Origin of the sequence: Avibacterium sp. 21-599, from assembly GCF_026226765.1 — a bacterium.
Classification (GTDB): domain Bacteria; phylum Pseudomonadota; class Gammaproteobacteria; order Enterobacterales; family Pasteurellaceae; genus Avibacterium.
On the sequence record NZ_JAKKOB010000001.1, the window covers coordinates 1569508 to 1627178 of the forward strand.

Below are 57671 nucleotides of genomic sequence, written 5' to 3' on the forward strand. Positions count from 1 at the left end.
TAAGAATTGATAAGAATAGGAGATGATCTGCCCCTCTAGTTGGGTCTCCAGTTTTTGAGGGGCAGATCAAAGTGCGGTCAATTTTTTCTTAGTTTTTGTTATTGCGTAGCTTGAATTGCTGTTAATGCGATAGTGTACACAATATCATCGACTAATGCACCGCGAGAAAGGTCGTTTACCGGTTTACGCATACCTTGTAGCATCGGACCAATAGAAACGAGATCTGCAGAGCGTTGTACCGCTTTATAGGTGGTGTTACCAGTATTTAGATCAGGGAATACGAATACTGTCGCTTTACCTGCAACTGGTGAGTTTGGTGCTTTAGAACGCGCTACATCTTCCATAATTGCCGCATCATATTGTAATGGACCATCAATAATAAGATCAGGGCGTTTTTCTTGAGCAAGACGTGTTGCTTCTTTCACTTTTTCTACATCAGCACCACTACCAGATGTGCCTGTAGAGTAGGAGATCATTGCCACTTTCGGATCTATACCAAAGGCTTTCGCTGAATCGGCGGATTGAATTGCAATTTCGGCAAGCTGTTCTGCGGTTGGATCTGGGTTTACTGCACAGTCACCATAAACAAGCACTTGATCTGGTAATAGCATAAAGAAGATGGAAGAAACAATAGAATTACCCGGTGCGGTTTTGATAATTTGCATTGGTGGACGAATGGTATTTGCTGTGGTGTGTACTGCACCTGAAACCAGACCATCTACTTCATTTGCTTCTAACATCATGGTACCAAGTACGACGGTGTCTTCTAGCTGTTCACGTGCGAGCGCTTCAGTCATTCCTTTGTTTTTACGCAATTCGACTAAACGTGCTACATAGTTTTCACGTACGCTCGCAGGATCAATGATTGTGATACCTTTGCCCAATTGTACACCTTGGGCTTCTGCAACACGCTGAACGTCAGCTGGGTTAGCTAAAAGTACACATTCTGCAATACCACGTTCTGCACAAAGAGCAGCCGCTTTGATTGTGCGTGGTTCGTCCCCTTCAGGCAAGACAATACGTTTTTTCGCTTGACGTGCTAATTCGGTTAATTGGAAACGGAAAGCCGGTGGCGATAAACGACGTTGGCGAGAAGATTCGGCCACAATTGAATTGACAAATTCAGTATCAAATTGTTGGCTTGTGTATTGTTTAATGCTTTCAATACGTTCTTTATCATCCACAGGTACTTCAAGGTTGAAACTTTGTAATGCAAGGGCGGTTTGCCAAGTATTGCCTTCAATACGGAAAATTGGCAATCCTGTGCTTTCAAAAACAGGTTGGCAAAGTTTTTTAATTTGGCTATCTAGTTTGTATCCACCAGTTAAAAGCAAGCCACCTAATTCAATACCGCTGCTTGCAGCAAGGGCGGCGGCAACTAGCACATCAGGGCGATCAGCTGAAGTGACTAACAAGCTACCATTACGGAAGTGTTCAACCATATTAGGTAAGCTTCTTGCGCAGAAAGTAATGCTACGAATACGGCGAGTCTGGATTTCCCCTTCATTGATAATGGCTGCGCCTAAATGTTTTACCAAATCAATGACACGGGTGGCAATAAGTTCTGCATTCCAAGGAATACAAGCGAGTATTTTGATTGGGCTTTTTTCAAATAAGTTATATACTTCAGCCACGTTGCTATGGCTATGTTGATAAGCATCAAAAATTTCACTTAAATCAGGGCGAGTACGACCAGATTCATCAATTGGTGCATTAAATTTGTTAATGACGACACCCAATAAGTTTTTGTTATTTTTACCCCCAAATTGTGAAGCAGCGGCTTCTACACGCTCTTTAAGCTGAGCTGGCGTTTCTGTTGAAGGGGCAGCCACAAGAATGATTTCTGCATCTAAGGCTTGGGCAATTTCATAGTTAATGCTGTTTGCATAGCTATGTTTACGTGTTGGAATCAAGCCTTCAACAATGATAATTTCATTGTTTTTAGCTAATTGTTGATGATTTTCAACAATTTTTTCTAATAAAACATCAGATTGATTTTGACCAATCAAGCTTTCCGCTACGCTCAGCATAAACGGCTCAGCAGTTTCAATAGAGGTGCTAGTACGAACGATAGAGGTGCTGCGATCGAGTTTATCTTCGCCAGTATTTGGTTGTGAAATTGGTTTCATAAAACCAATTTTTGCGCCTTTTTCTTCAAGTGAACGAATTAAACCAAGGCTAACACTGGTTAAACCAACGCCAGCACTCACCGGAATAAGAATAATTGTGCGAGACATAATAAACCTTTAGGTTAAATAATGAAAAAGAAACTGCCGAATGATTCGGCAGTCTGTTTATAACGTTAGATACAAAGTTTTGCAGTATCTTGTGCAATAACAAGTTCTTCGTTTGTTGGAATCACCATTGCAACAGGCGTGTTGTCTGCGGTGATCACACCTTCGTTACCAAAACGAGCAGCAAGGTTTTTAGCGTTATCTAGTTTATAACCGAAGAGTGTTAAATGCGCTAAGGTTTTTTCACGAACAAGTCCTGAGTTTTCACCAATACCACCAGTAAACACGATAGCATCTAAACGCTCACCGATCACAGCCATATATGAACCGATATATTTTGCTAAACGGTAACAGAATACATCTAATGCACGTTTTGCTGCGGCTTCTGCATCATAGTTGTCTTCGGCATAACGACAGTCGCTGGTGACTTCTGTTAAACCTAATAAGCCCGATTTTTTGGTTAATAGAGTGTTGATTTCTTCAACGCTCATACCTAGATTGTCGTGTAGGTAGAAAATGATTGCGGGATCTAAATCACCAGAACGCGTCCCCATCACTAAGCCTTCTAATGGGGTTAAGCCCATTGACGTATCAATACATTTACCGTGACGAACGGCAGCCACAGAGGCACCGTTACCTAAGTGACAAGTGATCACATTAACTTGATCCGCTGGCACATTTAAACGCTCCGCGGCTTGCTGGCTTACATAGTAATGGCTTGTACCGTGCGCCCCATAGCGGCGAACACCGTGCTCTTTATATAAAGAATAAGGAATAGCATAAAGATAAGCTTCTTCAGGCATTGTTGTATGGAACGCTGTATCAAAAACCGCCACGTTTTTATCTTTTAAGTGCGGGAACATTTTGAACGCTTCTTCAATACCAATTAAGTGAGCTGGGTTGTGTAATGGTGCAAATTGAATCGCGTCTTTAATACCTTGAATCACTTCATCATTGATAACAACAGAAGAAGTGAATTTCTCACCACCGTGAACAATACGATGGCCAATTGCCACAATCTCATCTTTTAACGATGGATCGAGTGGGAAAATATTGTTCACAATAAATGCAAGCGCTTCACTGTGTGCCGCACCAGCACCTAATTCGGCATTGCCTTTTTCACCGTGTAATTTCCACTTAATACGTGCATCAGGTAAATGGAATGCTTCTGCTAAACCAGATAATTTTTCTTCACCCGTTACCGGATCTAAAATTGAAAATTTAAGTGATGAACTACCGCAGTTAAGTACGAGAACTAATTTTTGAGACATAAGTAACCTATCTTTAATTAAGTTAAAAGGAATCCGTCTAAAATAGCCTAAACGGAGCGACATATAAAAGTCGTTAGATCTTGTATAGGATACACTGTTCACTCAATAAAATAAATTCTCAAGGCAGAAAAAATACGATATTTATCAAAAAAATGATTAAAAATTAAAATTTTTTTATAAAAAATAAACCCAAGAAAAAGGAAAAGAATGGGCTATAATGCCCAAATTGATTACCGTTCAGCATAACAAGGAAAACAATGAAATTTTTCACCGCACTTCAACAAGGACAACAATATCTCGACACTTGGCCGTTAATGCCTAAATTGGGAATGATTTTCCCCGAAAATCGCGTAATTAAAGCCACTCAGTTTTCACAAAAGTTGATGCCATTTTTGGCAGTGTTTGCATTGGTATGGCAACAAATGTATGCCAAAGGGGATATGGTGGCACTGGCGGCAACAATATTAACGGCACTTTTTTCTTTGTGTTTACCTTTGCAAGGGCTTTATTGGCTCGGCAAGCGTGCGAAAACACCATTGCCTCAACAAAGTGCGGTGCAATTTTTGCAAATTTGTCAGCAGTTAGAAAAAGTCGGAAGTGGTGTCACGATGCCAGAGAAACCAACTTATCAAGATCTCGCGTTCGTACTAAAAAAGGCGGCACAAAAATTGCCCGCAGACGTTTGGCAATCCTTATAATGCTCTTAATATGTGCTTTGTTGATCCCGCTAAAAGCGAGTGATATAGTACAGCACTTTTTAACCTTTAGGATAAAAAACTGCAAATAATGCTACGCAAACGTTTTCGTTTTTTGCTAGAATAGCGCGGTCATAAATATCCTATCTATTGTAGAGATTATTTTCGTGAACAATTATTTAGATTTTATTATTATCGGAATTATTGCTTTTTCTATTATTGTCAGCCTTTTGCGTGGTTTCGTGCGTGAGGTGATGTCCCTTGCAAGCTGGGTCGTCGCTTTTTTGGTCGCAAATCATTTTTATCCTTATGTTGCCAACTTTTTAACTCAAATTGAATCAGGCTATATTCGTAATGGCGTAGCCATTGCCATTTTATTTATTGCCACTTTAATCATTGGGGCAATTGTGAATTATTTAATTAGCCAACTGGTAGATAAAACCGGGTTGTCTGGCACAGATCGTGTATTAGGTGGCTGTTTTGGCTTATTACGTGGGGTATTGATTGTTGCGGCACTCTTATTCTTTGTCGATACCTTTACTAACTTTAGTCAAAGTGATGTGTGGAAAGAATCAAAATTAATCCCGCACTTTGGCTTTATTGTGGAATGGTTCTTCCAAAAAATTCAGGAAAATTCCAGTTTATTAAACTCAACATTAACTCAATAGGGGATAACACGAATGTGTGGTATTGTCGGTATAGTGGGGACAAGCCCTGTCAATGAAGCAATTTATAATGCCTTAACGGTTCTTCAACACCGAGGGCAAGATGCGGCAGGAATTGTCACTATTGATGATGAAAATCGCTTCCGTTTACGTAAGGCAAATGGGCTGGTAAGTGATGTTTTCCAGCAAGTACATATGCTACGTTTGCAAGGCAATGCTGGCATTGGGCACGTTCGTTATCCGACTGCGGGCAGTTCCAGTGTTTCTGAGGCGCAGCCTTTTTATGTAAACTCACCTTATGGCTTAAGCCTTGTTCATAACGGTAATTTAACGAACTCTGAACAACTGAAAAAGACCTTATACGAACGCGCTCGCCGCCACGTGAATACCAATTCAGATTCAGAAATTTTGCTTAATATCCTAGCCTATCATCTTGATCATATTTATACCCAACACCTTTCGCCCGAAGATATTTTTCACGCAATTAAAGCAACACATAATGATATTCGTGGTGCTTATGCTTGTGTAGCAATGATTATCGGACACGGAATGGTTGCGTTTCGTGATCCGAATGGGATTCGTCCTTTAGTGCTAGGAAAACGTGAAGAAAATGGCAAAACAGAATACATTTTTGCCTCAGAAAGTACCGCACTTGATGTGGTTGGTTTTGAATTTGTACGTGATATTCAGCCGGGAGAAGCGGTTTATATCACCTTTGACGGCAAATTTTATGCACAGCAATGTGCGGATAATCCAAAACTGACGCCGTGTATTTTTGAATATGTCTATTTTGCCCGTCCAGATTCCAATATTGATGGAGTTTCTGTTTATGCAGCGCGTGTACATATGGGGAAATATCTGGGCGAAAAAATTGCTCGTGAATGGAAAGCGTTAGACATTGACGTGGTGATCCCCGTACCAGAAACGTCAAATGATATTGCCTTACAAATAGCCCATATTTTGAATAAGCCTTATCGTCAGGGCTTTGTAAAAAATCGCTATGTAGGACGCACTTTTATTATGCCCGGTCAAACTCAGCGAGTGAGTGCAGTACGGCGTAAACTCAATACCATTTCTTCTGAATTCAAAGGCAAGAACGTGCTATTAGTAGATGATTCGATTGTACGTGGTACAACATCAGAGCAAATTGTTGATATGGCGCGTGCTGCAGGAGCGAAAAAAATCTACTTCGCCTCAGCCGCACCAGAAATTCGTTATCCTAATGTGTACGGCATTGATATGCCAACGAAACACGAACTCATTGCTTATCAACGAGAAGTGGACGAAATTGCGGCACTGATTGGCGTGGATAAATTGATTTTCCAAGATCTTGATGCACTAACCCAATCTGTCCAACAAGAAAATCCAGCAATTAAAGATTTCGATTGTTCTGTGTTCACAGGGCATTATGTAACAGGCGACATTACACCAGAATATCTTGATCATATTGCCGATTTACGTAATGATAGTGCCAAGAAAAAGCGTGAGAAAGACGCCACTAATCTTGAAATGCACAACGAGAGCTAATGACCAAACAACGTTTAATTATTGCCATAACGGGCGCTTCAGGAGCGATTTATGCCATACGTTTATTGGAAGTATTGAAAAACGTCCCTGATCTTGAAACCCATTTAATTATCAGCAATGCCGCTAAGCAAACCCTAAGCGCAGAAACGGATTACAGCGTTCAACAAGTGCGTGCCTTGGCGGATAAAACTTATGATATTCGCGATATTGGCGCCGCCATTTCTTCGGGATCTTACCGCACATTGGGGATGGTTATTCTGCCTTGTTCAATTAAAACCTTGTCAGGTATTGCACATAGTTACACCGATGATCTTATCACCCGTGCGGCAGATGTTTGCTTAAAAGAACGCAAGCCGTTGTTTCTTTGCGTGCGAGAAACGCCGTTACATTTAGGCCATTTACGCTTAATGACCCAAGCAGCAGAAATTGGGGCAACCATAATGCCTTTAATGCCAGCCTTTTATCATCGCCCTGAAAGTATTGATGATATTATCAATCAGAGTATCAATCGTCTTTGCGATCAATTTGGTATTACGCTTGAGCAAGATTTATTTCAGCGTTGGGGAGAATAAGCGTAATAGGACGATTTTCTCTCTTGAGCATCCCATTGAAAATCTTTTAGCCCTATTGAATAATATAGGGCCTTTTACTATGGTTATTTCTGCTTAAAGCAAAGGCTTGCGCTAAAAAAACTGAGAACAAGGTTTTAATTAAATATGTGGCAATAAAGGCGTTTGTGATATTTTAACGCAATATCAGGGCTGCATATATCGTATAGCAAATATGATTTTGTATAATGTGAAACTCGGCTGCCGATAACATAGGGTAATACTAAGAAGTTTATAGCAATGAATATGATAAATGATGAAGAAAAAGCATTATTTCGTGATGCAATACGTGGGGTAAAACCATTAACACAAAATGAAATCGTGCCAATGTATAGACAAACGAAACAGAAACAGGCACAGCGGGAACAACGCGAAACAGAAGATACATTATTCTTTTTCTCTGATGATTATGAGCCTTTATTAAATGAAGAGGGCGCAGTGAAGTATTTGCGAGAAGGGGAAGATAGTTATCTGCTGAAACAATTACGTCGTGGTGATTTTTCACCTGAATTATTTTTAGATTTGCACGGTTTAACGCGAGAAAAAGCAAAATTGGAACTCGCGGCGCTAATTCAAGCCTGTGAAAAAGAGCATATCTATTGTGCAAGTATTATGACAGGCTATGGCACTTATACGTTGAAACGCCAAATCCCTCGTTGGCTTGTGCAGCACCCGCGAGTTCGCGCGTTACACCAAGCGCCGAAAGAATGGGGTGGGGAAGCCGCAATTTTAATTTTGCTTGATGTATAGTGTTCTTCTCGCAAGCACGCTATGCGTTAAGATAGCCTCTAAGATTATCCATTTGTTTTTCAGCTTCATTCAGTCCTAATTCATACATCGCTTGAATTTTTTGTGGATCTTTTTCGATACGCTTAATTTTCAGATCTTGTGGTGGGCGAATGACGAAAATTTTTCCCGCCTTCTCTAACTTAATAATATTTTCAATTTGTTGATTATACGCTTCAGCACGTTGGATAAGTTTTTCAGCCAAGCGGGGATAGTGACGGTAGAACCCATTAATCAGCCATTTTGTTGAAGGTTTTTTGCGATAATCTAAAGTGCGGGTCAAAATGACGATGATTTTGTCGTAGCCCAACCTTTGACAAAAATCCAAAGGAATACTATCAGCAATGCCCCCATCTAAATATTTTTTGCCATTTATTTCAACATATTGTGAAACAAAGGGCATTGCGGAGGTGGCGCGTAAGGTTTCCATTTGAGCAAAAGGATCGGTGATTTTTACATATTCTGCTTGCCCTGTTTCAATATTGGTTAGCGTGGCGTAGAAATCAGTATTCGCTTGCTTGAATGCGTCATTATCAAAGGGATCAAGCGTAAACGGCAGTTGATAAAAGGCAAAATCCTTGTTCACAATATTGCCTGTGGTCACTAAGCTAGTTAAGCCGAGATAGCGTTTGTCATTTAAATATTTTAGGTTATAGCGAATGACACGCCCTGCTTGCTTAGAAGGATAATTCACGCCAAATAATGCGCCTGCTGATACGCTCACTATGCCGTCAATATGTACATTTTCGTTAAGAAACACATCAAGCACGCCAGCAGTGAACATTCCACGCATTGCACCGCCTTCTAACACTAATCCCACTTTCATTCGTTTTTCCTTTTAAAATACAACGGCAAGATGATAACACTTGGCGAGGGTTCATCAAGCAATAAATTTACTTTATAATGCCAGCCCATTCGATGAAATTAGGATATAAAAATGAAAATTGCCCTAGGTATTGAATATAACGGCAAGAATTATTTTGGTTGGCAACGGCAAGAGCGTGTAACAAGCGTGCAAGCCTGTTTAGAAAAAGCCATTTCTTTTGTGGCGAATGAAGAATGTCAAATTTTCTGTGCGGGAAGGACGGATTCAGGTGTTCACGCAACGGGGCAAGTGGTGCATTTTGAAACCAATGCCATTCGTGCAGAAAGTGCGTGGAGCTTTGGGGTGAATGCCAATTTGCCTGATGATATTGCGGTCTCTTGGGCAAAACCGGTCGATGATGATTTTCACGCACGTTTTAGTGCCACTGCGCGTCGTTATCGCTATGTGATTTATAACAATAAACTGCGTTCCGCAATTTTACCAGAAGGCGTAACGCATTATCATCAACCTTTGGATCACCGATTAATGCACCAAGCTGGGCAAGCATTATTAGGTGAAAATGATTTTTCTTCTTTCCGTGCCGCACAATGCCAATCGCATACGCCGTGGCGAAATGTGCATCATTTAAATGTGGTCAGACAAGGAAAATACATTATTGTGGATATTCAGGCGAATGCCTTTGTGCATCATATGGTACGAAATATCGTAGGAAGTCTAATGGAAGTCGGGGCAGGGCGTCAGCCTGTGGAATGGATAGGTTGGTTGCTGGCGCAGAAAGATCGCAAACTGGCAGCGCCCACTGCAAAACCTGAAGGGCTTTATTTAGTGCAAGTTCATTATCCCGAATCATTTGCTATTCCTCAAAATGCGCTTGGACCACTTTATTTGTCGGATCAGTTATAATGTTTAAAAGCTAGAATATTATAATAAATTATGGTCTAATAAGCGGAATTTTTTGTTAATAGAAAGGGTTAAAATGAGCTGGATTGATCGAATTTTTAGTAAGAATACGGCGTCAAATACGCGCAAGGCGAATGTACCAGAAGGCGTTTGGACAAAATGTACTTCTTGCGAACAAGTATTATATCGCGATGAATTAACGCGTAATTTAGAAGTTTGTCCAAAATGTGGACACCATATGCGTATTGATGCGCGTACCCGTTTATTAGCGTTGTTAGATAAAGAAAGTGCGGTGGAAATTGCAGCCGATCTTGAACCAAAAGATATTTTAAAATTCAAAGACTTAAAAAAATATAAAGATCGCTTAACCGCAGCACAAAAAGAAACAGGTGAAAAAGATGCACTCATTGCTATGGCGGGGACATTATATGGGATGCCTGTGGTTACTGCCGCGTCTAACTTTAGCTTTATGGGTGGCTCAATGGGGGCTGTGGTTGGGGCAAAATTTGTACAAGCAGCGGAAAAAGCCATTGAGGATAATTGTCCTTTTGTGTGTTTTTCCGCCAGTGGTGGTGCGCGTATGCAAGAGGCCTTGATTTCCCTTATGCAAATGGCTAAAACCAGTGCCGTATTAGCAAGAATGCGTGAAAAGGGCGTGCCGTTTATTTCTGTACTAACAGATCCAACGCTAGGCGGTGTCTCAGCAAGTTTTGCAATGCTTGGCGATATTAATATTGCTGAACCAAAAGCCTTAATTGGCTTTGCAGGCCCGCGTGTGATTGAGCAGACTGTGCGTGAAAAACTGCCAGAAGGTTTTCAACGCAGTGAGTTTTTATTAGAAAAAGGGGCAATCGATATGATCGTAAAACGCGGCGATATGCGTGAAACCCTTGCGAGTTTGTTGGGGAAACTTTCTAATAAGCCTTCTCCTTTTGTGCAAGCTGAATTAGTAGAAAACCTTCCTGAGAATGAATAATTTTAAGTTATCTTTAACAGCCACTTCGCCTTTGTCGCAGTGGCTTTCTTATTTAGAACAAAGCCATTTTAAAGCCATTGATTTAGGTCTTGAACGCATTAAATCCGTTGCACAACAACTTGATTTGCTTAATCCTGCCCCCTTTGTGATCACCGTTGGTGGGACAAATGGCAAAGGCACAACTTGTCGCCTGTTAGAGCAGATTTTGCTGAATGCAGGGTATCGCGTCGGGGTGTATTCTTCACCGCATTTAATTCGCTACAACGAGCGTGTTCGCATTCAAAATCAGGAATTACCTGATGAGCAACATAGTGCCTCTTTTGCTTTTATTGAGCAGAATAAAACGCAATCTTTAACTTATTTTGAATACAGCACCTTATCGGCGTTATATTTATTTAAACAAGCTAAGCTAGATGTCGTTATTTTAGAGGTTGGGCTAGGCGGTCGATTAGATGCGACCAATATTGTAGATAGCGATATTGCGGTGATTACCAGTATTGATATTGATCACACTGATTTTCTTGGCAACACCCGTGAGCAAATTGCGTTTGAAAAAGCAGGGATTTTTCGTGCCAATAAACCTGCCATTATTGGTGAGCCTAATGTGCCAAACACAATGTTAGAACAAGCACAAAAGCAACATTGCCAGTTAAGCCGTCGTGGGGTAGATTGGACGTTTAGCCAAACCGCGCAAAGCTGGCAATGGCAACGTGAACACTGTCATAATCAAGCAAGTGAAAACAAAAAAGTGCGGTTGGAAAATCTGCCTTTTCCGCACATTCCTCTTGCTAATGCCGCGACGGCTTTAGCGGTGTTACCTTATTTGCCGTTTCACATTGCAGAACAGCATATTCGTGAAGCGTTACAAAATGTGCAACTTGCGGGACGTTTTCAGCCTTTAGAGAGTAAACAACGGCAAGGCTTGGCTAAGCTGTTACATTGTAACGAAAAAACATTGCCACAGGTGATCGTTGATGTCGGGCATAATCCGCACGCAGCAAAATATTTAGCGGAAAAACTCACCGCACTTAAAAAACCGACACAACGTATTCTTGCCGTTTGTGGTATTTTGAAAGACAAAGATGCGCAAGGTGTTTTTTCCCCACTGCTTGATATTATAGATGAATGGCATTGCGTGAGTTTATCCGTTGCACGAGGACAGCGCAGCGATGAGTTACTGGCACAATTGAACCAGCTTGCTTTATCGCAAGGAAAAAAAATCAACGCGTCTGCAGAAATATCAATGACACAGGCATTACAAAGTGCGGTGCAAAATTCGCAAGAAAATGATGTCCTGCTCGTGTTTGGCTCATTTTATACCGTAGGGCAGTTATTAGAATTACTCGCATAAAAAAATGCCCGATGGAGGGCATTTTTTATGGTAAGCGATAAAGGTTGGTAAGCTGTTATGCTAACGATGCGACCATTACCGCTTTAATGGTGTGCATACGGTTTTCTGCTTGATCAAAGGCGATGTTCATTGGTGATTCAAACACCTCTTCCGTGACTTCAATACCGTTTGCTAAGTGCGGGTATTTTTCGGCGATTTTTTTGCCTACTTCGGTTTCGCAATTATGAAAAGCTGGCAGGCAGTGCATAAATTTCACTTTAGGGTTACCACTGCGTTGCATTAGGGCTGGGGTAACTTGATAAGGCAAGAGTAACTCAATGCGTTCACCCCAGCTTTCAAGTGGTTCACCCATTGATACCCAGACATCAGTATGAACGAAATCAACCCCTTTCACGGCAAGATCAATCTCTTCTGTAATGGTGATTTTTGCCCCTGTTTGCTGTGCGAATTCTTGGCACATTGCCACGAATTCTGCTTCTGGTTGCAAGGCTTTTGGGGCGCAAATGCGCACGTCCATTCCTAATTTTGCCCCAATTAATAATAAGGAATTGCCCATATTGTTACGTGCATCACCGATATACACATAGCGAATTTCAGACAATGGCTTATCACAATGTTCCATCATTGTAAGTACGTCCGCCAGCATTTGGGTTGGGTGAAATTCATCGGTTAGCCCATTAAACACAGGCACGCCAGCATATTCTGCCAGTTCATTCACAACGGCTTGTTTAAAACCACGGTATTCAATGGCATCATACATTCGCCCCAATACACGCGCGGTGTCTTTCATACTTTCCTTATGTCCAATTTGCGAAGAATTGGGATCAATATAGGTTACATTTGCACCTTGATCATAAGCCGCCACTTCAAAGGCACAGCGTGTGCGGGTAGAGGTTTTTTCAAAAATTAAGGCAATGTTTTTGCCTTTTAATTTAGGCTGCTCTGTGCCTGCGTATTTCGCCTGTTTTAAGTCTTTGGCAAGTTGCAGTAAAAATTGAATTTCTTGTGGGGTGTGGTGTACAAGGCTCAGTAAATGACGGTTTTTTAAGTTAAAGGGCATAATTTTTCCTCTTATGTTGTGTTTGCGAATTTTGTTGGTATATTACTGATTTCTTTTAAGCGAATAAAGGTAAATTATGTTAGATCACGCATTATTAAGTTTAACGCACGAACAGCAGCAAGAAGCGGTGGAAAAAATTCAGGCATTAATGGAACAAGGCATAAGCAGTGGTGAGGCAATTACGATTGTCGCCAAAGCACTACGCGAACAGCATCAACAAAACGCAGAAAACCATTCCTGTTAAGGAATAATTTCATACCTAAATAAAAATTTTTGGAGTAATTTTTTATTTGCTGAACTGTGTAAGCAACACATATATAAAGAAATTTTGTGATCTCTGTTTGATTTTAGAAGATTGGTTCTTGCGAAAAAGAGAAATTTATTTGAATATTTACTCGAAAAATTAGGGAATAAGGCGAGTGCTTTATTGGTTTTCAAAATTCTATCAGAGATAGAAAATCCATTTAGAGGTGAAATGTTTATTATGGAAGTTGGTGTTGTTAAATGGTTCAATAACGCAAAAGGGTTTGGATTTATTTCAGCAGAAGGGAATGATGCAGATATTTTTGCGCATTATTCTGTGATTGAAATGGAGGGTTATCGTTCTTTAAAAGCGGGGCAAAAAGTCAATTTTGAAGCGGTACACGGTGATAAAGGCTCGCACGCAACCAAAATCGTCCCAGTTGTAGAATAGATAAAGTAAGTTCATATCCTTTAAGAAAAAGGCAAAGTTTAGCACTTTGCCTTTTTTCTTTTCTATTTTAATGTGCTTGTGCGTATTTTCTATTATGAAAAATCACATAAATATGCGGCAAGATTTGGCTTATCATATTGAGCTGTTGAATTGGAATGCCCACTTCAGATTGGCTCAGTTTTTCTCCTTGTTGCTCATTTAGTTGCTGTAAGGATTGGCGAATATTTTCTTGTAACTTGTCAAACACAGGCTGAGATAAGGATTCAATATGCTCTAATGCGTAGATCAGTTTTTTCGCAATAGGATAATATTCTGCCATAAAATCAATATTTTGCTGAATTTGCTTAATATGTTTGCGGTAAGCACCAAGAGCAGAAATATAGCTTAATAAGGAATAGTTGAGCTTTAACATTTCAAACCCTTCTTGTAAGTGATCTTTGTATTTTTCTGGATCACTGTTCATATTAGACATCGTCGCACTAAGCGCGGTGGCATATTCGTGCGCTTTTCGGCGTGCAATGCGATATTGCAAGTTATCACATTTACCAAATTGAAGTTGGCTGATGATATACAACAAATATTTGCCATCACTTTGAATGGCTTTGTGAATCACTTGGCTAAGTTGTAGATACTTCCAATCAGGCCATAAATAGGAAACCGCAATCCAAGCAATAAAAGCGCCTGCTAAGGTATCAATTAAGCGAGAATAAAGGGCAGAGTGAATATCAAAGCCAATAATATTAAAGCTAATAAGTACCTGTAAGGTAATGAAGAACGTGGAAAAGCTGTAATTATTACTGCGGAAAAAGAAAAATAACGTACTGGTTGCTACCACCAAGCCCATCTGTAAGGCTAAGGTCGGGTGGGCATAAGGTAATAATGACCCAATAATTACCCCGAGAATAGTCCCAATAATGCGTTGTTTTAGGCGTAATTTCGTGGCGGCATAATTCGGTTGGCAAACAAAGACAGCCGTGAGCAAAATCCAGTAACCGCGTGAAAGCTGTAAAAATTCTACGATGGTACAGCATACAAAAACCACAATAGACAATCTGACTGCGTGGCGGAAAAGCTGTGAATCAAAACTTAAATGGCTACGAATGGTGAGCCAAATATTTTTTAGCCCTGTTACATCACTATCATCGTGAATTTTCACCCAGCGGTGATGTGCTTCAGAAGATTCAGGGGCTTGCCCTAAATGGCGTAGCTGCCAGTCCACCCCTTGTAAATTATTAATTAGGGTTTTGATCGCGGTGTTTTGCGTATCATCTTGATGCTGCTGCGCATAATGCTCAAAAGATTGATTTACGCCGGCTATTGCACGTTCTAAACGAGGGTTATAGCGATAATGGCTATTTTGTTGCAGGCTTTGTGCAAAATCACGGCACGCTTGAGCTTGCAACTCTAAAAGGCGTTGAATACGAAAGATTAAATCCGTATTTTTAAGCTGCTGCGCTAAGATTTGATAATTAAAATAGCTAGAATTAGCGCGTTCGTGAATATCTTGTGCCGCAAAATAATAATTGATCATCTGTGTCGTACGCGTGTGGCGATATTGCCCGCGAATACGGTAAAACAGCGCAGTACGGCAAGCATTAAAGGCATTAATCAGTTGGCTATTTTTCATCGCAAGGGTAATTTGCTTGCTTTCGAGTTGATCAATATCATCGGGATCAAAAAACAAGGATTTTGCTTCTAAATATTCAGCTAATGCTAAAAAAGATTTTGCCACCGCATCTTGCACTGGGCGGTTAGGAAAAAAAAGATAAACGATAATCGCGGTAATGCTATATAGCAATGTACCTAATAAAATTAATAAGGAATTGAGATACCACAGGGTTTCAGGTTGATAGGTGAGGGTGGTGTAAAGGGCAACCACCAGCGTACCAAAAGAAATTGTATTGTAACGTTGTCCCACCGCACCGATCATCGTAAAAATAAAGGTGATGACCGTCATCAACAGAGTAAATGCCACCCCATTACCCAGTGTGAGCTGAACGCTCAATGTAGATACCGAAAAGGCAAGTAGGGTATAGAAAATATTTTTCAGCCGCCCAGTTAAACGATTGTCTAAATCTGCTAAACCGCCAGCAATAATGCCTAGCACCAAAGGCATACTTTGCTGTGAAATATCAAATAACCAAACGGAAAAAGCAGCAATGTTTACTGCAATAAAAACAGGAATGGTTGCGATAACTTTGGCATTTAGCCAGTTATTGATTGTCATTTTTATACCTTAAATTGCATTAACGCGAGATTTATTTTAACCGCGCTTTGAGATAATTGGCATAATCTGGCACTTGAATATCAACAGTTTGGTTAAATAATTGACTTTGCACCAAAAAGTCAGCACTGGCGATATTCATTGCAACAGGAATATTCCACACCGTAGCAATACGCATTAAGGCTTTGACATCAGGATCGTGTGGCACGGCATTCATTGGATCCCAAAAGAAAATCAGCACATCAATTTTCTGTTCTGCAATTAATGCACCAAGCTGTTGATCCCCGCCCATAGGACCGCTTAACAATGGTGTGATGGGAAGAGCAGTTTCTGCTTGGATTAAATTGCCCGTTGTTCCTGTGCCATAAAGAATATGAGCAGAAAGTAAAGTGCGGTGCTTTTTACACCAATTTATTAAATCTTGTTTACAGTGATCGTGGGCAACCAAAGCAATATGTTTATTTTCTGTAAGCTGGCGCGTGGTATTTTGCATTTTTCCTCCAGATAGCAAAAAGTGAGCGTAAAGCCCACTTTTTCTCAATAATAATTTACGATTATTTTTGTTTTTTTGCCCAATTTAAGAAACGTGTTTGTGTTTCTTTATCTGCTTGTTGGAACCAATATTGTAATTGCTGTTCCACCACATTTTCACCTTGTACGGTGATTTTACCTTTTTGTGCTTTTGCTGCAGAAGGCAATGCTGCTGGCATTGCTGTTGTGGCAAAAGAAGATACCGAAGCAACCGCACCTGAAGCGTTGTACTCAGAAAGATTGTCAATGAGATTTAAACCCGGTAAGAAACCTTCCTGTTTTAATAGATCTTGTTTAAATGGCACATTTTTTCCTGAAACAGTTTTTACGCTAACAACAGGGTTTTTATTATAAGCTTCCGTTTCACGCTCATCTTCAAGGTGTGGGGCAGAAATCACAACGTCTTCTGCTGTCCCTTGGAAAGTGACGATGATTGGATTGGATTCAAATAATGCCCGATCAGAACCACCCGATCTCACCACTTCACTTACACGCACCACAACTTGATGGGGTTGTGCATCATTAGCTTTAAAAGAATTTGTTGATTTTAAAAGAGATTTACTCGCCTTTTGTCCGTCAATGGCTAAAAAATCAACATTAGATGAACTGGTTACCATACCAGCAAAACTTGCTGTACTAGTGAATAACGCTGCGGTAGCTAATGCAGCAAAACGAAATTTCATATTCGCTCCTTTCATATAAGGGATAATGTTTTATTTTGATTCACTTTAATCATTTAAAGTGGACTTGGCTATGCTATGCTAATTTGGCAAAAATGAAAATAAAAAATTTTATTTTTGCTTGAAATTTGCGCAGTTAAATGACATTGGAATGATTTGGATCATTAGGAAGGAAAATGAACGTAAAAAAATTTGCCGTTTATGGGTGTGTGCAAGGGGTAGGGTTTCGCTATTTCACTTGGAAAGAAGCCACAAAAATCGGGCTAACGGGCTGGGTAAAAAATCGCTCAGATGGAAGTGTATTGGTTATTGCGAAAGGTTCAGAACAACAATTAACCCAACTTTATCAATGGTTACAACGTGGCTCACCCAGTGCGGTGGTGAAACAGGTCATTATGGAAGATTATCTTGGTGATGCAGTTTTCCACGATTTTTCTGTACGTCGTACTTAATGCAGATCAAATAAGTCGCACTTAATGCAGATCAAATAAACAGAATATCGCGTTATTGAATGCCTCAAAATACAAGCCTATAACGGGTTAAAGAACGGGAAGCCAAGCCATAAGCAAAATGTACCTTGTTGTATTGGGACAGAACGCTGTTTTCTTAGTTAATTGGACGAAGTTTGCGATAGCCTAACGCGAGTACAAAGCCTAATGCCTGTAACAAAATAATGGTTGGGCCTGTAGCCGCATCAAGATGATAGCTCAGAATTACGCCAAGAAAACTGCTTATTGTAGCAGTGGCAATGGCAATAAGTAGCATTGTGTTGAAATTTTTACTCAACACATAAGCGGTGATCCCCGGTGAAATCAGCATTGCGGTGACTAAAATAATCCCGACCACTTGCATTGTGCTGATGATCGTTAAGGCGAGCAAAAACAGCAAACCATAATGCAATTTTGTTACCGCAAGCCCAATTACACGCGCGTGGTTTGGATCAAAACAGAAAAGCAAAAAATCTTTTCTTTTCAGTAAGATAATCAACAAAACTAGCGTGGCGATAACCAGTGTTTGAACTAATTCCTGTGGGGTAATCCCTAATAAATTGCCGAATAGAATATGGGAAAGGTGTTGTTCCGTCTCGACCTTACTAAATAGCACAAGCCCCACTGCGAACATTCCTGAAAACATAATGCCCATCACCGTGTCTTCCTTAATGCGGCTGTGAGATTTTAAATAGCCAATGCCAAAAGCACAGCATAAGCCAGAAACTAATGCACCTATGGCTAAGGGAATGCTTGCTACATAAGCCAACACGATTCCCGGTAAGATCGAATGAGAAATGGCATCGCCCATTAGCGACCAGCCTTTCAAAATCAAAAAACAAGACAATACAGCACAAATCACGGCAATGATTAATGCCATAAATAACGCATTTTGCATAAAAGGATAACTGAGCGGTTCAACCCACCAGTTCAGTCCGACGTCAATCCAATTCATTATTCCTGCTCCTTATTAGCAGAACGCGTGTGGCGTAAAATGCCGTATTTAGGGGAAAAGAAAAACGCGGCTAAGAAAAGTGCGGTCTGAAAACACACAATTAATCCGCCTGTTGCACCGTCTAAATAATAGCTGATATACACCCCCAATAAACTGCTCCCTATGCCAAAGCTTACTGCAATGATCACTAAGGTTTTAAAGCGATCCGTGAGTAAATAGGCCGTTGCCCCCGGTGTGATGACCATTGCGATCACCAAAATTGCGCCAACGGTTTGCAAGGCAGCCACCACACAAGCACTTAACAGGGCAAAAAAGAGTATTTTGTAATAACGTGGTGATAATCCTACGGTGGAGGCTTGCATTTCATCAAAAAAGACCAGTAACAGATCTTTCCAAAAAATCAGTAATAGGATAAAACAAATGCTAATAATGATTGCCACTTGCCAAATATCTTCTACTGAAATACCTAAAAGGTTGCCTAATACAATATCTTGTACGTTAATGGCGGTAGGATTGAGAGAAATAATAAATAATCCCAGTGCAAAAAAGGTGGTAAAAATAAACCCGATCACTGCGTCTTGACGTAAGTTTGATAAGGATTTTACCCATAAAATAGAAAGTGCGGCTAAAATTCCTGAAAAAAATGCTCCGATTACATAAGGGAAAGAGAACGCATAGGCGATGGCAACCCCGGGAACAACAGAATGCGAAAGGGCATCGCCAATTAATGACCAACCTTTCAACATTAAATAGGCGGATAAAAACGCACAAATCCCTCCCACCATTGCGCTTAATATAAAGGCGTTGATCATATACTCATAATGGAAAGGTTCTAATAATAAGGCGATCATTGGGTGTTCTCTTTAGTCGAACGGCACGGGCAATCTTCCACATTACAATCACGAATAATCGGCGCAGGTGGATCATTTTTAGTTTGTCCATAAAACACCGCAGGCAGTTCATCGTCGGTGAGAACGGTAACGGTACGTTCATCTTCATCATCGTGTAGATCGCGCGCGCTGAGTTTGACATTGCGCAACACACCACCAAAGACCTGTTCTAAATTTTGTTGAGTGAAGGTGCTGGCAGTACTGCCTTGCGCAAGCACTGTTCGGTTGATCATAATCACTTGATCGCAATAATCAGGGACTGCCCCTAAATTATGGGTGGAGACGAGAATTAAATAGCCTTCTTTACGCAAATTGGCAAGGAGATCCATAATTGCCGCTTCCGTTTGTACATCAACGCCCGTGAAAGGTTCATCAAGCAGAATAATTTTGCTTTTTTGCGCAAGTGCGCGCGCAAGAAAGACGCGTTTTTTCTGTCCACCAGAAAGCTCGCCAATTTGACGTTGTGCAAGGTGCGCAATATTTAAACGTGTCATTGCAAGCTGAACTTCTTGTTTATCAAGTGCGGTGGGAATTCTTAGCAAATTCATATAGCCATAACGCCCCATCATCACTACATCATAAACGGAAACAGGAAATTGCCAATCCACTTCCTCACTTTGTGGCACATAGGCGATTAAATTTTGTTTTAGTGCGTTTTTAATTGGCTGATCACAAAGCAAAACTTGCCCCTGTTGTGGTTTGACCAATCCCATTAAACTTTTAAATAAGGTGGATTTACCACTCCCATTCACGCCCACCAATGCACAGGTTGTCCCGCCTTGTAATTGAAAAGACACATTATGAATGGCGGTATGTCCGTTGTTATAACGGACGGTGACATCCTGTACCTTAATGGTGGGCTGATTATTGGGCATTTTCAAATCCTTCAATAATGGTTGTTATCGTGGTGTTAAGCAAATCTAAATAAGTGGGAACCGCCCCTTTTGCATTGGAAAGGGAATCCACATATAGCACACCGCCATAATGAATGTGGCTTTCTTTCGCCACTTGTTGAGCAGGTTTTGGCGAGATGGTACTTTCGCTGAAAATCACTGGAATATGATGTTGGCGAATTAAATCGATCATCTGGCGTACTTGTTGCGGTGTGCCTTGCTGTTCTGCATTTATTGCCCAAAGATAAACTTCTTTAAAGCCATAATCCTGAGCGAGATAGCTAAAGGCGCCTTCAGAGGTGGCAAGCCAGCGCTGCGCTTGGGGAATTTTATCAAATTTAGGACGAAGTGTGCTATCTAAAGTGCGGATCTTTTTTGCATAATTTTCCGCATTTTGACGGTAGGTTTCTGCATTTTGTGGATCATATTTAATCAACGCATTTTTGATATTTTCCACATAAATTAACCCATTACTTGGCGACATCCACGCGTGTGGATTTGGGATTTTTTTCTCTGCACTTTCCGCAATAAAAATTGGCTGAATGCCTTCTGTTACCACCACGGCAGGTTTATCCTGCACATTCTGGAAAAAACGTACGAACCAACGCTCTAAGTTTAGCCCATTCCATAATACCAAATTCGCAGACTGTGCTTTGACAATATCTTTTGGAGTTGGCTCATAGCCGTGAATTTCCGCGCCTGGCTTGGTAATAGATTCTACGGTTGCTGCATCACCTGCAATATTTTGTGCAATGTCTTGAATGATGGTAAAGGTTGTGACGACTTTAAATTTAGCATAGCTGAGATGACTGAATAAGATTGTCGCGATTAAGCTCGCCATAGTGAATAATTTCAACATAAATCCCCTTAAAGTGAATGGTTTTTAATGATTATAAAGGGTAAATCATCGCAAGTAAATGAGAATAGTTCTCAAATTATAAGCATTTTGCAGGTTTTGGTAATCCAGCCAGTTTCGTTGCTTGCTTTGCCGGGCCTTCTGGGAATAAGCGTTGTAAGTAACGGCTGTTGCCTTTATCTTCCCCTAATTTTTGTGCCATTGCTTTCACCAACATTCTGATCGCTGGGGAAGTGTGGTATTCCTGATAAAAATCGCGTACAAAATGAATGACTTCCCAATGTGCCTCGGTTAGCGTGAGTGCTTCTTGCTGTGCAATAGCTAGCGCGACATCAGGCGTCCACTGGGTTAAATCCAATAAATAGCCTTCATTATCTGTTTCGATGATTTGATTGTTAATATTCAACATTTTTCTTTCCTTTATTGTTTTTTTAATTATACAAAAACGCCCCTAGAAAGGGGCGTTGAATTTACCGATTAAAGCAATTATTAATCATTGCGTAAAATACCGAGTAAGTTTAATAAACTCACAAAGATATTATAAATAGACACATAAAGGCTCACGGTTGCACGGATATAATTGGTTTCACCACCGTGAATGATGCTACTGGTTTGATATAAAATGCCCATACTAGAGAAGACGATAAATAATGCACTTAACGCAACATAAAATGCAGGCATTTTAAAGAAGAAACTGGCAATCATTCCCACTACAAGCACAATAAATAGCGTAAACATCATACCTGAAAGGAACGACATATCTTTTTTCGTGCTTAATACATAGAAAGAACAGGCGAAGAACACCGCTGCGGTTCCGCCAAGTGCAAGGGCGATTAAATCTCCTAATCCTGCACCGATGTACATATTTAATACCGGCCCTAGAGAATAGCCAATAAAACCAGTTAAGGCGAAGGTTGAAAGAATTCCCCACGCACTATTTTCTAATGCACTATTTAAAAATAATAAGCCATAAAATCCCACTAATAACACACCGAAATGTAATGGGGCAACATTTAAGGTCATTGCCACATAAGCAACAATGGCAGAAAAAGTTAAGGTTAAAGCGAGTAAGAAATAGGTATTGCGTAACACTTTATTGGTGGCTAATACCGATTCTTGGCGGCTGTCTTCAACGATTAAACGAGATTGCATAAACGCTCCTGTGATGAATATAAAAGTCAGACTGATAAAGTATAGGCTAGAGAGGGAAAAGTCAATGAATAGCAATGGATTTTTATTTATTTTCCTATTGCCGTGAATAGGCAAAAAACACGGAGATTGTTATAATTCAAAACATAATGTTAAAGAAGACATCAGCAATCAAACGAATGACAACACAATTAGAAAAACACTTTTGGCAACATAAATCACTACTGGAAATGAATGAGGCAGAATGGGAAGCCTTGTGTGATGGTTGTGGAAAATGCTGTTATCGTAAATTTATTGAAGGGCGAGGGCGTCGAAAAACCTTATACTTTACTCGCATTGCGTGCAATTTATTAAATTTAGAAACAGGAAAGTGCGGTAATTATTTGCAACGTTTTCAACTTGAGCCAGATTGTACTAAACTGACAAAAAAGAATTTACCCGACTTTCATTGGCTACCCGCGACCTGCGCGTATCGTTTGTTGTATGAAAATAAACCGCTTTTTGATTGGCATCCATTAATTTCTGGCGATCCAAACACCGTTAAACTCGCCCATATTCCCATTGCCAATGGCATTCACGAAAAAGAGGTGATTGATTGGTTTGAGTTTGTGATTGATGAAGCGTAAAAGAAAAGTGCGGTAATTTTTACCGCACTTTTTCTATGAAACCAATTTTTTAGGATCTTCTCCAAAACGATTTTTACCGTAAGTTCCATCTGAACAGGCAAATACCAGTAATACAATAGCTCCAATAAACGGGATAATAGCAATTAATAACCACCAACCAGAGCGATTGGTATCGTGTAATCGCCTTACTCTTACTGCGAAAGAAGGAAGTAAGGTTGCAATCCAGTAAACTCCATAAAGTCCACTAAACCCAAAACTACTAAGTAAAACAAAATCAAATAACATTAAAATAGCACTTAATAAAAGATCAATAGCAGTAAACCACCAAAATTCTTTACGTCTTGCTCGCCCGTTAAATTGAGCATAATGCTTTAATACATATAAATACCAATCCATTTTTTAGCCTTTAATTACTTAAGAAAAGTCTAATTATTCTAGAAAGTAGGAATATCTCTGTCAATTATCAATCTTTTATATTAGAGAGAAAAATCTTTATTTGATAGAGATCACGAATTTAAAGGAAACCGTTTGCTTTTAACTTATTGATTTGTAGAATGAAGTTAATTCTCCAGTATTTATGGTTGTTGGAAGAGCAAATGGATATGAAAACACCAAGTTATACAAGAGCTGAGGAATTAGGCATTGCCATTTCTCATTATGATATTGACGGCAATTTAATTTATGCTAATCCAGAGAGTTTGGCCTATTTTGTTGAATTGCTTTCTTTACGGCGAGACAATCCAGATAAGAAAAGTGCGGTGCAATTTGATGATGTTTTTGTGGTGAAAGAAGGGGAACCGATTATTTATGATATTGCACGGTTAGCACCAATATCGCCGATACGCAATGCGATCTTATTTAACGAACAACATCAGCCCATAACGCCACTTTCCTTTACGAATTCACTCTTTTCTTTTCCTACACAACCTTTTGGTTATTATCTTTTACAGCTTTCTGCTTGTGAAAAAATCTATCACGTTCGCCTCTTTGTTAACCCTAAAACGACTTACCAACCTACGATTTTTCAGCAGAAAAAAGCGTGGGGCTTAAATGTTCAGCTTTATAGCTTACGTTCAGCACGAAATTGGGGCATTGGTGATTTTGCCGATTTAGCATATTTGGTCGAACAAGCAAGCCACTACGGCGCAGAATTTATCGGCATTAACCCATTGCACGCAATGTATTCAGCCGTGCCTGAATGGGCAAGTCCTTATAGCTCAGCCTCAAGACGTTATTTGAATTGGCTTTACCTTGCCGTTGATCAATTGCCCGAATATAAATTATGTCAATCCGTGCAGAATTGGGTTAATCAAGCAGAGATTCAACAGCAACTTTTTGTTTTACGCAATGCAGAGCAAGTGAATTATACGGAAATTACGCAGCTAAAATTGACCGCACTTGAAAAATTATATGCTTATTTCCAACGTAGCCGTGCGGCAAAAATCCAGCCTCGGCAAAAGGCGTTTGCCGATTTTGTTAAACAGCAAGGGAATGATTTGTTATATCAAGGCTTATTTGAGGTGTTAGATCGTCAAAGTTCGCACTCAACCATTGAGCAAGAAAGCCAAATAGGCTGGCTTGGTTGGCAACAATATCAACAACTTAATACGAAACAACGGGATAAATTAATTCGTCAGCATAAAGATGAAGTGATGTTTTATTGCTGGTTACAATGGCTTGTGCAAGAGCAACTTCATCATCTTCAAGCCTTATGCCAAGAGAAAGGAATGTCTTTAGGCATTTATGGTGATTTAGCGGTAAGTAGCTCAAGGGGCAGTGCAGAGGTGTGGGCAGATCCCACTCTTTACTGCGTAGCGGCGTCCGTGGGCGCACCACCCGATCCTTTAGGTCCTGTGGGACAGAATTGGCATATTCCGCCTTATCATCCGAGTGAACTAAAAGCCCGTGGTTTTCAACCTTTTATCGATTTATTACGAGCCAATATGCAGCATTTTGGCGTGTTGCGGATCGATCATATTATGGGGCTTTTCCGCTTATGGCTCATTCCCCCTGAAAAAACCGCCGCCGATGGGCTTTATGTGCATTATCCTTTTGCCGAATTAATGGCCATTTTGGCGATTGAAAGCCAACGTAATCAATGCCTTGTTGTCGGGGAGGATTTAGGCACCGTGCCAGATGAAGTGCGGTGGAAATTAAACGAATTTCAGATTTTTTCCTATTTTGTACTGTATTTTGAGAAGCAGGATTTGCAATATCCCGATAAGAATGCGTTTCCAACGAATGCCTTTGCTACCATTGGCACGCACGATGTGCCGTCTTTAAGTAGCTTTTGGCATTGTCGAGATCTCGAACTTTTTGCTCAACTTGGCGTGTTGCAAGGGGAAATGCTAAAACAGAAATATGATCAACGTGTTATTGACAAACAAGCGTTACTCAATAGTTTACACCGCGATCAGTATTTGCCAGATGATTACTGGGGCGATGCACTCAGTATGGCAATGCACCAAAACTTAATGCGAGTGATCCACCTTTATTTGGCAGAAAGTCAAACCAAACTCATTGGCGTACAGTTAGAAAATTTATTGGAACAAGAGATTTCCTTTAATTTGCCCGGAACCTCATTGGAATACCCAAATTGGCGAATGAAATTATCTCGTTCGATTGAAGACATCTTTTCTGACGAAAAAATCACCGCACTTTTAACTGAAATTAATCAAGCGCGTCTGCGATAAGAGGTTTGTATGAATAAATACCTTCCACAAGAAACCATTAATGCCTTTTTTAACGGGACACATTCTGATCCATTTTCTGTATTAGGAATGCACGAAACAGAAAAAGGGATTGAAATCCGCGTGTTATTGCCTGATGCGGATAAGGTCGTGATTATTAATAAAGAAAATCAAGAAAAAGTGTGCGAACTAACTTGCCTTGATGATCGTGGCTTTTTCGCAGCGGTAATGCCAGAGACACGCAGTTTTTTTGCTTATCAATTAGAAGTTTACTGGGGGAATGAACCTCAGCTTATTGAAGATCCTTATCGTTTCCACCCAATTATTCAAGAGCTGGATAATTGGCTGTTGGCGGAAGGCTCACATTTACGCCCTTATGAAATTTTGGGCGCTCATTTTATGCAATGTGAAGGCGTATCAGGCGTAAATTTTCGCCTATGGGCGCCGAATGCAAAACGCGTTTCTATTGTGGGCGATTTTAACTATTGGGACGGTCGTCGTCACCCAATGCGTTTTCACGCCACCAGTGGCATTTGGGAATTATTTGTGCCAAAAGCGGCACTCGGACAGTTCTATAAATTTGAAGTACTCGATTGCAATGAACAGTTACGTTTAAAAGCCGATCCTTACGCCTTTAGCTCACAGCTTCGCCCTGATACTGCTTCACAAATTAGCCCATTGCCAAATGGGGTAGAAATGACCGAAAAACGACGTAAAGCAAACCAATTTGATCAGCCAATTTCCATTTATGAGGTGCATTTAGGCTCTTGGCGGCGTAATCTTGAGAATAATTTCTGGTTGGATTATGACCAAATTGCCGAGGAACTCATTCCTTATGTCAAAGAAATGGGGTTTACGCATATTGAATTTTTGCCCTTGTCGGAATTTCCTTTTGATGGTTCTTGGGGCTATCAACCCATTGGGCTTTATTCACCAACCAGCCGTTTTGGCACACCCGAAGGCTTTAAACGTTTGATCGAGAAAGCCCACGAGGCGGGCATTAATGTGATTTTAGATTGGGTGCCGGGGCATTTCCCAAGTGATACTCACGGTTTGGCCGCCTTTGATGGCACGGCGTTGTATGAACACGCTGATCCAAGAGAAGGCTATCATCAAGATTGGAATACCTTAATTTATAACTATGGTCGTAATGAGGTGAAAAATTTCTTATCGGGGAATGCATTATATTGGCTTGAACGTTTTGGTTTAGACGGTTTGCGTGTAGATGCCGTGGCATCAATGATTTACCGAGATTACAGCCGCGCAGACGGTGAGTGGATTCCAAACCAATACGGGGGCAGAGAAAACTTAGAAGCCATTGAATTTTTAAAACACACCAATTATGTGATCGGCACAGAAAATGCAGGCGCAATTACTATTGCGGAAGAATCCACCTCCTTTGCAGGTGTCACCCACCCACCGCAAGATGGCGGCTTAGGTTTCCACTTTAAATGGAATATGGGCTGGATGAACGACACCTTATCCTATATGCGAAAAGATCCGATATATCGCCAACATCATCACGATCAAATGACCTTTGGAATGATGTATCAATATCGTGAAAACTTTGTGCTCCCACTTTCTCACGATGAAGTGGTACACGGCAAAGGTTCACTTATCGGCAAAATGCCGGGGGATGCGTGGCAAAAATTTGCCAATTTGCGCGCTTATTATGGCTATATGTGGGGGTATCCCGGCAAAAAATTGCTCTTTATGGGCAACGAATTTGCCCAAGGGCGTGAGTGGAATTACCAAGAAAGCCTAGATTGGTTCTTACTTGATGAAAGTGTTGGTGGGGGCTGGCATAAAGGCGTATTGAATTTAGTGAAAGATTTAAACCGCACTTATCAAACTCACCCAGCGTTATACCAATTAGATTACGATCCAAAGGGCTTTAATTGGCTTGTGGTAGATGATTATCAACATTCTGTCTTCGTGTTTGAACGTTGTAGTCGTGATGAGGAACGTATTATCGTGGTCAGTAACTTCACGCCAGTACCGCGTTATGCGTATCGCTTTGGCGTGAATGAAGCAGGGGTATATGAAGAAATTCTCAATACAGATTCTTACTTCTATCAAGGTGCTAACCTTGGTAATCAAGGTGAAGTACAGAGTGAAGCTATTCCAAGCCACAATAAGGCGCATTCTATTTCCGTAACCATTCCGCCATTGGCAACGATTTACCTAAAATGGCGAAAACCTGCTAAAAGCGAGAAAAGAACGCCAAGCACCCAAGCGGAAAACGAGCAAAAAATGAAAACAACAACGCGTAAAACAAAGAAAGCACCGCGGTAAAAGAAAAAATCCGCCTAAAGAGGCATTTAAATCAAGCGATAAATGGACAACACAGAATGATCAGCACGGCAGCAGGAAAGCCTTACCCATTAGGGAGTTCTATTGAAATTTTGCAAGATAATTCAGGCAACAAAAAAGTGGGCTGGAATTTTGCGCTATTTTCTTCTTGCGCAGAAAGCGTCAAATTATGTTTATTTTTTGACGGACAGGAATTACCCCTAGAAATGTACCAAAGTGGCGCGTTTTGGCATTTATGGGTGGGGGAGTTGCCTTATGGCACGCAATATGGCTTTCGTATTACAGGACAAGATAACACCTTATTCAACCCACAAAAATTAATGCTCGATCCTTATGCGAAAGCGGTGATAGGTAAGCCGGATTTAAGTTGCATTGAAAAGCAGCAATGGTTTTTACTCAACGATCCTCGAGATAACGCTCACCTTGCGCCTAAAGGTGTCCTCGTTGATAACCAATTTGATTGGCAAGGTGATAAACCCTTAGCCACACCTTGGGCTGACACCATCATTTATGAATTGCACGTTAAAGGGTTTACCCAGTTACGACAAGATTTACCAGAGGCTATTCGTGGTACTTATGCAGGCTTAGCACACCCCACAATGATTACCTATTTAAAAGAACTGGGGATAAGTGCGGTGGAAATTTTACCGATAAATTATCATCTTGATGAACCGCATTTACAGGAAAAAGGATTGGTCAATTATTGGGGATATAGCCCATTGGCAATGTTTGCCGTAGAAACAGCTTATTGGTCAGGGCAAACGGGAACAACGCCATTGAGTGAATTTAAAACAATGGTGAGAGCGCTTCATCAAGCGGGTATTGAAGTCATTTTAGATGTGGTGTTCAACCACAGCGTGGAATCAGAAAAACACTTTCCCACTTTTAGCCAGCGTGGAATTGATGATCGGGCTTACTATTGGCAAAACGCACAAGGGGAATACCTGAATGCCACAGGCTGCGGCAATACCTTAAATTTAGCCAATGACATCACTCGCCGCTGGGTGTTGGATTGCTTAATTTATTGGGTGGAAGAATGCCATATTGACGGTTTCCGTTTTGATCTTGCTACTGTATTAGGTAGAGAAACCCCAGCGTTTAACCCACAGGCAAGGCTTTTTGCTGAGATTGCGCAAGAACCGCGTTTACAGCAATGCAAATTTATTGCTGAGCCTTGGGATATTGGCGAAGGTGGTTATCAAGTGGGGAATTTCCCTCACTATTTTGCTGAATGGAACGATCGTTTTCGTGATGATCTTTGCCGTTTTTGGTTACGGAAAAGCGGTGAGTTAGGCGGTTTTGCACAACGTTTTGCCGGATCGAGTGAAATTTATCAAAAAGAAGATCGCAAGCCACATCATTCTGTGAATTTTATTACTGCACACGATGGCTTTACCCTGTGCGATCTCACCAGTTATAACGAAAAACATAATCTCGCCAACGGTGAGCAAAATCGTGATGGACGTAACGAAAATTACAGTTATAACCACGGGATAGAGGGCGTAGAAAATCTTCCAGAGGAAGTGAAATACCAACGTTTTTTAAGCTGTGGCGGTTTGCTAGCGAGTTTATTGTTAGCAAATGGCACACCAATGTTGCTGGCAGGCGATGAATTTGGACATAGCCAAAAAGGTAACAATAACGCCTATTGCCAAGATAATGAAATTACGTGGCTAAATTGGCAAAAATTTCAACCGCACTTCGTTGAGATGACTAAACAGCTTATTGCCCTAAGAAAACAAATCCCAAGTTTACAACGGGATCAATGGTGGACGGAAGAAAATGTGCAATGGCGTAACGCACAAGGGCAATTAATGAGTGTGGCGGATTGGCATAATCCCCATAGCAAAGCAATGCAAATTCAGTTAGATGAAGATTGGTTACTTTTAATCAATGCAAAAGCAGAATTACAAACGTTCTTGTTGCCAGATGGGAAATGGGAAGTTGTATATAGTGGTGCGTTCGTACAAATGCAAGGAAATCTATGGGCTGTGAATGATCTCGCATTCGTATGTTGCACGAAAAAAGGAAATGATTATTGAGCAATCAATAAATTAATGCGAGGACAATGCAATGAGCAACAGTATATCAAAATCACCAAATAAAAATGATCTTGTAAAAGATACCTTGGTGCTAATTTTAGCGGGCGGACGAGGTTCAAGACTTTATGAGCTAACGGATAAACGGGCGAAACCAGCACTGTATTTTGGCGGCAACAGACGAATTATTGATTTTGCGTTATCCAACTGTATTAACTCAGGGTTAAACCATATTGGCGTGGTTACCCAATATGCGGCGCATTCATTATTACGCCATTTGCAAAAAGGCTGGTCGTTCTTGCCACAAGAGCGTGGTGAGTTTATTGATATGTTGCCAGCCCGTCAGCAAATTGATGATTCCACTTGGTATCGTGGCACGGCAGATGCGGTGTATCAAAATATGGCGATTATTCGCGATCATTATTGCCCGAAATACATCTTAATTTTGGCGGGTGATCACATTTATAAACAAGATTATAGCCAAATGTTGTTAGATCACGTTTCCAGTAATGCACAATGTACCGTAGGTTGTATTGAAGTGGAACGTGAAAAGGCTTGTGAGTTTGGGGTAATGGCAGTTGATGAAAATCTTAAAGTAAAAGCCTTTGTTGAAAAACCCAAAGATCCGCCAGCGATGGCAGGCAAACCCAATATTTCTTTAGCATCAATGGGCATTTATGTGTTCAATGCAGATTACCTATACGATATTTTAGAACGAGAAGTGAACACCCCTTACACCTCCCACGATTTTGGTAAAGATATTTTGCCGAAATGTTTAGATGAAGGCACGCTTTATGCCCATCCATTTAGCCGTTCTTGTATGGGACGTAATACCGATGGCGAAATTTACTGGCGTGATGTGGGAACGCTAGATAGTTTCTGGCAATCCAATATTGATTTGGTTTCCGAAAATCCACAACTGGATATTTATGATCAACGCTGGCCAATTCGTGGTAATCCAACGCAAACCTATCCATCAAAATTCTTTTATAGCAAATCAGACATTAAACCCGTGGATAACTGTTTGATTTCGGGTGGTTGTGTGATCACCGATGCGTCGATTAGTTATTCTGTCCTTTTCGATCGCGTTATCGTGCAAGAAGGCTCATTGGTTGATCATAGCGTCGTGTTACCGCAAGTGACCATTGGTAAAAATTGTACGCTCAAACGTTGTATTGTTGATCGCCATTGTGTCATTCCAGACGGAATGGAAATTGGTGTGGATTTAGCACTGGATAGCAAACGCTTTAGAGTTAGTAGTGGCGGTGTGGTGTTGGTTACTGCATCAATGTTAAAGAAGTTAAATGGTGAAACAGTTGCGTTTGAAGCGCATTTAGATTAATACAAGGTAAAGAGAAGTGCGGTGGAATTTTGCGGAATTTTCACCGTATTTCTCTGTTTTAAGGAAGAAAAAGAATGAGAGTTTTACACGTTTGTTCAGAACTTTACCCGCTACTCAAAACGGGCGGTTTAGCGGATGTAATGGGGGCATTACCTTTTGCGCAACAGCAAATTGGTATGGACACCCGAATTTTACTGCCGGCTTACCCTGCCATTGCTGCTGGCATTCCTAATACCGTTGTGGTGGCGGAATTTGATCATTTTGCAGGGCATATCGTGCTACGTTATGGTGAATATAACGGGCTAGGCATCTATCTGATTGATGCACCGCATTTGTATGCCAGAGAAGGCAATCCGTACCACGATGAATGGTATAACGATTATGCCGATAACTATAAACGTTTTGCCTTACTTGGCTGGGTTGGGGCAGAACTTGCTGTTGGATTAGATGCTTGGTGGCAAGCGGAAGTGGTTCACGCCCACGATTGGCACGCGGGTTTAACAAGTGCTTATTTAGCATTTAAAGGGCGACCTGCCAAATCCGTATTTACCATTCATAATCTCGCTTATCAAGGAATGTTTTCTTATCACCATTTGTTTGAACTTGGTTTACCATTGGAAATGTTCCATATTAACGGTTTAGAGTTACACGGACAAATTTCTTATTTAAAATCAGGGCTTTATTATTCTGATGTGGTGACTGCCGTTAGCCCAACCTATGCTCAAGAAATCACGACGCCAGAATTTGGCTACGGTTTACAAGGTTTACTTGAGGCATTGCGTCAAGAAGGGCGATTAGTCGGCATTCTCAATGGTGTTGATGAACAAATTTGGAACCCGAATAGTGATCATTACCTTGAAGATCATTACAAATTAAAAGCAATGGCGGGCAAACGTAAAAATAAAGAAAAATTACAAGCCTATTTTAATTTGCCACAACAGCCTGACGCCTTATTATTTGTAATGGTGACACGTTTAACCGAACAAAAAGGCGTGGATTTACTGATTCAAAACGCAGAAACCATCGTACAACAAGGCGGTCAGCTTGCTTTACTGGGGTCAGGCGCACCGCATTTAGAAGAAGGATTACGCCACCTTGCCGAACGTTATCCTGAACATATCGCAGTAAAAATTGGCTATGATGAAGCCTTATCACACTTAATTATTGCGGGTGGTGATGTGATTTTAGTGCCAAGTCGTTTTGAGCCTTGTGGCTTAACCCAGCTTTATGGATTGAAATACGGCACTTTACCATTAGTAAGAGCCACAGGTGGCTTGGCTGACACGGTGGTAGATAGCCATTCTGAAAACATCAAAGCTCGTAAAGCCACAGGGTTTGTGTTTAATGATGCCAATGCGGAAGGGCTAGGCTGGGCGATTAATAACGCCTTTGCATTATGGCAAAAACAGCGCCTATGGCAAAGTGTACGCGTGGTTGCAATGGAGCAAGATTTTAGCTGGCAAATTGCGGCAAGACATTACCAAGCATTATATCAACGCATTTTATAGCTTCATTCGATTTACCTAAAATCAAAGTGCGGTGAAAAAACGCCGATTTTAGGCTGATTTTTGTTGTGTTTTTATACAAAAAGGATAAAAATACGCCGATTTTAAATTGCAATAAATTAGGAGAGCCATTTATGACAACGGATAACATTGATTTTCCCTTCTCTTATAACCAACCGGAACAAACCACAGAATCGCTGAAAAAAGCGATCGTGTATAAATTGATTTTCTTAATTGGGCGTTCACCACAAGAAGCAAGCCAACGTGATTGGCTCAATGCCACCCTTTATGCGGTGCGTGATCTTGTAACAGAAGGCTGGATTTCGACCGCCCGTCAATCCCGTGATGAAAAAACACGTCGCGTCTATTATTTATCAATGGAATATTTAATGGGGCGGACGCTTTCTAATGCATTGATCGCAGAAGGTGTTTATACCCTTGCTAAAGAAGCCTTAAATGAGCTTGATGTGGATTTAGAAGAAATCATTGAGAAAGAAGTTGATCCCGGTTTAGGTAATGGCGGTTTAGGGCGTTTGGCCGCGTGCTTTATGGATTCCATTGCCACCTTAGCCATTCCCGCAATGGGATATGGTATCCGTTATGAATACGGTATGTTTCGACAAACAATCGAAGAAGGTAAACAAGTAGAAAAACCCGATGCGTGGTTAGAAAAAGGCGCGCCTTGGGAATTTATTCGTCCTTCTAAACGTTTCAATATCCAATTTGGCGGGCATATTTATTTTGAAGGAAAAAAATGTGTTTGGGAGAGTAAAGAGGAAATTGTTGCCTTAGCTTATGATCAAATGATCCCCGGGTATGCCAACGACAGCGCGGCAACTTTACGCTTGTGGAGCGCCCACGCAGGGGATTCTTTCAATCTTGCCGAATTTAACCGTGGTGATTATTTTCGTGCCGTAGAACAACGTGCTTCCAGTGAAAATGTCTCGCGCGTGTTATATCCTGATGATTCCACTTGGGCAGGACGTGAATTACGTCTACGCCAAGAGTATTTCTTAGTTTCCGCCTCACTACAAGATATTATCAAACGCCACAAACGCACGCACGGTAGCGTAAAAAACTTGGCAGATAAAGTGGCAATTCACTTAAACGATACCCACCCAGCCTTAGCTATTCCTGAATTGATGTACATTTTAGTGGATAAAGAAGGCTATGATTGGAAAACCGCGTGGGATATGTGTCGCCGCATTTTCTCTTACACTTGCCACACCTTGATGTCTGAAGCATTAGAAACTTGGCCAGTGGAAATGATGGCAAAAATCTTACCACGTCATTTACAGATCATTTTTGAAATCAATGATTATTTCTTAGAATATGTCCGCACTTATGTAACCACCGATGACAATTTTATTCGTCGTGTGTCTTTAATTGAAGAGGGTGATGTGCGTAAAGTACGTATGGGCTGGTTGTCTGTTGTGGGATCGCACAAAGTCAATGGGGTTGCTGCTATTCATTCAGATCTTATGGTAACCTCAACCTTTGCCGATTTTGCGCATATTTACCCTGAACGTTTTACCAACGTTACCAATGGCATTACACCACGCCGTTGGATTGCCGTGGCAAACCCGGATTTATCTGCCTTATTTGATCGTTATATTGGCACGCAATGGCGTCGAGATCTGAGTTTATTAAATGAGTTTAAAGCGCATCTTGACGATCCTGATGTGCAAAACGCTATTCCAGCCATTAAACGCGCAAACAAAGTGCGCTTAGCTCATTATGTGAAAAAAGAATTAGGCATTGAACTCAACCCTGATGCCTTATTTGACGTACAGGTAAAACGTATCCACGAATACAAACGCCAAATTCTCAATGTGTTACACATTATTGCCCGCTATAACGAAATGCTAGAATGCCCTGAAAAAGACTGGACACCACGCGTGTTTATCCTTGCGGGTAAAGCGGCTTCAGCCTATTACGCAGCGAAACAAACCATTAACTTAATTAATGATGTAGCAAAAATCATCAATAACGATGAACGTTTGCAAGGTCGTTTAAAAGTGGTGTTCATTCCAAATTATAGTGTCAGCCTTGCACAAATGATCATTCCAGCGGCGGATATTTCTGAACAAATTTCCCTTGCGGGAACAGAAGCCTCAGGCACAAGTAATATGAAATTTGCACTCAATGGCGCATTAACCTTGGGAACATTAGACGGGGCGAATGTAGAAATCTTAGAAAATGTCGGCGAAGACAATATTTTCATCTTTGGGCATACCGTAGAACAGGTGGAAGCGTTACGTCGTAACGGCTACCGCCCTTATGATATTTATCAAAGCAATGAACAGCTACGCCGCGTGATTGACCAAATCACCTCAGGATTTTTCTCCCCGAATGATCCGCATCGTTATCAAGACTTGCTTAATGGTTTATGTTATCACGATTATTATCAATCCTTTGCCGATTTCCAAAGCTATGTGGAAGCACAAAAACGGGTTGATGAAAGATACCGTGATCAAAGCGCGTGGACCAACAGTGCATTACAAAATATTGTGAATATGAGTTTCTTCTCATCAGACAGAACCATTGAAGAATATGCGAAAAAAATCTGGAAAATCCAACCGCTCAAGCTAAATTAGGCGGTTTAAGTAAAGGCTTTCACAAAGTGGGCAAATGAAAAATGCCCACTTTTTTATTGCTGTTATCCGTGTAAAATAAGCAAAACCAAGTGCATAGGCAACCCCTTAATGCCGCTTAAAATGACACCGCATTTCCACAATCTAAAAAAGGACATTCTTATGCAAAACATCTTATTTATTGTACATTCTTCCCCTTATGGCGATGAACATTTTTTCAGTGCGTTACGCCTTGCTTTACAGTTACAAGAGCAACATAAAAGTGCGCTACAATTACGCTTATTTTTTATGTCTGATGCCGTCGTCGGAGGATTGGCTCAACAATCGCCTGCAGAAGGTTATCATTTACAGCAAATGATCGAAATTCTCACCGCACAGGGGGCAGCAGTAAAATTATGTAAAACCTGCGCGACTGCGCGAGGTATCCACAATGCCCCGCTCGCAGAGGGGGTAGAAATTGGAACATTAATTGAACTTGCCGATTGGACAATGGAAGCAGATAAAGTATTGAATTTTTAATTTATGATGACGACAAAAACGCAAACACTCAATCCAGCCACAATGCCTTTGCAAGGTGTGAGCCTGATCGAAGCCTCAGCGGGAACAGGGAAAACGTACACAATGGCGTCCCTGTATATTCGTTTGCTGCTACAAGCAGGGGAAAACTGTTTCAACCAACCGCTCTCTGTCGATAAAATTTTAGTGGTAACCTTTACCGAAATGGCAACACAAGAATTGCGAGAACGTATTCGTGCAAGAATTTACCACAGCAAGCAGTTACTGTTGCAATATCAAACCACGCAAGATCTAACGGTCTTTGCACAAGGGGGCGATCCCTTGCTGGGTGAATTAGTGCAAGGCTTAAATGACATCCCCTTAGTCATTCAACGCCTTAACTGGGCAGAGCAGAGTATGGATACGGCAGCGATTTACACGATCCACAGTTTTTGTCGTCGTATGTTAATGCAATATGCCTTTAATTCGGGCGTGCATTTTAATTTAGCGTTGGTAACCGATGAAAGTGATTTACTCGCACGTTTAACCAACGAATTTTGGCGAGAAGCCTTTTATCATCAACCTGTGCTTGTCGCAAAATGGGTGAATCAAACGCTAAAATCGCCGCAAGCATTATTGAAAAAAATTCGCCCACATTTAGGCAAAGAGGGGGTTGAGGTCGCCCTTTCTCATCCGCACCTACTTGAGCTATCTCTTGATGAATTTTTCCAACAATATTTATTAACCACCTATCAGGCAATTGATGCGTTTAAGCAAGAATGGTTGGCAAACGCCGAAGAACTTGCCGTATTCTTCACGGAAAATAAAGAAAAAATTAAATACGCGAATCATTATGCAGGACGCCTTGAGAAAATGCGGGCGTGGGCGGAAGATCCGAGCAATTATAGCTTGCCAGATATTTTTATTTATTTTACCGAAAGAGAGATTAACGCAAAAATAAAATCGGGGTTTGCCCCGTTACAACATCCTCTTTTTTGCCAAGCGGAACATTTATTGACGCAATCAGAAGAAATGGCACTTGCCTTACCGATTGTGCTATATCACGCCATTCAAGCCATTCGCAAAAAATGGTTTGATTATAAAAATCAGCACATCCAAAAAGGCTTTGATGATCTGTTACGTTTAGTGCGAGAAGGGCTATATGGAGAAAATGGGCAGGAGTTAGCTGCGTTGATCCGCAATCAATATCCCTTTGCGATGATTGACGAATTTCAAGATACTGATGCACAGCAGTATCAAATTTTTTCTAAAATTTATATTGAAAATCCACCAGAACAATCTCAGCCCACACCGTCAGGCTTTATAATGATTGGCGATCCGAAACAATCTATTTATAAATTTCGTGGCGCAGATATTTTTACTTATTTTAAGGCTTCGCAACAAGCCAACCAGCGTTTTACACTGAAAGAAAACTGGCGTTCTACCGCTGCATTAATTCAATCTGTTAATGGGATTTTTGATTTTGAACAGCCAGCGCCATTTTTATTTGATGAAATTCAGTTTGATCCCGTAAAAGCAGGGAAAAATCTCCCGCACTTTAATCTCAATGGGCAAGATGAACCTGCGTTGCGTTGCTATTTAGGTGAGGGCTATGATCAAGAACAGTTTGCCAAAAATTGTGCGATTTCCATTCAGCAATGGCTAAAAAGTGCGGCGCAAAATCAAGCAAAATTTGCCGATGAACCCTTGCAAGCAAAAAATATTGCGGTGTTGGTGCGTACAGGAAAAGAAGCTCAGCGCATTAAAACCGCCTTGCAAAATTTGGGCATCGCCTCGGTATATTTATCCGATAAAAGCAATGTGTTTGACAGTGAAACCGCACAGGAATTGGCTCTGGTTTTGCAGGCCTGTTTAAACCCGCTGAATGAACGCTACATTCTCAATGCCATTGCCACCCAATTATTTGGCTTAACCAGTGCAGAAATTTATCAAATTAAGCAAGATGAAACGCAGTGGGAGCATTGGGTGGACGCCTTTTTCGCTTATCAAAAAACGTGGCAACAAAAAGGCATTTTGGTGATGTTGCATCAATTATTGCTTAATGAAGAAACCCCGATTACGCAACGCTTGCTTGCACACAATCAAGGTGAACGAATTTTGACAGATTTCTTGCACTTAGCGGAACTTTTACAACAAGCTAGCCGTTTAAACGAAAGTGAAGCTGCCTTATTGCGTTGGTTTGAAAAGCAAATTCAAGGGACAGATCGGCTAGAAGAAAGCATTCGTTTAGAAAGTGAACGAGATTTAGTTAAAATCGTGACTATTCATAAATCAAAAGGCTTAGCTTATGATCTGGTGTGGTTACCCTTTATCGCCAAGCCGAAGAAAGAGGAAAAAAACACAATCACCACCTATTACGCCACAGAACAAGACCACATATTGTGGGATATGGAAAATCAGCAATCAGCACGCGTGCTTAAAGAAGATCTAGCAGAAGAAATGCGTTTGCTTTATGTGGCGCTTACCCGTGCTAAATACCAAGTGGCATTGTGTTTACCGAAGACCTTTGAAAAAAAATGGAATGGGTTGCTCTATGCCTTAACGCAAGGGAAGTGTGGAGAAAGCCTAAACTTATCCGCAACCTATGACAGCACAGCATTATTACAAACCTTGCAGCAAAACGTTGGTGAACAGAATGTGGCGATTAGCCACAGCGACGATCTTATCGCAAGTGCGCCATTGGTTTCCCCTCATCACACGCAGCACTTTAGCCCCGCTATATTTAATGGCAAGATTGAATACCATTGGGGAGTAACCAGCTTCACGGATATGGTGCATAAGCATCAACGCAATACATTGCAATTACAAGCTGAAAATGAAAGTGCGGTGCAAATTTCGCAAGTTTTTGATCAAGGTAAGGATTACGATTTCAACCTGCCACAAGCCTTCCCGTTAAACGAAGAAATAACGCCACAAGAACGTACCTATCCACAAGGTTATACCCCTTTTGATTTGCCAAGTGGCGTGCGTGTGGGGACGATTTTGCACCGTTATTTAGAAAAAAATACCGCACAATCTGCTCTTGATGAACAAAATCTTGCCAAATTATGCCAAGGGTTACAGCTTGATGAACAATGGATTGTGCCATTACAACAATGGTTTAACGCCATTTATCACAGCCCATTATTGGTTGGTGAAAACGTAACCCTTGCACAAATTCAACCGCAAGATTGTATAAAAGAAATGCAATTTTATTTAAAATTAAACAAAGCCTTTGATGCCACCGCGTTTAATCGAGCCTTGCAAGATTATCACCCATTTCCCTCACAATCGCTGATTTTTGAGCGTTTGCAAGGAATGTTGCGTGGTTTTATTGACCTCGTGTTTCGTCATCAGGGTAAATATTATGTGCTAGATTACAAATCAAACTTGCTTGGTCATCAAATGGAAAATTATCAGCCTGCCCAGTTGCCTGAAGTGATGAAAAATGGCTTTTATGACTGGCAGTATTTGCTTTATACCTTAGCGTTACACCGCTATTTAACCTTGCGCGATCCGCATTATCAATATGAGAGGGATTTTGGGGGCGTGATTTATACGTTTTTACGCGGAATGAATGGCAAAGATCAAACAGGTATTTATTTTGATAAACCAGATTGGCGATTAATTCAAGCCTTGGAGGAATTATTCTAATGCTCAGCCTAATTAAAGCACTTCAAGAAAAAGGCATATTTAGCCAAGGGGATTACCATTTCGCACGCTTGATTGCCGAAAAACAGCAAGGCAAAGGATATTCCTTATGCCAACAAAATTTAGCGATTTTATTGGCGGCATTGTGCAATTATTCTTATTTGCAGGGGCATAGTTGTTTAGTGCTTGAGGCTAATTTAGCCAGTTTATTACCATTACCTCAGCAAGAATGGGAATATATAGAAAAAATCAATGCCAAAATTGATTATTTACCCCCTAGCCAATGGCAAGACAGTTTACAGCAACATATTGCCTTTACCGCACAGCCACAAGAAAAAATCGCCCCTTTGGTGTTTCAGTTTAACGCGCTGTATTTTTATCGTATCTGGCAAGATGAATACCGCGTTGCAGAATATTTTGCCCATTCCATTCAACGCACGGAACAAAATGGGGTGCAAAGTGCGAGGCAAAATTCAGGCATTTTTGACCGCACTTTTGATCCACAAGCCATCGCAACAATTTTGCAAAAATATTTTCCTCATTCCGCACAACCAAAACAAATTAATTGGCAAGAAATTGCCGTTGCAATGGCAATAAAACAGCCTTTTACACTAATCAGTGGTGGACCCGGTACAGGCAAAACCACCACCGTAACACGATTATTACTTGCCTTACAGGATTTATATCAGCAAGGTTTACGTATAAAACTGGTTGCCCCCACAGGGAAAGCCACCGCTCGGCTAAAAGAGAGTATGGATAATTCCTTAGTCCGCTTAAAAGCAGAATTGGCGTTGCCAGAGGCGTTAATCGCTGCCATACCGACACAGCCAGAAACCTTACATCGACTACTTGGCGTACGCTTCTTTGAAGATATGCCCAAGCATAATAAACAGAACCCATTATTGCTTGATGTGCTTGTGGTAGATGAATCTTCGATGATCGATTTATCCCTAATGGCGAAATTGTTGCAAGCCTTAAAACCACAAACCAAATTAATTTTATTGGGAGATAAAGATCAGCTTGCCTCCGTGGAGGCTGGGGCAATTTTGGCAGAATTAGGCAAATTTCTGATGCAAGGCTACAGCCCCGATTTTGTGGCGTATTTACAACAAACCACAGGGCAACATTTGTCTGCGATAACACAAGGCAATCCAATTCGTGATCATCTTTGTCATTTAACCCAAAGTCATCGTTTTGATGAACATTCTGCCATTGGGCAGTTAGCGAAATTGATTAATCAAGGCAACGCAGAAGAAAGCTGGCAGTTGCTACAAGCAGGAGATTTGAAAAAAAGTGATGTTGTAACAACCTCACCTTTAACCCTCGTTGATTTTATGCAATTGACACACAAAGGGGAAGCGAATAGCTTGGCATATCAGCAATATTGTGCCAATGTGGTGGTGAAAAGTGCGGTGCAAAATTACACCGATTTTTTAACCTTAATTCAGCAAGTTACGGCGCAAAATCAACCTTTAGATTCAGAAAAAATTCAGCAAATTTTCACCGCATTTAATAAAGTCCGTTACCTCACCGCATTACGTGTAGGGGAGTTAGGCAGTGAACAGCTCAACCAACGTATTGCAGAGGGGCTGCGTGCAAAGGGCTTAGTGCAATTTAATCAAGCGCGTGAACATTATCTCGGCAAACCCATTATGATTACGCAAAATGATAGCAATGTGGGCTTATATAATGGGGATATTGGGTTATATTTAGTCAGCCCCAATGAACAAGGGCAGCTAAAAGGGCATTTTTATTTTGAAAATGGCAAACGGGAATTAGCCAGCCGTATTCCACGCCACGAAGTCGCCTTTGCAATGACAGTGCATAAATCACAAGGCTCTGAATTTGACCACGCCTTTATGGTACTTCCCACTGAACCCAACCCAATTTTATCCCGTGAATTGGTTTACACGGGAATTACCCGTGCCAAGAACCAAGCCACCGTATTTAGCACGGAGCAAAGCTGGAAAACCGCGGTAAGAAATCCCACCAAACGACAAAGTGGATTGGCGTTGTTGTTACAGAAACTGGTTGAATGATAGCGCGTTTGATTAATGGGCTATTTGGATAATGTAGCTAAAAATAGACAAAATCACTTATAAAACAAGGCAAATTGTGCAGAGAATTAGGTGGAATATTCTCAAGTAATTTAATGAAGTCTAATAACAAGGTTCTTTTTACAAGAACAAAATCGCGGTGAAAAACAATTTTCACCGAGATTTACTTAGAAGCAAAATATCTAAGCTAATGCTGGAATAACAGAAAAATTCTTGTTTTGAGCGGCTTTCCAGAGATCGTAGTCAGCTTGCTGATGTAACCAACTTTCAGGACTTGGACTATTTTCTCCTAGCCAAGCGTGCAGGCGTAATGCCATTTCGGCACTGATTGAGGCTTTACCATTTAATAGGCGAGAAAGTGTAACGCGATTTACCCCTAATTGCTTAGCTGCTTGAGTAACGGTTAGACCTAGCTCAGGTAAAATATCTTCTTTAATAATTTCTGCTGGGTGTGGGGGATTATACATATTCATTGTAAACTCCTAGTGGTAATCTTGATAATCGACAACTTCAGCGTGTCCATTTTCTAATTTAAACGTTATTCGCCAATTTCCATTTACTTTGACACTCCAATGAGCTGATAGATTTCCAGATAAAGAATGTAAGTTCCAACCCGGAATATTCATATCTTGTATCGTTTTTGTGCTATTTAATCGGGCTAAAATACGTTTTAGTTTAGACGAATGTGCAACGATAATTCCTGCTGTTGAGCCAGTTTTATAAAATTTTTCTAGACCTTTATGTTTAAAGGAAATAATCATAAGACAAAATCAATCAAGTATTTTGACTATTGTAGTGTGTGACATTACAGCTTGCAATCAGAATATAGAAAAAGAGCGATGAAAATTTGTTATTTTTTCACCGCACTTTATTTTTATTTCAACCTAAAAATTCACATCTTTAGTATAGCATAATACCCATATCAATATAGCTCACGATACTACCAGTATTTTTAGCTTGTTTTTTGAACGTTTTTAGCGGGAGTATACTCCCTGTTGTTATCTCTTTACAGAGATAACAAATATTCCTGCAAATAAAAATATTTGTGCGTTTAAAATAATTTAAATACTAAATTTATAGGAGCTAAAATGCTTATTCCAATTTTAGAGAATGGAACTACTCTTTATAAAGATAGTTTTGGTAATAAATACCAATATGATCTGACTAAGCTTGGTGATAAATCAAGCTATGATACTGATTTATCCGCCCAAATGCGTGACAAAATGTCTGTAATCCCAACTCGCAATCCAAATGGTGGAGGAATTTATGAGTAATCAATATACTGCAGATGAGATAAAAGACATTCTTTTAGACGAAGGATATCGTTCAGTCAATATACTAGGAGAAGATATCTTAGTATTAAAGATTGATGGAAGTAATTATATTATTATGTTATATGGAAATGGAGATATCCAGCTAATGTATGGAATATCAGGAGTACCAATGCTATCTTTAGAAAAAGTGAATAATTGGAATTCAAATCGTAGATTAGGGTGTTTACATATTGTAGAAGAAAATCAACTTAGATTTTCTCTAGGTTTGCCTACATTAAGTGACGGATTATCTAGAGCAGACATCGCAAAAGGTGTATCTCGTATGCTAGAAATTGTTAGAACAATCGATATTCTTGAGTTTATAGAAGACTAGGTGAAAGAATAAAAAAAACGCAGTGAACTTTTTGCATCACCGCGTTTTTTTCATTTAACCTTAAAAATTCGCATTTCTCGGTGCGCGTGGGAATGGGATCACATCGCGGATATTTTGCACGCCAGTTACATAAACAATTAAACGTTCAAAACCAAGACCAAAGCCTGAATGTGGTACAGTACCATAACGGCGGAGATCGCGATACCACCAGTAATCTTCTGGGTTTAAGCCCATTTCTACCATACGTTTATCCAACACGTCTAGGCGTTCTTCACGTTGTGAACCACCGATAATTTCACCAATTCCTGGGGCTAATACGTCCATTGCCGCTACGGTTTTTCCATCATCATTTAAACGCATATAAAACGCTTTGATGTCTTTTGGATAGTTTTTCACCACCACTGGGGATTTAAAATATTCTTCTGCTAAATAGCGTTCGTGTTCAGAGGATAAATCAATCCCCCAAGAAACAGGGAATTCAAATTTTTTGCCTGATTTTAATAAGACGTCAATGGCATCTGTGTAATCAATTTGCGCAAAATCAGAATGAATAAAGTTTTCTAAACGGCTGATAACAGAACTATCAACGTGTTTTTCAAAGAATTTAAGATCGTCTTTACGCTCATCTAATACGGCACGGAACACATATTTAAGCATTGCTTCGGCGAGTTTTGCATTATCATTCAGATCTGCAAAAGCAACTTCAGGTTCAACCATCCAGAACTCTGCCAAGTGGCGAGTGGTATTAGAATTTTCCGCACGGAATGTTGGGCCAAAGGTATAGATTTTACTTAATGCACAAGCATAAGTTTCCCCATTTAGCTGACCAGATACGGTTAAAAAGGCTTCTTTACCGAAAAAATCTTGCGAAAAATCCACCGCACCTTGTTCGGTACGTGGTAAATTTTCTAAATCTAGGGTTGAAACACGGAACATTTCCCCCGCACCTTCAGTGTCAGATGCCGTAATCAGTGGCGTTGCTACCCAATAAAAACCTTGTTCGTGAAAGAAGCGGTGAATGGCTTGAGCCAAACAATGACGAACACGTGCGACTGCACCGATGATATTAGTGCGAGGACGAAGGTGTGCCACTTCACGCAAATATTCAATACTGTGGCGTTTAGCCGCCATTGGATAGGTATCAGGATCTTCCACCCAACCGGTTACTTCCACCTTTTCCGCTTGTAATTCTACTGCTTGTCCCTCCGCTGGGGATTCCACCACTTTACCTGTAACAATCACCGAGCAACCGGTGGTTAAGCGTAGGATTTCTTCTTGATAATTCGCAATATCATTATTGACGATCACTTGGATAGGGTCGAAACAAGAACCATCATACACCGCAAGGAAAGAAAGCCCTGCTTTAGAATCACGACGGGTACGCACCCAACCACGCACGGTAACCTGATCACCGATTTGAATTTTGCCTTGTAATACCTCTGCAATAGGGGCAATTTGTGTCATATAAACCTCAATCAAAAAATTTAGCGTAAAAACCCGCTTAGTTTACCGCAACTCAGGAAATTTGCCAAAATGAATTATTCAATTGTTTTTGTGAACTTGCCCACAAAATTGAAGTAAATAACTTGTTTTTAGGTGGCAACCTGATATAAAAAAACAATAATTTCATTTCAAAAATTTAATCCGTTGTGGGGCGTTATGATCAAGGAAAGAAAACAAGATAAGTATGTCTTAAAATTACAACAATTAGGGAAAGTGTATCGGCTAATTGAACAATTTGAAGAAATTTCGCGGATTGATCTTTCAAAGCTTTCGCATTTAGCACCAGCGACGATCACCTCTTTAACCCGTCAGCTTATTAATGAACGATTAATTATTGAAAAAGCCGTGCGAAATACAGAAAACCGTGGACGTCCAGCAATTGGTTTATGTGTATCGCCTTTTTTCTGGCAGTCGTTATGTGCGGTGCTGAGTGAAGATCGTTTTGATATATTTCTTTGTGAATTAGATGGCACACCGTTGGCAGAACATTCTTTCCCACTGCGCAGTGAAGAATTTGCACAATTAGATCGCGTTTTAGTGGGGTATGTGCAAGCGTTTTTAGAAAAAACCAAACTCGAACCTTATAAAGTCATCACCTTTTCTATTGCTGTAACTGGGGAGTTAGATAATGAAGAGCGCTATGTTTATCACCTTGGCAATCGCCAGTTAACACTTGATCTGAAAGCTTTATTTCACCCTTATTTTAAAATGCCTGTTATGGTAACGGATTATTTCCAAACGTGGTTGTTTGCCGAAAGCTCGGTGGGCAGTGTGATTGGTTGTGATCACGTTTTATTTTTACAACTTGATGAACGAGTCAATTTAAGCGTATTATCACAAGGTGATGTGTTACGATGTAACAAACAGCCAAAGATGAATATTGATAAGCTCATTACGCCAACGTTCAACCCAATTCAGCATCAACTCAATCCTCACTTACCTGAAACGGAACGTCATCAAATTATCAATCAGCTCACACACCAAGCTATTTATAAATTGATTGATTTGGCGTATCCCGACAATCAACAAGTGAATAATATTGAAAAAATTCACTTTTTATGTAAAAAAGCACAAGGCAATGAGGCAAAAGCGATTGATATTATTCACCATATCGCAGATTTAACGGCTTACCATTTAATGTGTTTAGTTAATATGTTTTCCTCTAAAAAAGTGATGTTAAACACCTGTTTATTGAGTGCAAAAGAGATTTTCTTAGCGCGCTTAAATCAACGTTTATCCCTTTATCATTGCAATGTGGAAGTGGTAACGAGCCGTTATAAATGGAATAGCCCTGAAGTCTTAACTGCGGCAATTAAGCAAGGGATTTATGATGGCAGTTTGCTCGGTGATCTACTGAAAAATAAAGAAAAATTGTGTTAGCTCAATACTCTCATTATGAAATTCCTTTAGAATTCCAAACAAATGGGATCATAAGGAAAAAATGATGAGCTGCTTTTTTGTTACAGGAACGGATACCAATGTAGGAAAAACGGTATCCAGTCGTGCCATTATCCAAGCCTTGCAAAATCAAGGTATTCAAATTGTAGGTTATAAACCGATTGCGTGTTGCCAAGAGGATTGGACTTATCGTGAAAGCCCAATAGAAAGTGATTATGGACAAGAAAATAATTCTGATGTCCTAACCTTAATTGACGCCACAAAAGAGAATGTAACCTACCGAGACGTGAATAGTTATAGCTTTTCCCACAGTTTGCCAATGTTAAGTGAAGATGGAGAACGCATTGATATAAAAAAAATTAACGCCGATCTCACCGCACTTACTCAGCGTTATCAATCTGTGCTAGTGGAGGGGGCATTTGGTTGGCTTACCCCAATGAATAAAGAATATAGCTTTGCCAGTTGGGCAATCTCGCACAAAATGCCAGTCGTGCTTGTGGTTGGAATTAAAGAAGGCTGCATTAATCACGCCTTGCTGACGGCGCAATCCATTCAACAATCAGGCTTACCCTTATTAGGCTGGATAGCCAATCGCATTAATCCCGGTTTAGCCCATTATGCAGAAATGATTGAAATGCTCAGCGAAAAAATTGACGCCCCATTACTTGGGCAAATTCCCTATGTTCATCGTCCTGAAGAACAAGAACTCGGGCATTACATCACTAATCTTGAGCGTTTGACTTATCTGCAAACGGAATGGGTGAAATAAATGTTTTGCTGATGTATTGGCTTGTGCTAGAATCCGCCCGTCTTTTAGCATATCACTTTTGTTATTTTCTACTAATAATACACTTGAGAACATGAACTGATTTAAGCTGTATAAATAGTTTATGCACTTATCTAAATGCCATTGACTTAGGTAAAAAGTAATGGCATTAACCTCTAAGTTCAGGCTTCATTTTTAAATAAACCAATAACAATTTTTGCTATTAAGATTTCATTTATTTTTTCATTTATTTTTAAGGACAACCATGAATAAAATATTTAAAGTTATATGGAGTACTACACGCCATTGTTTAGTCGTTATTTCTGAATTAGGTAAATCTAAAGGAAAACAAAACACAAAAAGCCAGACAAATCAACAAAGCGCAAAAGTCATAAAAGTAATTGTGCCGCTGTCCCTAACATTGCTTGCAAGCATACAGCAGGCAATGGCAGCAAATTCTAAGAATTATGCCCTTGAGGGAAAAGTTGGCTATAGTCGTTCTGAAGTTGATTATCATGGTAAGACTGATAAAAACTTAGCATTAGCCACTAATGAAGATGGCTCTGCCGCCAATGATATGCAAGTGAACGGTAGTGATAGTACAATTATTGGTTATGGTACCTATATTGGTGGAGTAAGAGATTTTTCTAAGACTGGAACTGGTTTGAAGGCATCAGAAACAGGCTTTACGGCTGGGGAAAAAGCCGATGCAGTAACCGTAACGGGGTTTAAATCTGGAGTAGAGGGCGGCACCTCTTATTCTACTTTATATGGTGCAAATTCTATAATAAAGAAAGGCAGTACGAGTGCCACATTGGTTGGGGAACGGTCTGTTATTACAGGCAGTAACTCTGTTGGTATGGGGACACATATAACGATTGGCTCAGTTGATGGTTCTAACGCGGCAAGGAATGCAACAGTATTAGGTTCATATGCTCAGGCAACCGGTGAAAATAACGTAGTGTTGGGCTATGGATCGAGCGATAGTTATGCTGGAACAACATCTTACCTCACCAATAAGACAAATAACTCATATAATGGAGTTGTTTCTGTTGGTGCTGCAGTAGCGTTCGAGGATAAAGTAAGTGCTGACGGTACAACGAAAATTGGGACATCCACTCGCCGAATTATTAATGTGGCAGACGGTGCTTTAGATACTGATGCGGTAAATGTTGCACAATTAAAGATCGTGGCGACAACGGCAAATAATGCTCAAACTGCAGCATCAAGCGCTCTCACAACAGCTCAAAATGCATCCACTGCCGCCCAAGCAGCTTCTACATCAGCAAACACAGCACTCAACACAGCCAATTCGGCACTTAACAAAGCAAATTCACTATCAACGAGTTTAGCTGAAAAAGCGGAAGCACAAAGAGCATATACGTTTAATATAAAAAATGGAAATAATGATAAAGAACTTGCTCACAGTTGGACATTAGCATCTAACAACGCGATAACTTTTACTGCGACAAGTGATCTAGAAGTGACAACGGATGAAAAGGGAACTATAACTTATGGTTTATCTAAAAACATCAAAGACGCTATTGCATCAGCCGTAACGGCAGCCGATACAGTAACAAGTAAACTTGCGGATATAGATAACGCAGTTTCTCAAGCAAAAAATTATGCAACACAAGCTGGAAATTCAGCGACAGCAGCTGCAAGTTCCGCTACAGCTTCAGCGAGTTCAGCGACTAAAGCAGAAACTGCTGCAACAAAAGCAGAGACATCAGCAGGAGAAGCGAAAACTTCAGCAAACGCAGCAGCAAATTCGGCAGAAGAGGCGAAAGCTTCGGCGAATGCGGCATCTGGCTCAGCAACTAAAGCGGAAAGTGCTGCAACGAAAGCAGAGACATCAGCAGGAGAAGCGAAAACTTCAGCAAGTGCAGCTGCGAATTCTGCAGAAGAGGCAAAAGCTTCAGCGAATACGGCATCTGGTTCAGCAACGAAAGCGGAAACTGCTGCAACTAAAGCAGAGACATCAGCAGGAGAAGCGAAAACTTCAGCAGATGCAGCAGCGAATTCGGCAGAAGAGGCAAAAGCTTCAGCGAATACGGCATCCGGCTCAGCAACTAAAGCGGAAACTGCTGCAACGAAAGCAGAGACATCAGCAGGAGAAGCGAAAACTTCAGCAAGCGCAGCTGCGAATTCTGCAGAAGAGGCAAAAGCTTCAGCAAATGCGGCATCTGGCTCAGCAACTAAAGCGGAGACTGCTGCAATGAAAGCAGAGACATCAGCAGGAGAAGCGAAAACTTCAGCAGATGCAGCAGCGAATTCGGCAGAAGAGGCAAAAGCTTCAGCAAATGCGGCATCCGGCTCAGCAACTAAAGCGGAAACTGCTGCAAAAAAAGCAGAGACATCAGCAGAAGAAGCAAAAACTTCGGCAGACGTATCGAAAGCTTCAGCTGATGCATCGAAAGCTTCAGCGGAAGCATCAAAAGCCTCAGCAGAGGAATCGAAAACTTCGGCAGAGGTGTCAAAAGCTTCAGCAGAAGAAGCAAAACAATCAGCTACTAAAGCTGAAACTGCGGCAATAAGGGCTGAAAATTCTGCACAAAGAATATTAGGTGTGGATGATGGTGATGATTCAACGACTCAATATGGTTCAGATGCAAAAGCTACGAAAGAAAATGCATCGGCATTTGGTCATAAAGCGAATGCAAGTGCTGAAAATGCAACTGCAATTGGTCAAAATTCGCAGGCTACATCTAGAAATGCAACTGCGATTGGACATAATTCACAGGCTAGAGCAGAAAACTCTGTTGCACTTGGTGCAAATTCTATTGCAACAGAGGTGAATACAGTTTCCGTAGGAAGTGTGGGTAATGAGCGTAGAATTACAAATGTCGCAGATGGTATTAATCCTACTGATGCAGTAAATAAACGGCAATTGGATCAAGTTTCTAAGGAATTGCGTAAAGCGAATAAGAAATTACGAGCTGGTATTGCCGGTGCTACAGCAATTGCCCATATTCCACAAGCAACTAAACCGGGCGCAAGCCTGATTGGTGTTGGTGTAGGCAGCCATAATGGTCAAAGTGCCATTGCAATAGGTTATTCAAAGGTTTCAGATAATAATGATGTTATTTTGAAATTAGGAGCTAGCACGACAACACAAGGTGGATACAATGTAGGTGCAGGTATTGGCTATCAGTGGTAATTAATATATAGCCAACGTAATAATATTTTTCATCAAGGTAATATTTTAAAACCCTAAATATACTTTTTATCTTTGAATAAATATTTGGAGTTATATTAAAAACTTTAATGTTAAAAGGATTTATGTTGGCTATGTCTGAATTGAAGTTACGGTAATCACTTGCTTTTGAAATAATCCAGTATTCGTTTAGCTTACTGTGCTATTTGAATTGAGTTATCTTATTAAACAATGATTATTAAGAAAGAATTCTATCTTATTTTTATATAAAGTAGGTTTCTTATTTTTTAAGTATAAATTATGTTTATTTCAATTTTGATGTGTAAATGTTGCGGTAAAGCGGATCAATATTCACAACTATATTATAAGGCTATAAATATATGTTAAAGAAAAAACTTAATGTTGGGATTTCTTTCTTTTGGGGAGATAGCTATAACAATATTTGGTCTAATGGTGCAGGGCAAAATATGATTTTCCTGTATCAATTACTTTCAAAAAGCCAACTTATTAATAATGTTTATTTAGTCTATTGGGGCAATAATATTGATACTTTACCTAAATAATTACAGCTTGATGGGTTAGATCTAAAAATTGAACTATTTGATAATATAGCAGAAGAATTAGATATATTAATTGAAGGTACGCTTACCGTATTTAAAGAACATACAGATAAAATCCACGAAAATGGAGGAAAAGTTATCTCATATAGAATGGGAAGTGATTTTATTTTGGATATGGAAGCTTTTTTATTTGAACATAGAACTGGTAGAGGATTTACTGATGCTAATATAGATGTATTTTGGTTAATTCCCCAAGTTTATGAAACAAATAAAGATTATTGCGAAGTTATTGGAAGAGCGCCTGCGTATCAGGTTCCTCATATTTGGTCACCTTATTTTTTAGAAAAGGCGATAAAAGCACAAAAAGAAGATCTAGACTTAGAATTTGGTTATAAAAAAGAAAATATACCAAAACGTATTACTATAATTGAACAAAATTCTAGTGTGATGAAAAATTGTTATACGCCAATATTAATTTCAGAGAAAGTATATCGACGAAGTCCAGAAAAAATTGAGCATATCTACGTTTGTAATACTTATGATAAAAAAGATCATAAAGAATTTTATAATTTTATTGGCTGGACGGATTCTGTCAAAAATAATGTAATGACGGTAGAAAATCGCTTTAATACATATTACTTTCTAGCAAAATATACAGATATTGTTTTATCACATCAGTGGCAATTAGGATTAAATTATATTTATTATGAAGCACTTTATGGCGGTTATCCTCTAGTACATAATTCTACACTTTTACCTGTTGGTGTTGGCTATTATTATAAAGAGTTTGATGCCACCAATGGTGCGAAAATATTAGAATTTGTTATAGATAATCATAATGAAAATAGTGATCTTTATATGAATAATGCAAAATGTTTCCTTGATTCGTTATCTCCTACTCATATCAATAATATTAATGCTTATGAGTTTTTGATTATGAAATTATTTGATATATAGTCGTTGAAATGATATAGCCTGAATTTTCTCGCGTGTTTCCGTACTCACGTTGCTATCTTGGTTTAATACGCGAGAAACTGTTGATTTTCCTACACCAGCTAAGGCAGCAATATCTTTAATCGTGAGTTTTTTTGCCATTATTCAATCCTATGCAGAGAAGGCAGCTCTTTTTAAAGTGCGGTGCTTTTTTGCCGTATTTTCATTTCGTGATTACTGAAACCTTGTACGAGATCTACGATTTTTTTACCATCAGGCAAGATTAAATTAGGGGCAATATCATACAATGGCACGATAACAAATTCGCGATTCTGCATATCATAATGTGGGATCGTTAAGCGTTCAGATTGAATGATGTCGTCTCCGTAAAGCAGAATATCTAAATCTAAGGTGCGTTCACCCCAACGGCGTAAACGGATACGCCCTTGTTCTTGCTCAATACGTTGCAGCTCATCAAGTAATGCTAATGGGGATAATGCAGTGGTTAGGCAGGCTACCGCATTGACATAATCAGGTTGATCTTGTGGCCCTAAAGGCTTGCTTTGATAAAAATGGCTGACGCGCATTAATTGTGAGTGAGGCAGTTGCCCTAACGTGTGCAGTGCGTTTTCTAATTGTTTCACTGGGGTAGCTAAATTACTGCCTAAAGCGATATAAACCTGTTTCATTATACAACTTGCTCTTTCTGGGTTTTACGTCTTCTTGGACGATAACGTTTTTTCTTTGCGATTGGATGACGTTTTTGATGCGCTTTCAGCAACTCATCACGTTGTGCGTCATTACTAAATTGATATTCGTGCCACCAAGTTGCCAATTCAATGGATTCCCCCCCTTCCACTTGTGCGCGCATTGCGAGCAAATCAAAGGCTGCGCGGAATTTAGGGTGTGCCATTACACGTATTGGTGCATTACCATTGCGTTTCAGCAGTTGTAATTGTAAGAACCAAATATCACGAATCACCCCAGTATGGCGGCGCGGTGCAGCAAGGCTTGTGCAAAGCTGATCAAGAATGTCGTTGCTGGCTAAGGCGTAGGCATCGTGGTTATTTAAGCCACCTTCATTTTTCAGCATTTCCACTTTTTCTCTTAATGGATACCAGAAAAAGCAGGCAAATAAAAAGGCGGGGTTAATGCGTAATTTATCGGCAATGCGTTCATCGGTAGAGGTGAGCGCAGTCAAAATCATTCGCTCTGCAAAGCTATCTTGCTTTTCGGTGAAATAAGGAATTAGCGTTGGGAAAAGCTGATCAAACAAGGTGTATTGGCGCAGTAGATGATAGGTTTTTACGCCATTACCTGTTTGTAAGAGTTTTTGTGCCTCATCGTATAAGCGAGCTGGCGGAATATTGCGTAATAGGTGTGCCATTTGTTTGATTGGCGCTTCTGTCGGCTTTTCTAAAAACATATCCAATTTTGCCATAAAGCGAATGGCACGCAACATACGCACAGGATCTTCTTGATAGCGAATGACGGGATCACCAATTAAACGTAATTTACCCGCTTTAATATCTTCAATGCCGTTGTAGAAATCACGCAGTGTGTTATCTTGCGGATTATAATAAAGGGCATTTACGCTGAAATCACGGCGTTCCGCATCTTGTTCTAGCGTGCCGTACACATTATCACGCAGTAACATTCCTTCATCGCTTTGCTTAGATTGGCGTTCGTTATTATGTTCAGAATGGCTAGCGCGGAAAGTGGCGACTTCGATAATATCACGTCCAAACATCACGTGTGCCAAGCGAAAACGGCGACCGATCAAACGGCATTGGCGTTGAAAAATGGCTTGAATTTGTTCTGGACGGGCATTGGTTGCCACATCAAAATCTTTGGGTTTTTTATCCAGTAACAAATCTCGCAAACAGCCGCCTACCACATAGGCTTCATAACCGTTACGTTGTAATTTTTGCACCACCGTAAGTGCATTTTTACTGATCATTCTCGGTTGAATACCATATTGTGATGCATTAATAATATGTTTCTGAGAGCGATGAGCTGTTTTGCCTTGTGGTTTTTTTTCTTGTGACGTGGCATTTTCTACTAAAGCCACAGCAGGTCTAGCTTTGCTAGGGCTGGCTTTAATCTGTTTTTTATTTGCTCGTTTATGGGAAATTTTTTTCGAGCTCGTTTCTTGTGTTGCATTATCTGTTTTCTTTTTAAACAGATTTTTAATTAAGGTTAAAATAGCGAACCCCTTGCTTAAAAAGCGAAATGACATTAATCAAAAGTGCGGTGAAAAATTACCGCACTTTGTAACTTAATAAACCTCTTTATGTCGGCGCATTAGCCGATCATCTGTTTCTCACGAATTTCAGATAAGGTTTTACAATCAATGCAAAGATCGGCGGTTGGGCGAGCCTCTAAGCGGCGAATACCAATTTCAATACCGCAGGAATCACAATAGCCGAAATCGCCACTGTCGATTTTTTTCAGTGTATGTTCAATTTTTTTCATTAATTTACGTTCACGATCGCGATTGCGTAATTCTAAGCTAAATTCCTCTTCCTGCGTGGCGCGATCTGCGGGATCAGGGAAGTTTGATGCTTCATCTTGCATATAAGCCACAGTGCGTGAGGTTTCTTCTTGAATTTGTGCGTGCCACGCTTCAAGGATTTTTCTAAAGTGAAGAATTTGATCATCATTCATATATTCTTCACCTTCTTTTGGTTGATAAGGCTCCACTCCGGCTAACGCTAATAAACTTAAAGAGGATTGAGTCATTGGTATCTCCTAATAGTAATTCATCCATTTTAACTTAGTATAACTGACCTCATTATCACCATAGGAATAGCAAAATTCAGCTATATTTTTGACCGCACTTTCGCGTTAAGTTAAGACTTTTTGAGGAGAGCCTATTTCCATCTCAAAATTAGGCTCTTTTTAAAGAGCGGTATAAATATCAGAACTTTGAGCAATTGGCAAATAAATTTACATAAGAAAAAATATTTTTACAAAATAAATCTCAATTTTGCGATCTAGCTAACAAAATTTAGGTGTACAAAAAATGGTTATTTCTGAAAATAAAGAGGGATAAAAGGCAAAATTCTCATTAATTCAAACCAAAGGACATATCAATGCTGAATATGTCGAAAATACAAATGGAAAACTATGCTATACCTCTAAATGTTGAATCAAAATCTTGGAACGACGCTGATAATTGTATTTTTCTCTTTTTTCTACGGGCAGATCTTCTACCTGAGCTAAGTAAAATCCTCGTTCTTGAAACCAATGTACTGTACGCGTGGTGAGGACAAATAATTTCTCAATTTGCTGTTCTTTTGCTCGTTTTTGAATGGCTTCTAATAAAATATCACCGCGAGAAGAATTACGATAATCAGGGTGAACCGCAACGCACGCCATTTCTGCCATTTTTTCTTGTGGATAAATATTAAGTGCTGCACAAGCAATGACTACGCCATCACGATCAATAATGGTGTAATTTGCAATCTCCATTTCAAGTTGCTCACGAGAACGTTTAACCAAGATGCCTTGCTGTTCCAATGGGTGGATAAGCTCTAATAATGCGGGAATATCCGCCACGTTGGCAAGGCGAATATGTTCTGAATTTTCCATTGAAAGCTGCGTTCCCACACCATCTCGAGTAAACAGTTCTTGTAGCAATGAACCATCTTCTTCATAACTTAATAAATGAGAACGTTTTACCCCCGCACGACAAACCTCAATCGCCGCCTGCAAGAAGCGGGCTTGCGAGCTGTGATATTGATTTTGGGAAATCAATTGAGTTAAATATTTTTCTGCCTCTTGGGGTAATAAATCGGCAATGGTTTCTTGCTGATCATTTAAAATACCTTGTGTATTAGAAAACGCGATCAGTTTTTCTGCTTTAAGTTTGATTGCCACTTGTGTTGCGATTTCTTCAAAAGGTAAATTAAAGGTTTCCCCTGTTACAGAAGGGGCGATAGGACCGAGTAGCACAATGGATCCCTGATCCAGTTGTTGCTGAATTTTTTCACTATCAATACGACGAATTTTTCCACTGAGTTGATAATCAACCCCCTCATCTACGCCAATCGGTTGTGCCAAAATAACATTACTACTCACGACATTGATCACCGCTGAATGAGGTAAGCGTAAGGAAAGACGAGCGGCAATATCATAATTTAATTTACCTACTGCCTGTTTCACTACGTCAAGACTATGGGGATCGGTAATGCGAATATTTTTATGGTACGTTGGTGTAATGCCTTGTTGTTCAAGGAGATAATTAATTTGCAACCTTGCGCCAAACACAATAGCTAATTTAATGCCAAGGCTGTGGAGTAGGCTAATGTCATTGATAATATTGATGAAATTTGGGCTGGCAATGGTGTCGCCATCAAGCATAATCACAAAGGTTTTTCCTCTGTGCATATTTACATAGGGCGTGGATTGTCGAAACCACTGTACAAGTTCGGTGCTACGCATAACTTCCTTTTATAATTATTCATTTGTTTTGAATTTATATTCATTTTTGAAAATATGCAAGGGAAATTTTGCTGAGATAAAAAATGCGGTGAAATTTCACCGCACTTTGTTTTTTAGCAATTAGTTTACTACGTTGAATTGTTCTTTCATTAATGCCGCAAAATCGGTGTAACCTCCTATTGGTTTTTCATCAATGAAAATTTGTGGTACGGTTTCAACCGGTTTACCTACGGAAGCAGATAAATCAGCTTTGCTGATACCTTCTGCGATAATATCCACATAACGATAGTCAAAATCGCTTAAGGTTTCTTTTAATTTGTCAGCAAGCTCTTTTGCACGCACGCAATAAGGGCAACCGGGGCGACCAAAAATAACAACGAACATAATGATTTCCTTCTGTTGAGGCTAAGCACATTGGCTAGATAAAAATTCAATAGAGACAAAATGCTTAGCAAGATAAAAAATTGTGCAAATTGTACTGATTATGGCAAAAAGAATAAAGGAGTTTTTTGGCATTGTTGTAATTGGTGTAATATATCAACATTGCAATCTGATAACGTCTATCTTGTAAAAGTAGGGAAAAATGAACTTATTAATGTTATGCCGTGAGCCTCGTCTTTATAGCTGTCAGCGTTTGAAAGAGGCGGCTGAAAGTTGTGGACATCAAATAGATATTCTTGATCCAAACCGTTTTGTGCTAAAACTTAGCGAAAATACACCGCACTTTGAATTGTATTATCAGCCAAATCGCGACGCAGAACCTTATTTATTGCCCGATTATGATGGGGTGTTGCCGCGATTTGGGGCGACTAGCACGCAAATGGGCTGTGCGGTGTTGCAACATTTTCAGGCAAAAGGTGTCGCCTGTTTAAATGACGTTGAGCCTTTTTTAAACGCGAGAGAAAAGTGGCGGAGCTTGCAAATTTTAGTCCAGCAAGGTATTGCTATTCCGCCTTCTTTGCTGGCGGGTAACGAAACGCAGGCTAAACAAAGCCTTGAACTTATCGGCTCACCAACGATTTTGAAAACCTTAAGTGGATCACAAGGCATTGGTGTGATTTTAGCGGAAAGCCAAAGTAGCGCCAGCAGTATTGTAGAAACGCTTAATCACTCTGGCGTTCCCGTCTTAATGCAGCAATTTATTCGCGAGGCACAAGGTGGTGATGTACGTTGTTTTGTAGTTGGGGGTAAGGTGATTGCGACAATGGAGCGTAAAGGGCAAGCAGGCGAGTTTCGCGCGAATATCCACCGTGGAGGAACAGGTGAACAAGTGTGGCTAAGTGAGCAAGAAAAACAAATTGCCCTGTCAGCTACCCAAGCTTTAGGCTTAGATGTGGCTGGAGTGGATTTAATTCGCTCACAGCAAGGTTTGTTAGTGTTAGAGGTTAATGCTAGCCCGGGCTTAGAAATGATCGAAAAAACCAGCGGTTTGGATATTGCATTGCAAATGATTTTGCATTTGGAGCGAAAAAGCCAAGACAGATCAAAAAATAATGAATAAATAGCAAGTGCGGTAGAAAAATCGCGTATTTTTTGTTTTAATAAAGTCGTTTTCTCGTAATTCTTGCGGTTTCTAACGGCATCCGCCCAATTTAACTAGGTGAGGTTTTTATGATTATTTATTTGCACGGTTTTGACTCTAATAGCCCGGGTAATCACGAAAAAATAATGCAGTTAAAATTTATTGATG

50 protein-coding genes and 3 pseudogenes (1 of these 53 running past the window's edge) are annotated in these 57671 nt (G+C 40.2%); 30 read left to right on the forward strand and 23 right to left on the reverse strand.

Annotation, left to right across the window (positions count from 1 at the left end; all coding sequences use genetic code 11):
* Window positions 1-98: 98 nt before the first annotated feature.
* The gene (gene pta, locus L5B83_RS07510; protein ID WP_250350297.1) at window positions 99-2237 is read right to left on the reverse strand and encodes a phosphate acetyltransferase; all 2139 of its coding nucleotides are present in this window, start codon (window positions 2235-2237) and stop codon (window positions 99-101) included.
* A gap of 65 nt (window positions 2238-2302) precedes the next feature.
* Window positions 2303-3505: an acetate kinase gene (locus L5B83_RS07515; RefSeq protein WP_250350296.1), complete on the reverse strand. Its 1203-nt coding sequence runs from the start codon at window positions 3503-3505 to the stop codon at window positions 2303-2305.
* A gap of 257 nt (window positions 3506-3762) precedes the next feature.
* Here L5B83_RS07515 and yfbV point away from each other — a divergent pair, with 257 nt between their 5' ends.
* From yfbV to smrB, 5 genes are all read left to right on the forward strand, one after another.
* Window positions 3763-4203: a terminus macrodomain insulation protein YfbV gene (yfbV, locus tag L5B83_RS07520; RefSeq protein WP_265778039.1), complete on the forward strand. Its 441-nt coding sequence runs from the start codon at window positions 3763-3765 to the stop codon at window positions 4201-4203.
* Between the two features lie 164 nt (window positions 4204-4367).
* Window positions 4368-4868, forward strand: a complete 501-nt coding sequence (locus L5B83_RS07525; protein WP_250350294.1) for a CvpA family protein — start codon at window positions 4368-4370, stop codon at window positions 4866-4868.
* A 12-nt stretch (window positions 4869-4880) separates the two neighbouring features.
* On the forward strand, window positions 4881-6392 hold the full coding sequence (purF, locus tag L5B83_RS07530; RefSeq protein WP_265778040.1) for an amidophosphoribosyltransferase: 1512 nt from the start codon (window positions 4881-4883) through the stop codon (window positions 6390-6392).
* The gene (locus L5B83_RS07535) at window positions 6392-6964 is read left to right on the forward strand and encodes a UbiX family flavin prenyltransferase (protein ID WP_265778041.1); all 573 of its coding nucleotides are present in this window, start codon (window positions 6392-6394) and stop codon (window positions 6962-6964) included. The genes purF and L5B83_RS07535 overlap by 1 nt, the downstream gene beginning before the upstream one ends.
* 282 nt (window positions 6965-7246) lie before the next feature.
* Complete coding sequence (gene smrB / locus L5B83_RS07540; protein WP_265778397.1) at window positions 7247-7750, forward strand: endonuclease SmrB; 504 nt, start codon at window positions 7247-7249, stop codon at window positions 7748-7750.
* A gap of 19 nt (window positions 7751-7769) precedes the next feature.
* Here smrB and L5B83_RS07545 read toward each other — a convergent pair whose 3' ends face one another.
* A complete protein-coding gene (locus L5B83_RS07545) occupies window positions 7770-8612 on the reverse strand; it encodes a patatin-like phospholipase family protein (protein WP_265778042.1) in 843 nt (280 codons plus the stop codon).
* A 111-nt stretch (window positions 8613-8723) separates the two neighbouring features.
* On the opposite strand from L5B83_RS07545, the gene truA reads away from it, so the two are divergent.
* The 3 genes from truA (at window position 8724) to folC (ending at window position 11839) form a co-directional block, all read left to right on the forward strand.
* On the forward strand, window positions 8724-9515 hold the full coding sequence (gene truA, locus L5B83_RS07550; protein ID WP_265778043.1) for a tRNA pseudouridine(38-40) synthase TruA: 792 nt from the start codon (window positions 8724-8726) through the stop codon (window positions 9513-9515).
* A gap of 73 nt (window positions 9516-9588) precedes the next feature.
* Complete coding sequence (gene accD / locus L5B83_RS07555) at window positions 9589-10488, forward strand: acetyl-CoA carboxylase, carboxyltransferase subunit beta (protein ID WP_250364514.1); 900 nt, start codon at window positions 9589-9591, stop codon at window positions 10486-10488.
* Entirely contained in the window at window positions 10481-11839 is a 1359-nt protein-coding gene (gene folC, locus L5B83_RS07560) for a bifunctional tetrahydrofolate synthase/dihydrofolate synthase (RefSeq protein ID WP_265778044.1), read from the forward strand. Before accD ends, folC begins: the two co-directional genes overlap by 8 nt.
* A 55-nt stretch (window positions 11840-11894) precedes the next feature.
* Here folC and L5B83_RS07565 read toward each other — a convergent pair whose 3' ends face one another.
* Window positions 11895-12899, reverse strand: coding sequence for an ornithine carbamoyltransferase (locus L5B83_RS07565; protein WP_265778045.1), 1005 nt, complete (start codon window positions 12897-12899; stop codon window positions 11895-11897).
* 76 nt (window positions 12900-12975) lie between these two features.
* Between L5B83_RS07565 and L5B83_RS07570 the strand changes: the two genes are divergently transcribed.
* A complete protein-coding gene (locus tag L5B83_RS07570) occupies window positions 12976-13143 on the forward strand; it encodes a YoaH family protein (protein ID WP_250362976.1) in 168 nt (55 codons plus the stop codon).
* Between the two features lie 240 nt (window positions 13144-13383).
* On the forward strand, window positions 13384-13593 hold the full coding sequence (cspD, locus tag L5B83_RS07575) for a cold shock domain-containing protein CspD (RefSeq protein WP_103852945.1): 210 nt from the start codon (window positions 13384-13386) through the stop codon (window positions 13591-13593).
* Between the two features lie 67 nt (window positions 13594-13660).
* Here the strand turns inward: cspD and yccS are convergent, their stop codons facing one another.
* The 3 genes from yccS to L5B83_RS07590 form a co-directional block, all read right to left on the reverse strand.
* Entirely contained in the window at window positions 13661-15814 is a 2154-nt protein-coding gene (yccS, locus tag L5B83_RS07580; protein ID WP_265778398.1) for a YccS family putative transporter, read from the reverse strand.
* 37 nt (window positions 15815-15851) lie between these two features.
* Window positions 15852-16310, reverse strand: coding sequence for a methylglyoxal synthase (gene mgsA / locus L5B83_RS07585; protein WP_250350284.1), 459 nt, complete (start codon window positions 16308-16310; stop codon window positions 15852-15854).
* A gap of 61 nt (window positions 16311-16371) precedes the next feature.
* Window positions 16372-17031, reverse strand: a complete 660-nt coding sequence (locus tag L5B83_RS07590) for a curli polymerization inhibitor CsgI-related protein (protein WP_265778046.1) — start codon at window positions 17029-17031, stop codon at window positions 16372-16374.
* A gap of 173 nt (window positions 17032-17204) precedes the next feature.
* On the opposite strand from L5B83_RS07590, the gene L5B83_RS07595 reads away from it, so the two are divergent.
* Window positions 17205-17480 carry an acylphosphatase gene (locus L5B83_RS07595; RefSeq protein ID WP_250362978.1) on the forward strand — a complete coding sequence of 92 codons (276 nt, stop codon included), beginning with the start codon at window positions 17205-17207 and terminating at the stop codon, window positions 17478-17480.
* Window positions 17481-17634: 154 nt separating this feature from the next.
* Here the strand turns inward: L5B83_RS07595 and L5B83_RS07600 are convergent, their stop codons facing one another.
* From L5B83_RS07600 to L5B83_RS07625, 6 genes are all read right to left on the reverse strand, one after another.
* Window positions 17635-18471, reverse strand: coding sequence for a metal ABC transporter permease (locus L5B83_RS07600; protein WP_265778047.1), 837 nt, complete (start codon window positions 18469-18471; stop codon window positions 17635-17637).
* The gene (locus L5B83_RS07605) at window positions 18471-19322 is read right to left on the reverse strand and encodes a metal ABC transporter permease (RefSeq protein ID WP_265778048.1); all 852 of its coding nucleotides are present in this window, start codon (window positions 19320-19322) and stop codon (window positions 18471-18473) included. Before L5B83_RS07605 ends, L5B83_RS07600 begins: the two co-directional genes overlap by 1 nt.
* Window positions 19319-20236, reverse strand: coding sequence for an ATP-binding cassette domain-containing protein (locus tag L5B83_RS07610; RefSeq protein WP_265778049.1), 918 nt, complete (start codon window positions 20234-20236; stop codon window positions 19319-19321). Before L5B83_RS07610 ends, L5B83_RS07605 begins: the two co-directional genes overlap by 4 nt.
* Complete coding sequence (locus L5B83_RS07615) at window positions 20226-21113, reverse strand: metal ABC transporter substrate-binding protein (protein ID WP_442780628.1); 888 nt, start codon at window positions 21111-21113, stop codon at window positions 20226-20228. The genes L5B83_RS07610 and L5B83_RS07615 overlap by 11 nt, the downstream gene beginning before the upstream one ends.
* Window positions 21114-21189: 76 nt before the next feature.
* Complete coding sequence (locus L5B83_RS07620) at window positions 21190-21519, reverse strand: TusE/DsrC/DsvC family sulfur relay protein (RefSeq protein WP_250350278.1); 330 nt, start codon at window positions 21517-21519, stop codon at window positions 21190-21192.
* Window positions 21520-21599: 80 nt separating this feature from the next.
* A complete protein-coding gene (locus L5B83_RS07625; protein ID WP_250350277.1) occupies window positions 21600-22262 on the reverse strand; it encodes a Bax inhibitor-1 family protein in 663 nt (220 codons plus the stop codon).
* Window positions 22263-22438: 176 nt separating this feature from the next.
* Between L5B83_RS07625 and L5B83_RS07630 the strand changes: the two genes are divergently transcribed.
* Window positions 22439-22885: a YcgN family cysteine cluster protein gene (locus tag L5B83_RS07630; protein WP_265778050.1), complete on the forward strand. Its 447-nt coding sequence runs from the start codon at window positions 22439-22441 to the stop codon at window positions 22883-22885.
* A 33-nt stretch (window positions 22886-22918) separates the two neighbouring features.
* Here the strand turns inward: L5B83_RS07630 and L5B83_RS07635 are convergent, their stop codons facing one another.
* Window positions 22919-23281 (reverse strand): DUF805 domain-containing protein, encoded by a 363-nt coding sequence (locus L5B83_RS07635; RefSeq protein ID WP_265778051.1) that lies wholly within the window; start codon window positions 23279-23281, stop codon window positions 22919-22921.
* Between the two features lie 200 nt (window positions 23282-23481).
* Between L5B83_RS07635 and malQ the strand changes: the two genes are divergently transcribed.
* The 9 genes from malQ to recD all read left to right on the forward strand — a co-directional run bounded on the left by malQ (window position 23482) and on the right by recD (window position 41553).
* Complete coding sequence (malQ, locus tag L5B83_RS07640; protein WP_265778400.1) at window positions 23482-25578, forward strand: 4-alpha-glucanotransferase; 2097 nt, start codon at window positions 23482-23484, stop codon at window positions 25576-25578.
* 9 nt (window positions 25579-25587) lie between these two features.
* A complete protein-coding gene (glgB, locus tag L5B83_RS07645) occupies window positions 25588-27870 on the forward strand; it encodes a 1,4-alpha-glucan branching protein GlgB (protein WP_265778052.1) in 2283 nt (760 codons plus the stop codon).
* Between the two features lie 56 nt (window positions 27871-27926).
* The gene (glgX, locus tag L5B83_RS07650; protein WP_265778053.1) at window positions 27927-29930 is read left to right on the forward strand and encodes a glycogen debranching protein GlgX; all 2004 of its coding nucleotides are present in this window, start codon (window positions 27927-27929) and stop codon (window positions 29928-29930) included.
* 31 nt (window positions 29931-29961) lie between these two features.
* Window positions 29962-31269, forward strand: a complete 1308-nt coding sequence (glgC, locus tag L5B83_RS07655; RefSeq protein WP_250350271.1) for a glucose-1-phosphate adenylyltransferase — start codon at window positions 29962-29964, stop codon at window positions 31267-31269.
* 74 nt (window positions 31270-31343) lie between these two features.
* Complete coding sequence (gene glgA / locus L5B83_RS07660) at window positions 31344-32777, forward strand: glycogen synthase GlgA (RefSeq protein ID WP_265778054.1); 1434 nt, start codon at window positions 31344-31346, stop codon at window positions 32775-32777.
* Window positions 32778-32908: 131 nt separating this feature from the next.
* Window positions 32909-35371, forward strand: a complete 2463-nt coding sequence (locus L5B83_RS07665) for a glycogen/starch/alpha-glucan phosphorylase (protein WP_265778055.1) — start codon at window positions 32909-32911, stop codon at window positions 35369-35371.
* 159 nt (window positions 35372-35530) lie between these two features.
* Entirely contained in the window at window positions 35531-35887 is a 357-nt protein-coding gene (locus tag L5B83_RS07670) for a DsrE/DsrF/TusD sulfur relay family protein (RefSeq protein WP_265778056.1), read from the forward strand.
* 6 nt (window positions 35888-35893) lie between these two features.
* Complete coding sequence (recB, locus tag L5B83_RS07675; protein WP_265778401.1) at window positions 35894-39517, forward strand: exodeoxyribonuclease V subunit beta; 3624 nt, start codon at window positions 35894-35896, stop codon at window positions 39515-39517.
* Window positions 39517-41553, forward strand: a complete 2037-nt coding sequence (gene recD / locus L5B83_RS07680; RefSeq protein ID WP_265778057.1) for an exodeoxyribonuclease V subunit alpha — start codon at window positions 39517-39519, stop codon at window positions 41551-41553. Before recB ends, recD begins: the two co-directional genes overlap by 1 nt.
* Window positions 41554-41753: 200 nt before the next feature.
* Here the strand turns inward: recD and L5B83_RS07685 are convergent, their stop codons facing one another.
* Together L5B83_RS07685 and L5B83_RS07690 are read right to left on the reverse strand one after the other, a co-directional pair.
* Window positions 41754-42044 carry a HigA family addiction module antitoxin gene (locus tag L5B83_RS07685; protein WP_250350266.1) on the reverse strand — a complete coding sequence of 97 codons (291 nt, stop codon included), beginning with the start codon at window positions 42042-42044 and terminating at the stop codon, window positions 41754-41756.
* 9 nt (window positions 42045-42053) lie between these two features.
* Window positions 42054-42332, reverse strand: a complete 279-nt coding sequence (locus tag L5B83_RS07690) for a type II toxin-antitoxin system RelE/ParE family toxin (RefSeq protein ID WP_265778058.1) — start codon at window positions 42330-42332, stop codon at window positions 42054-42056.
* A gap of 327 nt (window positions 42333-42659) precedes the next feature.
* Between L5B83_RS07690 and L5B83_RS07695 the strand changes: the two genes are divergently transcribed.
* Complete coding sequence (locus L5B83_RS07695) at window positions 42660-42845, forward strand: hypothetical protein (RefSeq protein ID WP_265761930.1); 186 nt, start codon at window positions 42660-42662, stop codon at window positions 42843-42845.
* The gene (locus L5B83_RS07700; RefSeq protein WP_265761929.1) at window positions 42838-43218 is read left to right on the forward strand and encodes a hypothetical protein; all 381 of its coding nucleotides are present in this window, start codon (window positions 42838-42840) and stop codon (window positions 43216-43218) included. The genes L5B83_RS07695 and L5B83_RS07700 overlap by 8 nt, the downstream gene beginning before the upstream one ends.
* Before the next feature lie 60 nt (window positions 43219-43278).
* Here L5B83_RS07700 and asnS read toward each other — a convergent pair whose 3' ends face one another.
* Window positions 43279-44682, reverse strand: a complete 1404-nt coding sequence (gene asnS / locus L5B83_RS07705; protein WP_250350265.1) for an asparagine--tRNA ligase — start codon at window positions 44680-44682, stop codon at window positions 43279-43281.
* Between the two features lie 195 nt (window positions 44683-44877).
* Between asnS and L5B83_RS07710 the strand changes: the two genes are divergently transcribed.
* The 5 genes and pseudogenes from L5B83_RS07710 (at window position 44878) to L5B83_RS07725 (ending at window position 51559) form a co-directional block, all read left to right on the forward strand.
* Window positions 44878-46101 carry an ROK family protein gene (locus tag L5B83_RS07710; RefSeq protein ID WP_250363002.1) on the forward strand — a complete coding sequence of 408 codons (1224 nt, stop codon included), beginning with the start codon at window positions 44878-44880 and terminating at the stop codon, window positions 46099-46101.
* 64 nt (window positions 46102-46165) lie between these two features.
* Entirely contained in the window at window positions 46166-46888 is a 723-nt protein-coding gene (gene bioD, locus L5B83_RS07715; protein WP_265778402.1) for a dethiobiotin synthase, read from the forward strand.
* Between the two features lie 262 nt (window positions 46889-47150).
* Window positions 47151-47258, forward strand: a pseudogene (locus L5B83_RS12470) (ESPR domain-containing protein); the annotation flags it as partial.
* Window positions 47259-47330: 72 nt separating this feature from the next.
* Window positions 47331-50045: a YadA family autotransporter adhesin gene (locus L5B83_RS07720; protein WP_265778059.1), complete on the forward strand. Its 2715-nt coding sequence runs from the start codon at window positions 47331-47333 to the stop codon at window positions 50043-50045.
* Between the two features lie 377 nt (window positions 50046-50422).
* Window positions 50423-51559, forward strand: a pseudogene (locus L5B83_RS07725) (DUF2827 family protein).
* A 12-nt stretch (window positions 51560-51571) separates the two neighbouring features.
* On the opposite strand, the pseudogene L5B83_RS07730 reads toward L5B83_RS07725, so the two are convergent.
* From L5B83_RS07730 to L5B83_RS07755, 6 genes and pseudogenes are all read right to left on the reverse strand, one after another.
* Window positions 51572-51697, reverse strand: a pseudogene (locus L5B83_RS07730) (LacI family DNA-binding transcriptional regulator); the annotation flags it as partial.
* A gap of 32 nt (window positions 51698-51729) precedes the next feature.
* A complete protein-coding gene (folK, locus tag L5B83_RS07735) occupies window positions 51730-52224 on the reverse strand; it encodes a 2-amino-4-hydroxy-6-hydroxymethyldihydropteridine diphosphokinase (RefSeq protein WP_265778060.1) in 495 nt (164 codons plus the stop codon).
* The gene (gene pcnB / locus L5B83_RS07740; protein ID WP_265778061.1) at window positions 52224-53774 is read right to left on the reverse strand and encodes a polynucleotide adenylyltransferase PcnB; all 1551 of its coding nucleotides are present in this window, start codon (window positions 53772-53774) and stop codon (window positions 52224-52226) included. The genes folK and pcnB overlap by 1 nt, the downstream gene beginning before the upstream one ends.
* A 65-nt stretch (window positions 53775-53839) precedes the next feature.
* On the reverse strand, window positions 53840-54277 hold the full coding sequence (gene dksA / locus L5B83_RS07745; protein WP_250350415.1) for an RNA polymerase-binding protein DksA: 438 nt from the start codon (window positions 54275-54277) through the stop codon (window positions 53840-53842).
* Window positions 54278-54667: 390 nt separating this feature from the next.
* On the reverse strand, window positions 54668-55981 hold the full coding sequence (argA, locus tag L5B83_RS07750; RefSeq protein ID WP_265778062.1) for an amino-acid N-acetyltransferase: 1314 nt from the start codon (window positions 55979-55981) through the stop codon (window positions 54668-54670).
* 120 nt (window positions 55982-56101) lie between these two features.
* Entirely contained in the window at window positions 56102-56365 is a 264-nt protein-coding gene (locus tag L5B83_RS07755) for a GrxA family glutaredoxin (protein WP_250364475.1), read from the reverse strand.
* A 199-nt stretch (window positions 56366-56564) separates the two neighbouring features.
* On the opposite strand from L5B83_RS07755, the gene L5B83_RS07760 reads away from it, so the two are divergent.
* Together L5B83_RS07760 and ycfP are read left to right on the forward strand one after the other, a co-directional pair.
* Window positions 56565-57482, forward strand: a complete 918-nt coding sequence (locus L5B83_RS07760) for an ATP-grasp domain-containing protein (protein WP_265778063.1) — start codon at window positions 56565-56567, stop codon at window positions 57480-57482.
* Between the two features lie 110 nt (window positions 57483-57592).
* On the forward strand, window positions 57593-57671 hold the 5' portion of the coding sequence (gene ycfP, locus L5B83_RS07765; protein WP_265778064.1) for an alpha/beta hydrolase YcfP. Its footprint extends 461 nt past the window's final position; the window shows 79 of its 540 coding nt (coding positions 1-79); its start codon is at window positions 57593-57595; its stop codon lies off the right edge, out of view.

Coding starts and splice junctions, on each gene's coding strand:
- pta (WP_250350297.1), bottom strand. CDS start 2,237: ATGTCTCGCACAATTATTCTTATTCCGGTGAGTGCTGGCGTTGGTTTA.
- L5B83_RS07515 (WP_250350296.1), bottom strand. CDS start 3,505: ATGTCTCAAAAATTAGTTCTCGTACTTAACTGCGGTAGTTCATCACTT.
- yfbV (WP_265778039.1), top strand. CDS start 3,763: ATGAAATTTTTCACCGCACTTCAACAAGGACAACAATATCTCGACACT.
- purF (WP_265778040.1), top strand. CDS start 4,881: ATGTGTGGTATTGTCGGTATAGTGGGGACAAGCCCTGTCAATGAAGCA.
- L5B83_RS07535 (WP_265778041.1), top strand. CDS start 6,392: ATGACCAAACAACGTTTAATTATTGCCATAACGGGCGCTTCAGGAGCG.
- smrB (WP_265778397.1), top strand. CDS start 7,247: ATGATAAATGATGAAGAAAAAGCATTATTTCGTGATGCAATACGTGGG.
- L5B83_RS07545 (WP_265778042.1), bottom strand. CDS start 8,612: ATGAAAGTGGGATTAGTGTTAGAAGGCGGTGCAATGCGTGGAATGTTC.
- truA (WP_265778043.1), top strand. CDS start 8,724: ATGAAAATTGCCCTAGGTATTGAATATAACGGCAAGAATTATTTTGGT.
- accD (WP_250364514.1), top strand. CDS start 9,589: ATGAGCTGGATTGATCGAATTTTTAGTAAGAATACGGCGTCAAATACG.
- folC (WP_265778044.1), top strand. CDS start 10,481: ATGAATAATTTTAAGTTATCTTTAACAGCCACTTCGCCTTTGTCGCAG.
- L5B83_RS07565 (WP_265778045.1), bottom strand. CDS start 12,899: ATGCCCTTTAACTTAAAAAACCGTCATTTACTGAGCCTTGTACACCAC.
- L5B83_RS07570 (WP_250362976.1), top strand. CDS start 12,976: ATGTTAGATCACGCATTATTAAGTTTAACGCACGAACAGCAGCAAGAA.
- cspD (WP_103852945.1), top strand. CDS start 13,384: ATGGAAGTTGGTGTTGTTAAATGGTTCAATAACGCAAAAGGGTTTGGA.
- mgsA (WP_250350284.1), bottom strand. CDS start 16,310: ATGCAAAATACCACGCGCCAGCTTACAGAAAATAAACATATTGCTTTG.
- L5B83_RS07590 (WP_265778046.1), bottom strand. CDS start 17,031: ATGAAATTTCGTTTTGCTGCATTAGCTACCGCAGCGTTATTCACTAGT.
- L5B83_RS07595 (WP_250362978.1), top strand. CDS start 17,205: ATGAACGTAAAAAAATTTGCCGTTTATGGGTGTGTGCAAGGGGTAGGG.
- L5B83_RS07600 (WP_265778047.1), bottom strand. CDS start 18,471: ATGAATTGGATTGACGTCGGACTGAACTGGTGGGTTGAACCGCTCAGT.
- L5B83_RS07605 (WP_265778048.1), bottom strand. CDS start 19,322: ATGATCGCCTTATTATTAGAACCTTTCCATTATGAGTATATGATCAAC.
- L5B83_RS07610 (WP_265778049.1), bottom strand. CDS start 20,236: ATGCCCAATAATCAGCCCACCATTAAGGTACAGGATGTCACCGTCCGT.
- L5B83_RS07615 (WP_442780628.1), bottom strand. CDS start 21,113: ATGTTGAAATTATTCACTATGGCGAGCTTAATCGCGACAATCTTATTC.
- L5B83_RS07620 (WP_250350278.1), bottom strand. CDS start 21,519: ATGTTGAATATTAACAATCAAATCATCGAAACAGATAATGAAGGCTAT.
- L5B83_RS07625 (WP_250350277.1), bottom strand. CDS start 22,262: ATGCAATCTCGTTTAATCGTTGAAGACAGCCGCCAAGAATCGGTATTA.
- L5B83_RS07630 (WP_265778050.1), top strand. CDS start 22,439: ATGACAACACAATTAGAAAAACACTTTTGGCAACATAAATCACTACTG.
- L5B83_RS07635 (WP_265778051.1), bottom strand. CDS start 23,281: ATGGATTGGTATTTATATGTATTAAAGCATTATGCTCAATTTAACGGG.
- malQ (WP_265778400.1), top strand. CDS start 23,482: ATGGATATGAAAACACCAAGTTATACAAGAGCTGAGGAATTAGGCATT.
- glgB (WP_265778052.1), top strand. CDS start 25,588: ATGAATAAATACCTTCCACAAGAAACCATTAATGCCTTTTTTAACGGG.
- glgX (WP_265778053.1), top strand. CDS start 27,927: ATGATCAGCACGGCAGCAGGAAAGCCTTACCCATTAGGGAGTTCTATT.
- glgC (WP_250350271.1), top strand. CDS start 29,962: ATGAGCAACAGTATATCAAAATCACCAAATAAAAATGATCTTGTAAAA.
- glgA (WP_265778054.1), top strand. CDS start 31,344: ATGAGAGTTTTACACGTTTGTTCAGAACTTTACCCGCTACTCAAAACG.
- L5B83_RS07665 (WP_265778055.1), top strand. CDS start 32,909: ATGACAACGGATAACATTGATTTTCCCTTCTCTTATAACCAACCGGAA.
- L5B83_RS07670 (WP_265778056.1), top strand. CDS start 35,531: ATGCAAAACATCTTATTTATTGTACATTCTTCCCCTTATGGCGATGAA.
- recB (WP_265778401.1), top strand. CDS start 35,894: ATGACGACAAAAACGCAAACACTCAATCCAGCCACAATGCCTTTGCAA.
- recD (WP_265778057.1), top strand. CDS start 39,517: ATGCTCAGCCTAATTAAAGCACTTCAAGAAAAAGGCATATTTAGCCAA.
- L5B83_RS07685 (WP_250350266.1), bottom strand. CDS start 42,044: ATGAATATGTATAATCCCCCACACCCAGCAGAAATTATTAAAGAAGAT.
- L5B83_RS07690 (WP_265778058.1), bottom strand. CDS start 42,332: ATGATTATTTCCTTTAAACATAAAGGTCTAGAAAAATTTTATAAAACT.
- L5B83_RS07695 (WP_265761930.1), top strand. CDS start 42,660: ATGCTTATTCCAATTTTAGAGAATGGAACTACTCTTTATAAAGATAGT.
- L5B83_RS07700 (WP_265761929.1), top strand. CDS start 42,838: ATGAGTAATCAATATACTGCAGATGAGATAAAAGACATTCTTTTAGAC.
- asnS (WP_250350265.1), bottom strand. CDS start 44,682: ATGACACAAATTGCCCCTATTGCAGAGGTATTACAAGGCAAAATTCAA.
- L5B83_RS07710 (WP_250363002.1), top strand. CDS start 44,878: ATGATCAAGGAAAGAAAACAAGATAAGTATGTCTTAAAATTACAACAA.
- bioD (WP_265778402.1), top strand. CDS start 46,166: ATGAGCTGCTTTTTTGTTACAGGAACGGATACCAATGTAGGAAAAACG.
- L5B83_RS07720 (WP_265778059.1), top strand. CDS start 47,331: ATGGCAGCAAATTCTAAGAATTATGCCCTTGAGGGAAAAGTTGGCTAT.
- folK (WP_265778060.1), bottom strand. CDS start 52,224: ATGAAACAGGTTTATATCGCTTTAGGCAGTAATTTAGCTACCCCAGTG.
- pcnB (WP_265778061.1), bottom strand. CDS start 53,774: ATGTCATTTCGCTTTTTAAGCAAGGGGTTCGCTATTTTAACCTTAATT.
- dksA (WP_250350415.1), bottom strand. CDS start 54,277: ATGACTCAATCCTCTTTAAGTTTATTAGCGTTAGCCGGAGTGGAGCCT.
- argA (WP_265778062.1), bottom strand. CDS start 55,981: ATGCGTAGCACCGAACTTGTACAGTGGTTTCGACAATCCACGCCCTAT.
- L5B83_RS07755 (WP_250364475.1), bottom strand. CDS start 56,365: ATGTTCGTTGTTATTTTTGGTCGCCCCGGTTGCCCTTATTGCGTGCGT.
- L5B83_RS07760 (WP_265778063.1), top strand. CDS start 56,565: ATGAACTTATTAATGTTATGCCGTGAGCCTCGTCTTTATAGCTGTCAG.